This window comes from Maribacter arcticus (genome assembly GCF_900167935.1).
GTDB lineage: Bacteria > Bacteroidota > Bacteroidia > Flavobacteriales > Flavobacteriaceae > Maribacter > Maribacter arcticus.
This window is the reverse complement of record NZ_FUYL01000001.1, coordinates 1-57,671: the sequence shown is the minus strand read 5'-3', so window position 1 is coordinate 57,671 and position 57,671 is coordinate 1. Positions and strand designations below refer to the sequence as shown.

The following is a 57,671-nucleotide window of genomic DNA, read 5'->3' as shown; positions in this document are numbered from 1 at the left end:
AAATAGGCAACCTTTTACCATCAACAGACTGGTTAGCCGTAAAAATTACTGGAAAGAAATCAAAATCTTCACAAAACTCAATAAACAAATCTTCATTTGCGCGTTGCGATAATGCACAATATGCTTTTTTGTTTACCCTATCTATTAAAATACTCCCTGTGCCTTCAAGAAACAGCCCCTCATCTTCGGCTGAAGTATAATCAATTACTTCATTTATTTTAAAGCCGTTCTCTTCTAAGGTTAAGAATATATCCTCTCTACGCTCATTTCTTCTATTTTCAGCAAACATGGGGTATACACCTACAACGCCATTCGAGTGAAAGGATATCCAGTTATTTGGAAAAATACTGTCTGGAGTATCAGGCTCCTTTGTATCTTCAATAACAATAACATTAACTCCTTTATTTTTTAATGCGGATACAAAGGCATCAAACTCTTCTTGAGCTTTTTGATTAATTTCTTGATTCTTCAAATCAATATCTTCCATAAAATAGTTATTGACTGCGGTCTGTTCATTCATTCTGAAAGACACCGGACGAATCATTAGTATGGTATTTGTTATTTGCATATCTGGGTACTAATTAAATTTTTCTTTTTACTTTTTTTATAATTTATGCTCTTACTAGTGGCAACGTACTGCAACGTAATAGCCCTTCTTGTTTTGAAATTTCTGCATATGGAATTTCTTCAACCGTAAAACCTTGATCTCGCAACCAATTATTTAGGCGAGTAAAATTGCGCTCGGAAACAACGACATCAGGAGAAATTGAAAATACATTACTAAACATATGATACATTTCTTGAGCATCAATTTCAAATATATTTTCCTTACCAAAAAAATCTACTAACCATTGGTATTCTTCCTCTACCAAGAATCCGTTCTTATGTAAAATGGCTTTCCCTTTGCCTAAAGGCTGAAAGCAACAGTCTAAGTGTAGCGCATTATCTTGGGCAACTGTATTGGACTTTCTTAATTCAAAAGATTTAATGGTCTTGTGTGGAAACTGCTTCGTTAAATATGCTAAGGCCGCTTTATTTGTTCGTGCAGTTATAAATGAAGAATAATCTGCTGCGGTATAAGTACCTACAAATATATATTCATTCCATGGCATAACGTCGCCACCTTCAATATGAACTTCAGCAGGTGGATGTAGAATATTTTCATCATCAATTTTATCTAAAACATGCAATATGGCATCCACCTCTTTTTCACGTTCTGGCAAAATATTAGAGATTATTAATTTGTCCTCTATAACAAAAGCAATATCCCTTGTAAATATTTGATTACAGTTCTCTAAAACTTCAGGTCGAAATACTTTTACGTTGTACTTCTCAAATACCTTTCTAAAGGCTTCCATTTCTTGAACCATATCTGATTCTTTAGGATAAGTACCTGCTAAAATATGCTCCAAGGATTTTGGGTCATACGCTTCTTCAGCTGTAGGAACAGGCCCTGAACTTTTAGCTATACCTAAAACAACAGCCTTTAATGGTGATATTTCGTCATTAACATTCAATTGTAGCATGGGTATTCTTTTTAAATATGATTAAAAAATAGCACAAAAAAAAGCTCCTTTAAAAATTAAAAGAGCTTCTTGTTTTTTTATTAACGGTAGCAATCTACCTCTTGTCAAGTTCGACAAAAGATCTTAATTTTTCTCCGATATATACTTGTCTTGGTCTTCCGATAGGCTCACCGTTCAATCTCATTTCTCTCCATTGCGCTATCCAACCTGGCAATCTACCTAATGCAAACATAACAGTAAACATTTCGGTAGGAATACTTAAAGCTCTATAAATAATTCCAGAATAAAAATCAACATTCGGATATAATTTACGGTCTACAAAATACTGATCTTCCAATGCCTCTTTAGCTAAGCCTTTAGCGATTTCCAAAATAGGATCTTCAATCCCCAAATCTGCTAAAACTTCTTCAGCTGCCTGTTTGATGATTTTGGCCCTAGGGTCAAAATTTTTATATACTCTATGCCCAAAGCCCATTAATCTAAAAGGATCGTTCTTATCCTTAGCTTTGGCCATATATTTTTTAGTATCACCACCATCCTTTTGAATCGCTTCCAACATTTCCAATACGGCTTGATTCGCTCCACCGTGCAATGGACCCCATAATGCCGAAATACCTGCTGAAAGTGATGCAAATAGTCCTGCATGGGAAGAACCTACGATACGTACGGTTGAGGTAGAGCAATTTTGCTCATGATCTGCGTGTAAAATCAATAACTTATCTAGAGCATCGATTACAATTTTATTCCTTTTATATTCTTGGGTAGGCTTCTTGAACATCATTTTATGAATGTTCTCTACATATCCTAAGCTATCATCTCCATAATCTAATGGCAAACCTTTTTTCTTACGCAGCGTCCAGGCAACCAAAACAGGGAATTTAGCGAGTATCCGTACAATAGCCCCGTACATTTCATCATTTGATGTAACGTTTACAGAAATTGGATTAAAGGCTATAAGTGCACTGGTCAAAGAAGACAGGACTCCCATTGGATGTGCCGATTTTGGAAAAGCATCCAAAATCTTTTTCATTTCCTCATCAACGTGAGATTCATTTTTTATATCTACATGAAAAGCTTCTAATTGTTCCTTATTGGGAAGTTCTCCAAAAATCAACAAATATGCTACTTCTAAAAAATCAGCTTTTTCAGCTAGCTCTTCAATAGAATACCCTCTATATCGTAATATTCCTTTCTCACCATCTAAGAATGTAATGGCACTTTCACAAGAACCCGTATTCTTGAAACCCGGATCTATTGTAATAATTCCTTTGGTAACTGAACGCAACGATTTAATATCAATTGCAAGTTCATCTTCGGTTCCCTTTATTACAGGAAACTCATATTTTTCACCATTATATTCTAAAATAGCTTTATCTGACATTTTTAATTTTTACGTTTTAAATACTTCTCGTAAAGTTAGCAAAACAGGTTCGTTTTAACAATTACAACATTCTGTTTGGGCTAAAATTAACAATAACTTCTATCAACTACATAACTTACAACAGATATAATGATTTATAGTATTCATCCAAAGATTTATCCCAAGTAAAACGAGCCTTTTTAGCATTCGCCTGAATTTTTTTCCAAGTGGGTTTATCCTTTTCCCAAATGGTCAAAGCTTCATCAAAACTCGTTACCATATTTTTAATTTGCTCGTCGTAAGTTTCACCTGCAAATGCAAAACCAGTTTTCATATGCTCTACAGTATCTTTAAGCCCCCCTGTATGATGAACCAAACATGGATTTCCATTTCTCATAGCCAACATTTGACTAATACCACAAGGCTCAAATAAACTTGGCATAAAATACAAATCGGTCTCCAAATACATTGAATCTATCAAGTCTTCAGATTGCCCATTAGTGAACACAAAATTCTTATGCTTGTAACTCATTTCACGAAAAAATTCTTCGTAATCAGGATCACCTGTTCCTAACAACATAAAAATACCTTCAATTTCATTTAAACGAGCAAGCATTTTCTCAAAAGCTTCGGGAGAGCGCTTTAAAAAATAAAATTTTTGTTCGGTTAAACGAGCTACGCTAGAAACTATAAATTTTGGCCTATTACCCACATACTGCATGATTTTCTCACCAGTATGGGCTAAAAAATCGGCTTTATATTTTTTTGATGTGTCTTGTAGCCATCTAAATAGGGCCTTTACCGTATTGCGATATAACAATCCCTTTTCTGCTACTCGTATATTACCATAATTACTCGCATTTAGGATACCAAAAAGCCTGCCTTCATTATCAGCCTTCTGCAAATCAATTTCTAAGCTTTCGCCACCTATAAACTCTGGCCTTCTACTTGGCAAAAGAACATCTTCTTTATATGAAGGTGATACGGTATGAACAGCATCTGCCAATCTTATACCTACTGCCATTAGATTTATACAATCTTGATAACGATAATCCATTAATGCCTTATGGTCTAGTTGTATTTCAGGAAACCAATTATTAACAGAAGCATGATTATTATAAAAAGGCCGTATACCCTGAATTGCTAAATTATGGATACTATATACGTATCTCATTTTTTTCAAATCTTTGTACTCTGGATGATACTTTTTTATAAACAGCAGAGCAGCGGCATGCCAATCATGCATATGTATGATATCTAAATCTCCAAACGCACCAATTTTTATAGCCTCCGCAGTAGCCGCACAAAAAATTATAAATTTGATAAAATCATTATAAAAAGGCTCGGTTGGATCATCGTGATATATATGTGCTATTCCACCTTCAAGAATTTCGGGATGATGAATAACATAATGAGTTATATTCGGATCGACCTTCTTTGGTATTACCTCATATAATTCTGCAGTATATGGCATACCTCTAAGACTAAACTCTAGTTTGGTCTTAAAAATTCCATTTTTATGCAATCTTGAATATGCAGGTACAACTACATGAGATTTATCACCTCTTTTCGAAATCTCTCTTGGTACATCTCTAACTACATCACCCATTCCACCAGCCTTACAATCTGGAATGGCATCATTCTCAGCTGAAACAAAAAGAAAATTATTCATACGCTAACAAAGGGAGGTTATTATTGGATTATTCTCAAAAGGTAGTTAAAGTTTTGGATTACGCCAAAAAAAAAAGCCTTTCCAAAAAGAAAGGCTTAAATCAATTAAATTTTAAGAAAACTACCCTATTTTAAAGGCTTTTTCCTGAGGATAGTAAGCTGTACTTCCTAATTCCTCTTCAATACGAAGTAGTTGATTATATTTTGCCATACGATCTGATCTTGAGGCAGAACCTGTCTTAATCTGACCAGTATTTAAAGCTACCGCTAAATCTGCAATAGTATTATCCTCTGTTTCTCCTGAACGGTGAGACATAACACAAGTATACCCAGCATTTTTAGCCATATTCACTGCCGCAATAGTTTCAGTCAAGGTTCCAATTTGATTTACTTTAATCAAAATTGAATTAGCAATACCTTTTTCTATACCTGTAGCTAAACGCTCAACATTTGTAACAAACAAATCATCACCTACCAATTGAACTTTATCGCCAATTTTATCTGTTAATGATTTCCATCCGTCCCAATCATTTTCATCCATACCGTCCTCAATAGAGATGATAGGATATTTAGCACTTAAATCAGCCAAATATTGAGCTTGTTCTTCAGATGTTCTAATCACACCTTTATCTCCTTCAAACTTAGTGTAATCATATTTTCCATTTACATAGAACTCGGCCGCAGCACAATCTAATGCAATCATTACATCATCACCCAAAGAATACCCAGCATTTTTTACTGCTATAGCTATTGTCTCCAAAGCATCTTCGGTACCACCAGCTAAATTAGGAGCAAAACCACCTTCATCACCTACAGCCGTACTAAGACCGCGGTCATGTAATACCTTTTTTAAATGGTGAAAAATCTCTGTACCCATCTGCATTGCATGAGAAAAGCTTTTAGCTTTAACAGGCATTACCATAAACTCTTGAAAAGCAATAGGCGCGTCTGAGTGAGAACCACCATTAATTATGTTCATCATAGGTACTGGAAGTGTATTAGCACTAACACCACCAACATATCTAAAAAGAGAAAGTCCTAATTCATTTGCAGCAGCCTTTGCAGCAGCTAAAGAAACCCCAAGAATTGCATTTGCACCTAATTTAGATTTATTTGGAGTACCGTCTAAATCAATCATAGTTTGATCTAAAAGATTTTGGTCAAACACATTCATTCCTAAAATCTCTTCAGCTATAATATTATTAACATTATTAACAGCTTTACTTACACCTTTGCCCATGAAAGCCTTTCCTCCATCACGAAGTTCAACAGCTTCATGTTCACCAGTAGAAGCTCCAGAAGGAACCGCTGCTCTTCCCATAATTCCATTTTCAGTAACTACATCTACTTCAACTGTTGGATTTCCCCTTGAATCTAGTATTTGCCTTGCGTGAACATTTAATATGATACTCATTTATATTGTTTTTATTGGTTGTTAAATTAGGCAGTAAAGATACAAAACCATGGTTTCTCCATGTTTGTTTAGCACTTACATTTCCCAATTAATTACTATTTATTTAAACTATTTCGTTACGTTTAGCACTTTTCTCAATTAATTTGAAAAAATCATCGAAAAGATAATCTGCATCATGCGGCCCTGGACTGGCTTCTGGGTGATATTGAACAGAAAATACATCTTTATTCTTCATTCGAATTCCCGCAACTGTTTTGTCATTTAGATGAACATGAGTAATTTCTAAATTGTCATTAGCCTCAGTTTCTTCCCTATTAATAGCAAAACCGTGATTTTGAGAGGTTATTTCTCCCTTACCAGTTAATAGGTTTAATATAGGATGATTAATTCCTCTATGCCCATTATGCATTTTATAAGTTGACACACCATTCGCTAAAGCCAATACTTGATGACCTAAACAGATACCGAATAAAGGTTTATCTGTTTGAATCATTTTCTTTACAGCAGCAATCGCGTCAACCAAAGGTTCTGGATCCCCAGGTCCATTAGATATAAAGAACGCATCAGCATTCCACGATGACATGTCTTCAAAACTACTATTGTAAGGAAACACTTTCACGTAAGCACCTCTTTTTACTAGATTTCGTAAAATATTCTTCTTGATACCAATATCTAAGGCTGCAATTTTATAGGTAGCATTTTCATCGCCAACAAAATAAGCTTCTTTCGTAGAAACTTTAGAAGCCAACTCAAGACCTTCCATACTAGGCACATCACTTAATTGTTTCTTTAAAGCATCTATATTATCGACATCAGTAGAAATTACAGCATTCATTGCACCGTTATCTCTTATATAACTAACTAATGCCCTAGTATCAACATCAGAAATAGCAAAAAGATTATTCTCATTTAAAAAATTCTGTAAACTATCATCAGCTAAAGGTCTAGAATATTCGTAACTAAAATTTCTGCAAACTAAACCTGAAATTTTAATTGAATCAGACTCTACCTCTTCTTTATTTACTCCATAATTACCAATATGCGCATTAGTAGTCACCATAATTTGTCCAAAATAAGAAGGATCCGTAAATATTTCTTGATAACCAGTCATACCTGTATTAAAACAAACTTCACCAAAAGCAGTTCCTTCTTTGTCTCCTACAGATTTACCATGAAAAATTGTACCATCAGCTAGTAATATTAAAGCTCTTCTCTTTGCTTGATATTTCATTTTAGTCTAAAAATTTATTCGTTCACAAAAAAACATAAAAAAAGGATAAGCTAGAAAGCTTATCCTTTTTGATTATAATTATTTATTGACAATTTATTCCTTAGAATCATCTGCCTTTACATCATTATCAGTTTGAGCTTCAGTTTCAGGTTTCGATTCCTTAACAACTTTAGCTTCCTTCACCTCTTTCTCTGCAGAAACAGATTCAGCCTCACTACCACCTGATCTTCTACTACGTCTAGTTGATTTTTTCTTCGGCTTACCAGCATTGTATAATTCGTTGAAATCAACCAATTCAATCATTGCCATATCAGCGTTATCACCTAAACGATTACCTAATTTGATAATTCTAGTATAACCACCTGGTCTATCAGCAACTTTTTCAGATACTACACTGAATAATTCAGTTACCGCATATTTATCACGTAGGTTCTTAAAAACTATACGTCTATTGTGCGTTCCTTTATCAGCACTTACATTATTTTCAGCTTTTGATTTAGTAATCAATGGCTCAATAAATTGCTTTAAAGCTTTTGCTTTAGCAACAGTAGTGTTAATTCTTTTGTGCTCAATTAAAGAACAAGCCATGTTAGCTAGCATTGCCTTTCTATGCGCAGTCTTTCTACCTAAATGATTAATTTTTTTACCGTGTCTCATTTTACAATTTTATCATCTTGCTACCAAACTCGATAGAACGAGGAGCAAAATATGATTATTTAATCTTTATCTAATTTATATTTTGACAAATCCATTCCGAAACTTAATCCCTTGTTAATTACAAGTTCTTCAAGTTCAGTTAATGATTTTTTACCGAAGTTTCTAAACTTCATTAAGTCATTCTTATTAAAAGAAACTAAATCACCCAAAGTATCAACTTCAGCTGCTTTTAAACAGTTAAGAGCACGAACAGAAAGGTCCATATCTACTAATTTAGTTTTTAGTAATTGTCTCATATGTAAAGACTCCTCATCGTATGTCTCTGTCTGAGCTATTTCATCTGCTTCTAAGGTAATACGCTCATCAGAGAAAAGCATAAAATGATGAATTAATACTTTAGCTGCTTCAGTTAAAGCATCTTTAGGATGAATAGAACCATCTGAAGAAATTTCAAAAATCAATTTTTCGTAATCAGTTTTTTGCTCTACACGAAAGTTTTCAATACTATATTTCACATTCTTAATAGGTGTGAAAATAGAATCAATAGCTATCGTACCTAACGGAGTACCTGATTTCTTATTTTCTTCTGCAGGTACATAACCTCTACCCTTTTCAATAGTAATCTCCATATTGATACTAACTTTAGCATCCATATTGCATATTACTAAATCAGGATTTAAAACTTGGTAACCAGAAATGAATTTCTGAAAATCACCAGCAGTTAATTGATCTTTACCACTTACAGAAATAGAAACAACTTCTGCTTCAGAGTCTTCAATTTGCTTCTTGAAACGAACTTGTTTCAAGTTCAAGATAATCTCTGTTACATCTTCTACAACGCCAGAAATCACAGAAAATTCGTGCTCTACCTTATCTATCCTAACGGACGTAATAGCATGCCCTTCTAATGAAGAAAGCAATACACGTCTTAATGCATTCCCAACAGTTAATCCATAACCAGGTTCCAAAGGGCGAAATTCGAACTTCCCTTCAAAATCAGAGGAATCGATCATTATTACTTTATCGGGTTTCTGAAAATTAAATAATGCCATAATTGGATCGGTGTTGTTTATTTAGAGTATAACTCCACGATTAATTGTTCTTTGATATTTTCAGGAATCTGTAATCTTTCAGGAAAAGAAACATAAGTTCCTTCCTTCTTTTCACTATTCCAAGAAATCCATTCATATACAGCACTACTTGCTGTTAATGAATCTTGTATACTTTGAAGTGATTTTGATTTTTCTCTAACTCCAACAACATCACCAGCTTTTAATGAATAAGAAGGGATGTTCACCAACTCGCCATTTACCGTTATGTGTCTATGAGATACTAATTGTCTAGCTCCACTTCTTGTAGGAGAAATACCCATTCTATAAACAACGTTATCTAAACGAGATTCACAAAGCTGAAGTAAGATTTCACCTGCAACACCTTCTTTTCTTTTCGCAGTTGCGAATAAGTTTCTGAATTGCTTTTCTAAAATACCATAAGTATATTTAGCCTTTTGCTTCTCCATTAATTGAACAGAGTATTCAGATTTTTTACCTCTTCTTCTGTTGTTTCCGTGTTGTCCTGGAGGGTAATTTTTCTTTTCGAATGACTTATCGTCTCCGAATATTGCTTCGCCAAATTTACGAGCAATCTTTGATTTTGGTCCTGTATATCTTGCCATTTTCTTTAAATTTGAAAGTGAGATTATGAATTAAGGCTTATCCTTCGATAATCGTAACTACACTTTCGGTGAAATATATTAGTAATTAATTAAACTCTTCTTCTTTTAGGAGGCCTACAACCGTTATGAGGCATAGGAGTAACATCAATTATTTCTGTTACTTCAATACCCGCATTATGTAAAGATCTTATTGCAGATTCTCTACCATTCCCAGGTCCTTTTACATATACCTTAACTTTTCTTAAACCTGCTTCATGTGCAACTTTAGAACAGTCTTCTGCGGCTACTTGAGCAGCATAAGGTGTATTCTTCTTAGATCCTCTAAAACCTAACTTACCAGCAGATGACCAAGAAATCACATCTCCTTTTTTGTTTGTCAAAGAAATAATGATGTTGTTGAAAGAAGCACTAATGTGAGCTTCGCCAACTGAGTCAACTATAACTTTACGTTTCTTGGTAACTTTAGTATTTGCCTTTGCCATACCTAATTATTATTTAGTTGCTTTCTTCTTGTTAGCAACTGTTTTACGCTTTCCTTTTCTAGTTCTAGAGTTGTTTTTAGTACGTTGACCTCTTAAAGGCAAACCTGATCTATGACGAATACCTCTATAACAGCCAATATCCATTAAACGTTTAATGTTCAACTGAGTTTCAGAACGTAATTCACCTTCGATTACGAAAGTTGAAACAGCCTCTCTGATACGTCCTATTTCATCATCATTCCAATCAGAAACCTTAGTATCTTCACTAACTTGGGCTTTGCTCAAAATTTCTTGTGACCTACTTCTGCCAATTCCAAAAATATAGGTTAAGGCGATCACGCCTCTCTTTTGTTTTGGTATATCAATACCTGCGATTCTTGCCATAATTACCCTTGTCTTTGTTTAAATCTAGGATTCTTTTTGTTGATTACGTACAACCTGCCTTTTCTGCGAACAATCTTGCAGTCGGCGCTTCTCTTCTTAACTGATGCTCTTACTTTCATCTTGTATCTTAGTATCTATATGTAATTCTTGCTTTCGTAAGGTCATACGGACTCATTTCCAATTTAACCTTATCACCAGGTAATAACTTAATATAGTGCATACGCATCTTACCTGAAATATGCGCTGTTACTACATGACCATTCTCCAATTCTACCCGAAACATTGCATTTGACAATGCTTCTATGATAGATCCATCTTGTTCTATTGCTGCCTGCTTAGCCATAAATTATGCTACTTTTCTATTTTTACCGGTTTTCATCAAACCATCATAATGTCTATTCAACAAATATGAATTTACTTGTTGTACCGTATCGATGGCGACACCTACCATAATTAATAGTGATGTTCCACCATAAAATAATGCCCAACCTGCTTGAACATCCATCAACTTAACTACAATCGCTGGTAAAATAGCCAGCAAAGCTAAGAAAATTGATCCAGGTAACGTTATTAAAGACATAATCTTATCTAAATAATCTCCAGTTTCTTTCCCAGGACGTATTCCTGGTATAAAACCACCACTTCTTTTTAAGTCATCTGCCATTTTATTGGTAGGAACCGTGATTGCAGTATAAAAGTAAGTAAAGATTATAATTAGTATCGCAAATAATAAATTATAAGCCCAACCGAATATATCACTAAACTGTACTTGCATCCACTGTCCAAAAGCAGTATCATCAAAAGCCCCACCTATCATACCCGGAACAAACATAATTGCTTGAGCAAATATTATTGGCATAACTCCCGAAGCATTTAACTTTAAAGGAATATACTGTCTAGAACCCATTATGTTCTTTTCATATCCACCAGAAGCCGTACGTCGAGCGTACTGTACAGGAATTTGCCTAGTAGCCATTACTAAAAGAATACAAGCTAATATTACCAAGAACCAAACAATGACCTCAATTAATATGAACATTAACCCTCCATTATTATCAGTTGTTCTAGAAATAAATTCTTGAACAAAAGATTGTGGCATTGTAGCAATAATACCTATCATAATTAATAAAGAAATACCGTTACCAATACCTTTATCAGTTATTTTTTCTCCTAACCACATTGCGAATACGGTACCTGTCACCAATATAATAACAGCAGGAACCATAAAGTCCAATCCTTTACCTAGTAAAAATGCACTATCTCTAACACCAAAAGCTTCTAAACCGTACAAATAAGCAGGGGCTTGAACGATACAAATACCAATGGTTAACCATCTAGTAATTTGATTTATTGTCTTACGTCCACTTTCACCTTCTTTTTGTAGCTTTTGAAGATATGGTATTGCAATACCCATCAACTGCACAACAATAGATGCAGATATATATGGCATAATACCCAAAGCAAAAACAGAAGCATTAGCAAACGCTCCTCCTGTAAATGCATTTAAAAGACCAAAAATTCCTTGATCAGTACTATCTGTCAATCCACCCAATTGCGTCGAATCAATACCTGGTAGTACGATTTGACAACCAAAACGATAAACTAACAAAAGACCCAATGTAATAAGAATTCTATTTCTTAGCTCTTCTATCTTCCAAATATTGGATATTGTATCAATAAAATTCTTCATGCTCTCGTTTATGCTTACAAACTTATTGCTTCACCACCTGCTGCCTCTATAGCTGCTTTGGCAGAAACTGTAAATTTATGTACTGAAATTTTTAGTGGAGACTTCAATTCACCATTTCCTAAAATTTTCACTAAATCATTTTTACCAACTAATCCGTTTTCAATTAAGATATCTAAAGAAACTTCATTGGTAATAATTTTATTATCAACAAGTTCTTGCAATTTTTCTAAATTGATACCTTGATAATCTTTACGACTAATGTTTGTAAAACCAAACTTAGGCACACGACGTTGCAAAGGCATTTGACCACCTTCGAAACCAATTTTCTTAGAATAACCAGATCTTGACTTTGCCCCTTTATGACCTCTTGCAGCTGTACCACCTTTACCAGAACCTTGACCTCTTCCCAGACGTTTTCCGTCTCTATTCACTGAACCCTCTGCAGGCTGTAGATTATGTAAACCCATTCTATTCTATCTTTAAGCCTCCTCTGTGGAAACTAAATGTTTAACTTTATTTATCATTCCAAGAATATTAGGTGTATCATCATGTTCAACAACCTGTCCTATTCTTTTTAAACCAAGTGCCTCTAAAGTCCTTTTCTGGTTTTGAGGTTTCTTAATTCCACTTTTTAATTGTTTTACTTTAATCTTTGCCATAATTCTACGCTTAGCCTTTAAATACTTTTTCTAAAGAAACACCTCTTTGTGTTGCAATTGTCTTCGCATCCCTAAGTTGCAATAAGGCATCAAAAGTAGCTTTAACAACATTATGTGGATTTGATGAACCTTGAGATTTAGAAAGTACATCATGTACTCCAACTGATTCCAATACCGATCTAACAGCACCACCAGCAATAACACCGGTACCATGAGATGCAGGTTGAATATAAACCCTTGCACCACCAAATTTACCTTTTTGCTCGTGTGGCAAAGTACCTTTATTCAAGGGAATACGAACTAAATTCTTTTTACCATCTTCAATAGCCTTAGCAATTGCAGTAGCAACCTCTTTAGACTTACCTAAACCATGACCTACAACGCCGTTTTCATCACCAACAACAACAATAGCAGAAAAACCAAATGCTCTACCACCTTTTGTTACCTTAGTTACACGTTGAATGCCAACTAATTTATCTTTTAAATCTAAACCGCCAGGTTTAACAGTTTCTACGTTTTTATATTTTTGGAACATACTAGTTTATTAGAATTTTAATCCTGCTTCTCTTGCACCATCTGCTAAAGATTTCACTCTTCCATGATACAAATTACCACCTCTATCAAAAGCAACTTTATCCAAACCTGCTTTTACAGATTTTTCAGCAATCGTTTTACCAACCAAAGCAGCAATCTCTGTTTTATTTCCCTTTACTTTTGCAATATCCTTATCTCTTGAAGAAGCAGATACTAAAGTAACTCCATTAACGTCATCTATTACTTGCGCGTATATTTCACTATTACTTCTGAAAACAGATAACCTAGGTCTAGCTGCAGTTCCAGAAGAAACCTTACGGATTCTACGTCGGATTCTAATTTTTCGTTGTGTCTTTGTTAATCCCATAATACACTTATATTAAGCTGATTTACCAGCTTTTCTTCTTAATATTTCACCTACAAACTTAATACCTTTTCCTTTGTAAGGTTCAGGTCTACGGAACGCTCTAATTTTTGCAGCAATCTGACCAACTAATTGTTTGTCATGAGACGTAAGCTTAATTACAGGATTCTTACCTTTTTCAGAAATAGTCTCAACTTTAACCTCAGAGGCTAAATTCAAAACAATATTATGAGAAAAACCTAAGGCTAAATCAAGTTTTTGACCTTGATTACTAGCTCTATAACCTACACCAACTAATTCCAATTCTTTAGTCCATCCTTTTGAAACACCTTCTACCATGTTTACAATAAGAGATCTGTATAAACCGTGTTTTGCTTTATGCTCTTTAGAATCAGATGGTCTTGTTACCCAAGCCTGCTCATCTTCAATTTTAATCGCCACACCAGAAAACTCTTGAGTCAACTCCCCTAACTTTCCTTTTACAGAAATGATATTATCATTGATTTCAACTGTAACTCCTTCAGGAATTGCGATTGGATTATTACCTATTCTAGACATCTTCTAAATCTTTAATCAATTAATAAACGTAGCACAAAACTTCACCACCAACATTTTCCAACTTTGCTTGCTTACTTGTCATAACACCATGAGATGTAGAAACAATCGCAATACCCAAACCATTCAATACACGTGGTAAATCTTCACTACCAGCATATTTTCTAAGACCAGGCTTACTTATACGCTGTATTTTTTTAATGACAGGCTCTTTAGTAAGTTTGTCATATTTCAAAGCTATCTTGATAGCTCCTTGAATCTTATTGTCCTCAAATTTATAACTTAAGATATATCCTTGATCGAATAATATTTTAGTTATTTCCTTTTTTAGATTAGACGCGGGAATTTCAACGACCCTGTGCCCAGCGCTACTTGCGTTTCTAACTCTCGTTAGGTAATCTGCTATAGTATCTGTTACCATTTATATATAATTCGGTGACGGTTTTTAACTTTAATGCTAAACCTGAAACCATTAATAATTCAATTTTTTACCAACTAGCTTTTCTAACACCAGGTATTAACCCCGCATTTGCCATTTCTCTAAAAGTAACCCTAGAGATACCAAAAGTTCTCATGTAACCTTTCGGCCTACCAGTTAATTTACATCTATTGTGTAATCTTACCGGTGAGGCATTTTTAGGCAATCTCTGTAAAGCTTCATAGTCTCCAGCTTCTTTCAAAGCCTTTCTCCTTTCAGCATAAATTGCTACAGTTCTTTCCCTTTTTCTCTCACGGGCTTTCATTGATTCCTTAGCCATACTAATTCTTTTTAAAAGGTAATCCTAATTCAGTTAATAAAGATTTTGCTTCCTTGTCAGTTTCTGCCGAGGTTACAAAAGTAATATCCATTCCGTTAATTCTATTGATTTTATCAATATTAACTTCAGGGAAGATAATTTGCTCTGTTACACCCAAATTATAATTTCCACGTCCATCAAAACCAGTAGCTTTAATACCTTGAAAATCACGCACACGAGGTAAAGCAGAAGTAACCAAACGATCTAAAAATTCGTACATACGTTCACCTCTAAGTGTAACTTTTGCACCGATTGGCATACCTTTTCTTAACTTAAAGGCAGCAACATCTTTTTTAGACAGTGTAGCAACCGCCTTTTGACCTGTAATCATTGTCATTTCATCTAATGCATGGTCAATAAGCTTTTTGTCAGCAACAGCAGCACCTACTCCTCTACTCATTACTATTTTCTCTAACTTAGGAACCTGCATTACATTACTGTAACCAAACTCTTCGCTAAGGGCAGCTACTATTCGCTCCTTATACTCTTTCTTTAATCTTGTAACGTATGCCATAACTAAATTACTTCATTGGATTTTTTGGAAACCCTAACTTTTTTACCATCCTTTACATCATAACCCACTCTAGTAACATCTCCAGATTTACCGTCGATTAGAGCTAAGTTAGAAATATGGATTAAAGCTTCTTTTTTTACAATACCACCTTGAGGATTTTTAGCACTTGGTTTCTCATGCTTAGATACCATATTGGCTCCCTCAACAATAGCTTTATTTTTCTCAAGATTCACACGCATAATCTTACCTTCAGTACCTTTATGGTCACCAGCGATAATTCTTACCGTATCTCCTGTTTTAATCTTTAACTTTTTCATCTTGTCAGTTATATTATAATACCTCTGGGGCCAATGATACAATCTTCATGAATTGCTTATCTCTAAGCTCTCTTGCAACAGGTCCAAAAACACGCGTACCTCTCATTTCTCCTGCAGGGTTCAACAATACACAAGCGTTATCGTCAAATCTGATATAAGACCCATCAGGTCTTCTTACCTCTTTTTTAGTGCGAACTACAACCGCAGTTGATACAGCTCCTTTTTTGATACCTCCGTTAGGAGTTGCTTCTTTAACAGTAACAACAATTTTGTCACCAATCGACGCATATCTTCTTTTAGTACCACCAAGAACACGGATAGTTAAAACTTCCTTTGCTCCTGTGTTATCCGCAACCTTTAATCTAGATTCTTGCTGTAACATAACTTATTTAGCTCTTTCTAAGATTTCTACTAATCTCCAACATTTGGTTTTACTCATAGGACGAGTCTCCATGATTTTTACTGTATCACCAATATTGCAGTCATTTTTTTCGTCATGTGCAACATATTTCTTTGTCTTCAAAACGAATTTACCGTACATAGGATGCTTTACTCTTTTCACTTCAGCAACAACAATAGATTTCTCCATTTTATCACTAGTGACTACTCCTACTCTCTCTTTTCTTAAGTTTCTTTTTTCCATAAAGCACAACCAATTATTGGTTTTCCCTATTAGTTAATTCAGTAGCTAATCTTGCCACTGTTCTCCTTACTTTTCTTATCTGAAGCGGATTTTCTAACGGAGTTACAAAATGTGCCATTTTCAAATCTCCATGTTGCTTCTTATACTCGGCCAATTTCTCCGTAAGTCCTTCTACAGACATTTCTTTAATCTCTTGTTTTTTCATTGTTACTTACGTTTAATTTGCTACCTCGTAATCTCGAGCTACAATAAATTTTGTTTTAACAGGAAGTTTTTGCGCCGCTAATCTTAAAGCTTCTTTTGCTACCTCCATTGGAACTCCAGCCACTTCGAACATAATTCTACCTGGCTTAACCACAGCAACAAAATATTCAGGTGCACCCTTACCTTTACCCATACGTACCTCTAAAGGCTTTTTGGTTATCGGCTTATCCGGAAATATTTTGATCCACAATTGACCTTCCCTCTTCATAAACCTTGTAGCAGCAATACGAGCAGCTTCAATTTGGCGTGAAGTCAAAAATGTAGCACCATCAACATTCTTTATACCGAACATACCATTTGAAAGTTGGTGTCCTCTTCCAGCTAGACCTTTCATACGGCCTTTCTGCATCTTACGGAACTTCGTTCTTTTCGGTTGTAACATTACTTTAGTTCTTTAAAAAATTACTTTCTACGACGTTGTTTTCTTCCACCTTCTTGCTTACCACCTTTAGAGGAATCACTTTTTTGCATTCCTACTAATGGAGATAAATCTCTTTTACCGTAAACCTCACCTTTCATAATCCAAACTTTAATACCAAGTTTACCATATGTAGTTTGAGCTTCCTGTAAGGCATAATCAATATCAGCCCTAAAGGTCGATAATGGAATTCTACCATCTTTATAAGATTCAGAACGAGCCATTTCAGCACCATTCAATCTTCCAGAAATTTGAATTTTAATACCTTCAGCATTCATACGCATTGCTGCTGCGATTGCCATTTTTATTGCTCTTCTAAAAGAAATTCTACTTTCTATCTGACGAGCAACACTTGCCGCTACTAGATTTGCATCTAATTCTGGTCTTTTTATTTCGAAAATATTGATTTGAACCTCCTTATTGGTGATTTTCTTCAATTCCTCTTTTAACTTGTCAACCTCTTGACCACCTTTACCGATAATAATACCAGGTCTAGCAGTAGTTACAGTAATAGTTATTAATTTAAGGGTACGTTCTATTATAACTCTAGAAACACTAGCTTTAGAAAGTCTGGCATGAATATACTTACGTATTTTATCATCCTCAGCCAATTTATCACCATAATCATTTCCACCATACCAGTTAGACTCCCAACCTCTAATGATTCCTAGACGATTTCCTATTGGATTTGTTTTCTGTCCCATTCTAGTTTTCTGTTATATTTTTAGACCCTAAAACCAATGTTACATGGTTTGAACGTTTTCTAATTCTATGCGCTCTACCTTGTGGAGCAGGACGCAATCTTTTCAACATTGCACCACCATCAACTCTAATTTCAGCTACCACTAAATCTGCATCTTCTAAATTTGCATCTTCATTTTTAGCTTGCCAGTTAGCCAAAGCAGATAATAATAACTTTTCCAATTTCCTTGAAGCCTCCTTAGGATTGAACCTCAATATTGCCAAAGCATTTTCTACCTTTACACCTCTAATCAAGTCAGCTACAAGGCGCATTTTTCTTGGTGAAGTAGGGCAGTTATTCAACTTAGCGAAAGCCACCATCTTCTTTTCAGCCTTTATTCTTTCGGCCATCTGTTTTTTACGAACTCCCATAGCTTACTTTTTTCCTTTGTTTTTTGCACCGACGTGACCTCTAAAAGATCTAGTTGGTGAAAATTCCCCAAGTTTATGTCCTACCATGTTTTCTGTTACAAAAACAGGTACAAATTGTTTTCCGTTATGAACCGCTATAGTCATCCCAACAAAATCAGGAGTTATCATAGAAGCTCTTGACCAAGTTTTGATTACCGACTTCTTACCGGATGAAACACTTTGTTGGATTTTTTTCTCCAAGCTATAGTGAACGTATGGTCCTTTTTTTAGTGAACGTGCCATTTCTTTCTACTTTTTTATTTCTTTCTACGTTCTATTATATACTTATTGGTGCTCTTGGTCTTAGAACGAGTTCTGAATCCTTTAGCAGGTATTCCGTTTCTCGATCTTGGATGACCTCCAGAAGCTCTACCTTCACCACCACCCATTGGGTGATCGACAGGGTTCATTGCTACCGGTCTAGTTCTTGGTCTTCTACCCAACCATCTACTTCTACCAGCCTTACCAGACACCAATAATTGATGATCCGAGTTAGACACGGCACCTATAGTAGCCATACAACCAGAAAGAATTAATCTTGTTTCACCAGATGGCATTTTAACAGTAACAAACTTACCGTCCTTAGCCATAAGTTGAGCAAACGTACCAGCACTTCTTGCCATTACAGCACCTTGACCTGGTCTTAACTCAATACATGATATTATTGTACCTAAAGGTATTTCATTTAACGGTAATGCATTTCCTATTTCAGGAGCTACAGAATTACCAGAAGAGATCTGTTGATCAACTTGTAGTCCGTTTTGAGCAATAACATATCGCTTCTCACCATCAGCATACTCTAAAAGAGCTATAAAAGCTGTTCTGTTTGGATCATACTCAATAGATTTTACAGAAGCCAGTACATCTTGCTTATCTCTCTTAAAATCTATTACACGATACCTTCTCTTATGACCTCCACCTTTTTGGCGAATTGTCATTTTTCCTTGACTGTTTCTACCTCCGGACTTTTTTAACGGAGCAAGCAAGCTCTTCTCCGGCTTATCAGCAGTAATGGCGTCAAATCCATTTACTACTCTAAAACGCTGTCCTGGAGTGATTGGTTTTAATTTTCTAACTGACATTTCTTGTCTTTATAGATTACTGTAAAAATCGATAATATCACCTTCTACAACATCAACAATTGCTTTTTTAATAGCATTTGTCTTACCATGTTGAACTCCAGTTTTTGTAAATCTGGATTTTCTAGTGGGTCCGTAATTCATAGTACGAACCTTCTTTACTGAAACACCATAAGTAGCTTCAATCGCATCTTTAATTTGCAATTTATTTGCCTTAGGGTTAACTACGAAACCATAACGGTTGTTCAACTCGCTATCAGCAGTCATTTTCTCCGTTATAATTGGCTTTATCAACACACTCATGATATTATTGTTTATTTAAATTCGATTCGATTCCTTCTAAAGAGCCTTCTAACAACACTACACTATTAGCATTAAGTATTTTGTAAGTACTTAATTCTGAGTTAGTTATAACTTCTGACCCTTTAAAATTACGCGAAGACAAATATACACCTTTATTTGAATCACCCAACACTATTAAAGATTTTTTGTTTTCAAGACCTAAAGTCTTTAAAACCTGAATAAAATCTTTTGTTTTTGGAGTGTCAAAATCAAAGTCTTCAACTACTAAAATTGCATTTTCTTTAGACTTTAAAGACAAGGCAGATTTTCTAGCCAAACGCTTTAAATTCTTATTCAATTTTTGAGTATAATCCTTAGGTCTAGGTCCAAAAATTCTACCACCACCTCTAAAGATTGGTGATTTAATACTACCAGCTCTTGCTGTACCAGTACCCTTTTGTTTCTTAATCTTCCTAGTACTTCCTGCAATTTCGGCTCTTTCCTTTGCCTTATGCGTTCCTTGTCTTTGGTGTGCTAAATATTGTTTAACATCCAAATAAACCGCGTGATCATTAGGCTCTATAGCGAAAACATCATCAGAAAGGTTTGCCTTTCTACCTGTGTCTTTTCCTTTAATATCTAAAACTGCTATTTTCATTACATCCACCTTTGTATAGTTACATAAGCATTCTTATGGCCCGGAACACAACCTTTTACTACTAAAAGATTCTTTTCTGGAACTACTTTTAAAACTTTTAGGTTTTGAACCGTAACACGATCCGTACCCATTCTACCAGCCATTTTCATACCTTTAAAAACTCTTGCAGGATATGACGCAGCACCAATAGAACCTGGAGCCCTAAGTCTGTTATGCTGACCATGAGTCGCTTGACCAACTCCAGCAAAACCGTGACGTTTTACAACACCTTGAAAACCTTTACCCTTAGATGTACCTATTACATCTACGAATTCACCTTCAACAAAAACGTCAACACCAACAGTGTCACCTAATTTAAAATCACCTTCAAAATCTTGGAACTCAACGACTTTTTTCTTAGGAGAAGCACCTGCTTTTTTAAAATGGCCTAATTCAGCCTTATTAGCACGACTTTCTGCCTTGTCATCGAAACCAAGTTGAAGGGCACTATACCCGTCGACCTCTTCGGTTCTGACTTGGGTAACTACACATGGACCAGCTTCTATTACGGTACATGGAATATTCTTTCCATTCTCGTCAAAAATACTAGTCATGCCTATTTTCTTTCCTATTAACCCAGACATACTTATTTATATTAATTATTACTTATTAAATTTTTTACAAAAAAATAGGGTCAAAATAATTTAACCCTAAATTATTTTTTCCATTTTTCCTTCGCACGCAGCTTAGGACATGTAGCCTAACCCAAAACTGGGATAGACGGCAAACTTACACTTTAATCTCCACTTCTACACCACTTGGAAGCTCTAACTTCATAAGTGCATCAATAGTTTTTGATGAAGAACTGTAAATATCCAATAATCTCTTATAAGAACTTAATTGGAACTGTTCTCTAGATTTCTTGTTCACGTGAGGTGAACGCAAAACGGTGAATATTTTTTTATGTGTTGGTAATGGAATAGGCCCTGTTACTACAGCACCAGTAGTCTTTACCGTTTTCACAATCTTCTCAGCAGACTTATCTACCAAATTATGATCGTAAGATTTTAGTTTTATTCTAATTTTCTGACTCATGTCCTAATTTTATGCTGTTATTCCTTTTGCTGCTTTGATTACTTCTTCCGATATATTAGAAGGAGTTTCTGCATAATGTGAAAACTCCATTGTTGAAGTTGCACGACCCGAAGATAAGGTTCTAAGCGATGTTACATATCCGAACATTTCAGATAAAGGAACAGTTCCCTTTACAACTTTAGCACCTGCTCTATCACTCATATCGCCTATAGTACCTCTTCTTCTGTTTAAATCTCCAACGATATCACCCATATTTTCCTCAGGGGTAATAACCTCTAACTTCATTATTGGCTCCATAATTACAGCACCAGCAGCTTTACCTGCAGCCTTGTAACCCATTTTTGCCGCCAATTCAAAAGAAATAGCATCAGAATCCACAGCATGGAAAGAACCATCCTTAAGAACAACTTTCATTGTATCCATTTCATAACCAGCCAAAGGTCCATTTTGCATTGCTGCATTAAATCCTTTTTCAATCGACGGTATAAATTCTTTAGGAATACGACCACCTTTAATTTGATCTACAAACTGAAGTCCTTCTCCTTCAAAATCTTCATCCGCAGGACCCATTTCAAATACAATATCACCAAATTTACCACGACCACCAGATTGCTTTTTATAAGTCTCTCTATGTGCTGCAGTTTTCGTTAATGCTTCTTTGTATTCTACTTGCGGCTCTCCTTGGTTTACTTCAACCTTGAATTCTCTTCTTAAACGATCTACAATAATATCTAAGTGCAACTCGCCCATTCCAGAAATAATAGTCTGACCTGAAGCTTCATCAGTTTTCACCTGAAAAGTTGGATCCTCTTCAGCCAATTTAGATAAAGCCATTCCTAACTTATCTACATCAGCTTTTGTTTTAGGCTCAACAGCAATACCAATAACTGGTTCAGGAAAATTCATACTTTCCAAAACAATTGGATGCTTTTCATCAGACATTGTATCACCAGTCTTAATATCTTTGAACCCTACTGCCGCTCCAATATCCCCTGCTTCGATATAATCGATAGCATTTTGCTTATTAGAGTGCATTTGATAAATACGTGAAATACGTTCTTTTTTTCCAGAACGGTTATTCAATATATATGAACCCGCATCTAAACGACCAGAATATGTTCTAAAGAAAGCTAACCTACCAACAAATGGATCAGTAGCGATTTTAAAAGCTAAGGCCGCAAACGGCTCCTTTACACTAGGCTTACGTCTTTCAACAGCACCTGTATCAGGGTTTATACCTTCAATAGCTTCCTTATCCATAGGAGATGGAAGATATCTACAAACAGCATCCAATAAAAACTGAACACCTTTATTTTTAAATGAAGAACCGCAAATCATTGGAATGATTGCACGATCCATAACAGCAGCCCTTAAAGCAGCATGAACTTCATCTTCAGATATAGAATCTTCATCTTCGAAGAATTTTTCCATCAATTGCTCATCATACTCAGCTACAGCTTCAATTAAGGCAGCTCTATACTCCTTAACTTCTGCTTTCATATCCTCAGGAATATCGATAACATCGAAAGTTGCACCGAAGCCCTCTTCATGCCATACAATAGCTCTGTTTTTTGCTAAATCTACTATACCTCTAAAATCAGATTCATCACCGATTGGAAGTACAATTGGAACTGCATTTGAACCTAACATTTCCTTAACTTGCTTACAAACCATAAGGAAATTAGAACCTTGACGGTCCATCTTGTTCACAAATCCAATTCTTGGAACTTTATAGTTATCAGCTAATCTCCAGTTAGTTTCAGATTGTGGTTCAACACCATCAACAGCACTAAACAAAAAGACTAAACCATCCAACACACGTAAAGAACGATTTACCTCAACAGTAAAATCAACGTGTCCTGGGGTATCAATAATGTTAAAATGATAATCCATTGCGTCAGCAGTTGGCTCACCATTCTCTTTAGGGAATTTCCATTCACAAGTAGTAGCAGCCGAAGTAATTGTAATACCCCTTTCCTGCTCCTGCTCCATCCAGTCCATAGTGGCAGCACCATCATGAACTTCTCCTATTTTATGACTAACTCCCGTATAAAAAAGGATACGTTCAGTAGTCGTGGTTTTACCAGCATCTATATGCGCTGCAATACCTATATTTCTTGTATATCTTAAATCTCTTGCCATTTCCGATTAAAATCTAAAGTGAGAGAATGCTTTGTTTGCTTCAGCCATTTTGTGTGTATCAGTTCTTTTCTTAACCGCTGCACCTTCTTCTTTAGCTGCTGCTAAAATCTCCCCTGCTAATTTTTGAGACATCCCTTTTTCATTACGCTTTCTAGCATAACTAATCAACCACTTCATAGCAGTAGATATTTTTCTGTCTGGTCTAATTTGCATCGGAATTTGAAACGTAGCTCCACCAACTCTTCTACTTCTTACTTCAACATGAGGCATTACATTACTCAATGCATCTTTCCACAACTCTAAAGCTGTTTTCTCATCATCAGTTTTCTTAGCGTCTACGATGTCTATTGCATCATAAAATACGCTAAACGCTACTGATTTTTTACCATCCCACATCATCATGTTAACGAAACGTGTCACCAACTGATCATGAAATCTTGGATCTGGTAAAAGTGGTCTTTTCTTTGCCTGTCTTTTTCTCATTACTTCCTTTTAAACAAGTTTAATTAATTCTTAGGGCGTTTTGCACCATATTTAGATCTACGTTGTGTTCTACCGGCCACACCTGCTGTGTCCAATGCACCACGTACAATATGATACCTAACTCCTGGTAAATCTTTAACTCTTCCGCCTCTTACTAATACTATCGAGTGCTCTTGTAAATTGTGTCCTTCTCCTGGAATGTAAGCGTTCACTTCCTTACCATTAGTCAACCTAACCCTTGCTACTTTTCTCATAGCTGAATTTGGTTTCTTTGGCGTTGTAGTATAAACACGAGTACAAACACCCCTTCTTTGAGGACACGAATCCAAAGCAGCCGATTTACTCTTCTTAGTAATCGTCTCTCTTCCTATTCGTACTAATTGTGATATTGTTGGCATACTATAATAATATATAAAAATTACCCCTACTTTAAGGGTCGGCAAATGTAGTGATATTTTGCAATAATTCAAACCTAGATCAATTTATTTTCATTTTTTTTAATCACCACTACTTTTACCTTATAATAAGGAAGGTGCTTTTGAATGTGAAATTCATTTCATGTACATTAAAATTTATTTTTGAAGTATACCTATATATAGCGCATTTTTTTGATAGATTATGAAATCCACAAAAATTAAGGCTGTTATATTATTTACTTATAAATACTGACGGTGTTTAATCTGTAACTCACAATTTTATAACAACATCTTAAAGTTTTATTAAAATTCTCTTGCATTATTAACTCTTTATTAAGAAGTTTGCGCCTAGCTAATTCAAATAAATTAAAAATGAGAACAAAACTAAATGGATTGTTAACGCTACTATTGGCGTTAGTTGTGCATATTTCTTTTGCACAACAAAAAACAGTATCCGGTACGGTTACTGATCAAGAAGGGCTTCCTTTGCCCGGAGTTAACATTGTAGTCGAGGGTACAACAACAGGTACTCAAACCGATTTTGATGGACTCTATTCTATTTCAGCCGCTCAAGGCCAAACCTTATTGTTTACTTACATCGGACAAAAAGCTGTTCGTCAAACTGTAGGTGCTGGCGATACGGTAAATGTTGCTATGGCTGAAGACGCACAAGCTCTAGAAGAAGTGGTAGTTACCGCTCAGGGTATTAAGCGTGAGAAAAAGGCATTAGGTTATGCTACTAGTTCTGTAGGTCAAGAGGCCTTAGAGTCTAGAGCGGAAGGTGATGTTGCTCGTGTACTAGCGGGTAAAGCAGCTGGTGTTCAAATTACTGCCGGTGGTGGTATGTCTGGGTCTGCGACAAGTGTTACTATTAGAGGTTTAAGTTCTTTCAGCGGTAGTAACCAAGCGTTATTTATTGTTGATGGTGTTCCTTTTAGTAATGACACAAATAGTGGAGGTAGTTTCTTATCAGGTAATACGGGTTCTTCTCGTTTCTTGGATATTGACCCAAACAACATTGCAAACATTGAAGTACTTAAAGGTTTGGCAGCGACAACACTTTACGGTACTTTAGGTAAAAACGGTGTGATCTTAGTTACTACTAAGGCTGCAGCTAATACTGGTGGTGTAAAGAAGAACGAAATCTCTGTAAACACCTCATATTTCGTAAATGAATATGCATCTCTACCTGATTATCAACAATCTTATGGTGGTGGTTTTGACCAAGCTTTCGGATGGTTTTTCAGTAACTGGGGACCAAGTTTCGATCGTGCTGGTACAGCAGGTTGGGGCGCTCAATCAGCTATTGATGACAATGGTACTTTAGAGCACCCTTATTCAACAACTGCAATTGCAGCAACTAGAGAGGCTTTCCCAGAATTACAAGGCGCACGATATGATTGGAAACCTTACAGTTCTGTTAAAGATTTCTTTGCACCAGGTAATGTAACCAATACATCGGTAAACTTTGCTGGTGGTTCACAAGATGGAAATACTACCTTCAATGCTAACCTAGGTCATTTAAATGACGTTGGTTTTACACCTGGTAACCAATTGAGACGTGTTAACTTTTCATTAGGGGGTCGTTCAAAATTAAGTAACAAGTTTACTATTGCTGGTAGCATGAACTATTCAAGAACTGATTATGACACTCCTCCAGTATCTGCAAGTAGAGGTAATGGTGGTGTCAGCTCAAACTCAATTTATGGAGCTGTTCTATTTACGCCGATAAGTGTTGATTTAATGGGGCTTCCTTATGAAAACCCTGTTACAGGTGGTAGTGTATATTATAGAAATGGTAATGATATAATTAACCCAAGATGGGTTGGTGATCACATTAAATTTAATCAATTAACAAACCGTTTTTACTTCAATACATCATTATCATATGAAATTAATGAAAATTTAGGAGCATCATTTAGAACTGGTCTTGATTTCTATAACGAAAGAAATACTCAGTTTTCTGATAAAGGTGGGGTTGAATTTGATACTGACATCTTCGGTTTCTTAAATACTTATGATAACAATAACACTATTTGGGATCATACAGCATCTATTAACGGTAACTATGATTTATCAGATAAAATCGGTTTAACATTTAACGTTGGTGCAAATGCAAGATCAGATGAGTTTGACCTTTCTGGAGTTGCAAGTACTGGTCAAATCGTTTTCGGTGTAAGAAGACACTTTAATTATGAAAATCAATTACCAATACAATTTTCATCAAAAAGAAACATTGTTGGTGTTTTTGGTGATGTAAGTATCGATTATGACAACTTCTTATTTTTAAACATTAGTAGCCGTACGGATTGGGTTTCTAACCTTGTAAAAGATAATAGAAGTTTAACATACCCAGGTGCTAGTATATCTTTTCTACCAACTGCAGCATTTAGCGGTTTGAAGTCTGAAGGAGGTCTTAACTACCTTAAATTAAGAGCTAGTTTTGGTACTTCTGCAAACTTCCCAACCGGTTACCCTACAGTTAGTGGTGTTGACCAAAATACTCAACAATCTGGTGGAGCATTTGGCCCAATTACTCTTAACAGCATCAGTTCTTTTAAAGCAAATCCTGATTTAAAACCAGAATTATTAAAAGAATTTGAAGTTGGTTTTGAAAGTAAATTCTTTAAAAATAAAGTTTCTCTTGATTTTACGTATTACGATAGAAGAACAGATGATTTAATTGTTACTGAGCCTTTATCACCTTCAACAGGTTTTCAATTTACACAAAGTAACATTGGTCAAATCAGTAACAAAGGGTATGAAGCCGATTTAGGAATCGATTTTTTCAGAAATCCTGATGGTTTCAACTGGAAATCTAGTGTGAATTTCTTTGCGAATAAAGAACTTGTTGAAGAACAAGAACAAGACATCATTATTTACGCAGGTAGTTCTGCCCTATTTATTGGTGGTAATGCCGCTATTAAAGGAGAATCATTGGGTAGTATTGTTGGTACAGCATTTCAAAGAAATGCAGCTGGTGATTTAATTACTAATGATGCTGGTAACTATGTTATTACCGAATCTAACTTAGACGGTGACGTTCCAATTATTGGAGATGCAATTCCAGATTATGTTATGAACTTCATTAACAGTTTATCGTATAAAAACTGGAGTTTAGGTTTCCAAATTAATCATACTAAAGGTGGTGACATCATGTCTAGCACTATAGGTACGTTATTAGGTAGAGGACTTATTACTGAAACTGATAATCGTTTAAGTACTTATATTTTACCAGGGGTTAACCAAACTACAGGTCAACCAAACGATGTTCAAATCAATAATTCAACTTACTACTTCAGTAACTTGTTATTCGGACCTGCAGAAGCTAAAATATATGATGCATCTGTCTTACGTTTACAAGAAGTTTCTTTAGGATATTCTTTACCAAAGAAGTTTTTAGAAAAAACACCTTTTGGAAGCTTAACATTTACGGTACAAGGTTTCAACCTATGGTATGATGCCTATAATACGCCAAAAGGAGCTAATTTTGACCCTAACGTTGCTGGTGTAGGTGTTGGTAATGGAAGAGGATTTGACTTCTTGAACGGACCAAGTACTAGAAGATATGGTATGAGCGTTAAGATGACATTTTAAAAATTGCTAAAAAACAAGACTTATATTATGAAAAAAATAATTAAATACATGCTAGTGGTAGTGATGGCGGGTAGTTTTCTGAACTCCTGTGATACCACTGAATTAAACCTGACAGAGAATCCCAATATTCTTACTTCAGGAGATGTGAACCTTTTGCTAAATACTATGCAGTTAGGTTATAGAAACAATGTTTCTACATTTAATGGACTGGGAGGTGCATTAACGAGAATAGATTTTATGGGTGGTAGAGATTATTTTAATAATTACTCTGGTGCGACTATGAATGGTGTTTGGAGTACTACGTACAGTAATATTTTCGCCAACTTACAAGAAATGGAAAGAATTAATAACGAATCAGATATTAATTACAACTTCCATGTAGGCTTAGGTAAAGTTATGCAAGCTCATAGTTTGATTATTTTGGTAGATTTAATTGGTAATGCAGCTTATTCTGAAGCGCTAGATCCAATACAGTTTCCTGCTCCTAACTTAGATGACGGTGCATCAATCTATACCGTTGCATTAGGTTTGTTAACTGAAGCAGAAGGATTATTAAGTAGTGGCCCTGCTACGCAAGGTGCTACTGATTTCTATTATGACGGTGATACGACGAAATGGGTGAAAGTTATCAATACTATACGTTTAAAAGTTCATAAACAAACCAGTAATGTTTCTGCCTTTAATGCGGTAATCGCTGGCAACAATTTCATTAGCAGTACTGAAGATGACCTTGAATTTAAGTATGGTACTAATCAGTTACAGCCAGATACACGTCATCCTTCTTATGCGACTGACTATACACCAAGTGGTGCGAATAACTACAAGTCGAACTGGACCATGGAGACCATGCTTGAAAAAAATGATCCACGTATTCGTTATTATTTCTACCGTCAAGTAGACGGTACACCAGGATCACTTGATATCAATGGTGACGAAGTAGCACCGAATGAAGAAACATTAGCTTGTTCACTAGTTGTTCCTCCACAACATTATATTGATGGTGGTTATACGTACTGTAGTGTTGATAATGGTTACTGGGGTCGTTCTCATGGAAATGATGAAGGTACACCTCCAGATGGTTTCACAAGAACTGCGTTTGGAGTGTATCCTGCTGGTGGTCGTTTCGACGATAACAGTTTTGGTGGTGTTGGACTTGGTCTTGGCGGTGCTGGTGCTGGTGTTGAACCAATGCTATTAGCATCTTGGGTTGATTTCTGGAGAGCAGAAATGGCATCAAGTGACGCATTAAGAGGTACTTTTATGGAAGCTGGTATGACAAAGTCTATCGCAAAGGTTCAAACTTTTGGTTCATTAGATTCTACTGCTGATACTTCTTTTGCGCCATCAACAACTGAAGTTGCTGATTATATTTCTGGTATTGTAGCAGAATACAACGCAGCTACAGGAGATGACAAAGAAAATGTATATGCTGAACAATACTGGATCGCACTTTATGGTGGTGCAGGTGAGTCTTTCAACTATTACAGAAAGACAGGTTTCCCAACCACTTTATTACCTAACTGGGAGCCATCTCCAGGTGCATTCCCAAGGTCTTTCTTATTACCACAAAATGAGGTTATAACAAACCCTAACTTATCGCAAAGAACAACGCTAACTACTCAGGTATTTTGGGATACAAACCCTGCTAGTCCAGCATTTCCAATAGCGAATTAATTAATTAAAAAACTTAAAATGATGAAAATAAATTATAAAGTTTTTACAGTACTCGCTTTAACTTCGCTGATGTTTACATCATGCGATGAAGGTGATGCAGTAGTAGACACAGTTACCGCAAATACTTTACGTGGTGCAATTTTAAGAACGATAGCAGTTACTTCTGACGAATTACCTATCGGTGTTGACACTGGAGCATTTTCAGTAGATCTTGAGATACAAAGTGAAGAAAATGGTACTTTAGTAAGTGCCTTAGATGCTTATGTAAGTTTCAAAGATGCAGACCCTAGCAATGGACCCGGTGATGTTGCTGAATCATTGTTAATATCTATACCGTCATCTTCTTTTAGTGCAGGTGATCGTGGTTTACCTACATATAGCTTTTCTGCTTCACTTGGTGAATTACTAGCAGCAACTGGTATAAGCGCTTCTGAGATAGATGGTAGTGACCAGTTTAGAGTTCGTTTTGAACTAGTGTTAACTGATGGCAGAACGTATTCTTTTGCTCAAAACTCAGGAACACTTACAGGTTCATATTTCTCTTCACCATTTCTATATTCTGCAACTGTAGTATGCCCACCTAAGGCACCTACTGCAGGTGTTTGGACCATAAACATGGTTGATACTTACGGTGACGGATGGCAAACAACTACCGGAGGCGGTGGTGATGGTATTACCGTTACTTTAAATGATGGTACCGTATTAGAAGTTGGACTTTGTTCACCTTATGGTAGTGCTGCAGGAACATTTTTAGGAAGTGGAGATTGTGTGCCAAATGATGGTTCAACTGGAACAGGTACGATAACAATACCTGCTGGAACGCAAACCGCTGATTGGTACTTCCCTGGAGATGCTTATGGCGAAATCGACTTCGAAATCTTAACACCTAATGGAAACATTGTTGGTGGCTACCAAGGAGTAGATGCTGGTGCAATTACTATAGATTTCTGTAAGGACTAATTGAAATAAAAAAGTTTAAAAACTTTTAATACATTTAAAAGCCACCTCTTTAAAGAGGTGGCTTTTTATTTTGCCCTTGATTGTAATGAACAAAAATCAGAAAATAAGGCTAAAATAGAAAGTACAGTAATTGACGTTACACGTCAATGAATTCTCCTTATCCTTATATCCGCAAAAAATTCTGAAAACAATAATTACTTGAAAATATAATAGTTAAACAAATAACATTAGCAATAAAACAACACACACCTATTATGCAATAACCTTGTAACATATTTATTCGTATTAATTTGTATTTTTGACAAAAGCTAAATCGTGAGTTATCAGTATTTTATTCCAATTAAAAAAAGTTGCGCATTGCTGTTGCTTACGCTATGTTTTTTTTCATGTTCCAGACGAGAAAATTTCGACATTATTGTCGAGGAGCGTATTCAAATTGATACTACCAAGCTAACAGAAGAAGAAATTACTTTTGCACCAATCGGAACCGTAGAGATTTTGAATAGCGCCAAAATTGACGACAACTACATTCTTGTAAATGATGCCGGTGCAAATCGGGTCTATTTAATGAATAAAGAAGCTAAACTTCTATACGAATGGTTTTTTACAAATAACATTGGTAATGACGTCTACTTGCTCCCTAATGGAAAACTACTTGCTTCATTAGAAGCAGACGAACCTAAAATACCCTTAGGAGGGAAGGGTGGTAAAATTCAATTTATAGAACCTGATAACACCCCTACATGGCAATTTGATTATTCTTCTATTGATGGAGAAACACATCATGACGTCGAAATTTTGCCTAATGGTAATGTTATTGCCATGGTTTGGCAACAAATAGACTCAACTACAGCTATTACAGAAGGTTTTATTTTAGAAGAAAAAATTTACCCAGAGTCTATCATCGAGATAGACCCCAATACCAATTCAATAGTATGGGAATGGCATTCAATGGAGCATATAATACAAGATAATGATGAAACTAAAAACAATTTTGGAGTTGTATCAGAAAACCCGAATCTTATTGATATAAATTATAGTTTAAAAGATACTTCATTACCAGATGTTAAAGGTGATATTATGCACGCCAACGCCATTGCATACGATGAAGATAATGACGTTATAATGTTAAGCGTAAACTTTTATTCTGAAGTTTGGGTAATCGATCATAGTACTACCACAGAAGAAGCTTCTAGCCATTTAGGAGGCAATTACAATAAAGGGGGTGATTTAATTTATCGCTTTGGTAATCCTGAAACCTACGAAAACACTTCTGGCACACGATTATTCCACAATAATCACTATCCAAATATTTTAAAAGGAGAAAATAAAGGAAAACTTTTAATTTTCTCGAATGGAAATGACATAGAACAATCTGCCGTCTATGAACTAGAACTTCCATCAACATATTCTTTACAACCTAATTTCAACAATGAACCAACCGTGACATGGAGTTTTACAGACCCAGATCTTTATTCAGGTAAAGTTTCAGGAGCTGTACCTTTAGAAAATGGAAATATTCTGATAACAGAAGGTGATTTTGGTTTTTGGGAAGTTACGCGTGAAAAAGAAGTCGTATGGAAATTTAGTGCACCTGGCTTTTATTGGAGAGGTTACAATTACCTGAAAAATTCCTCCGAAATAGAAATTTTGGGTTTGTAATCATAATATTTGAGCACAACTATTAATTAAAGGCCCAAAATGATGATTTCTACTAAATTATTTTAAGTGCAAAAAATGAAAAATATTATATATGTCTTTGTCCTTCTTTTAGTTTCGTGTAATACGAAAAAGGAACCAGAGTTACATAAAGAAGAAAATATTACTGATTTAAAGCCACTGCCGGTATTTGAAAAAGTACCTAGTAGTATTAGTCATTTGGAGTTTACCAACACAATAAAGGAAAATATAGCAACACTAGACAATCTCTTCAGTTTTGACTATTTCTATAACGGAGCCGGGGTTGGTGTTGAAGACCTAAATAACGATGGGTTATTAGACGTTTTTTTTTGTGGAAATCAAGTTCCCAATAAATTATATCTGAATAATGGTGATTTACAATTTACCGATATATCAGAATCTTCAGGGATAAATATTGGTAAGAATTGGTCTAACGGAATAACCTTTGTCGATATAAATAATGATGGCTACAAAGATATTTATGTATCACAGGGAGGACCAAAAGATAGAAACGACCGTAAAAATCTACTCTATATAAATAACAAAGATTTAACATTTACTGAAAAAGCAGAAGAGTACGGATTAGCAGATATGGGCATTTCAACTCAATCAGCATTTTTCGATTACGACAACGATGGCGATTTAGATTGCGTTGTTATGAATGAAAATGAAATTTATGGTGTAGACCCTATAAATTTTTACAAAATAATAGCAAACAACAAAGATGTAAAATATTTCAACAGCTCTCATATTTACAATAATGATAATGGCAAATTTGTTGACGCAACCATTTCTTCAGGAATTCAAAATCCAATATATGGACTAGGACTTTGTATAAGCGATATTAATAAAGATGGTTGGCTAGATATGTATATTACGAGTGACTATTATATCCCAGATGCTTTATACATTAATCAGCAAGACGGTACATTTTCAGAAAAAATTAAAAATTATACCCAACAGATATCTTATTATGGAATGGGTATAGATATTGCTGATATCAATTCAGATTCTAAAGAGGATATTTTTACTTTAGACATGTCTTCAAGTGATCATGTAAGGGCAAAAACGTTAATGGCCTCAATGAATACCAAAAGATTTGATTACCTAGTAAACACCGCAGGGTTTCATTATCAATACATGTTCAACTCCTTACAGCTTAATCTAGGGAATAATAAATATAATAACATCGCTCAACTTACAGAAACAGCAAATACGGATTGGAGTTGGTCTGTTCTAATGTCAGACTTTGACAATGATGAGGATAATGATATTTACATAAGTAACGGATATAGAAAATATGCACTTGACAATGACCTTCAAAAGAAAGTTTTTGCAACCCAACAAAAATTTGGCCGCAATGTACCTTTAGAATTAAAGCAAGAACTTTATGAAACTATGCCCACTGAAAAACTGCAGAACGTATTATTTGAAAATGAAGGTAAACTTGCCTTTAATGAAAAAGCAAAAATTTGGGGGTTAGGAGATTTTTCATATAGTAATGGTGTAGCGCAAGGCGATTTAGACAATGATGGTGACTTGGACCTCTTGGTTAATAATATGGATGAAAACGCCTTTCTTTATAAAAATTTAACTTCAGATAATAGCAAAGGAAATTATCTAAACATCAAAACAATAGGCGCAACTTCGGAGCCTTATTGTAATGTTGAAATTAAATATGCCGGAAAATCTCAATTTGCCGAACAAAAAAGAGTTCGAGGGTATATGTCGTCACAAGAAAATGAGCTGCATTTTGGACTTGGCGAAAATTTGAAAGTAGATACCGTATCAATTACTTGGCTAAATGGTAAAACAGAACAAATATTTAATGTTGCAGCGAATACCACGGTAGAGTTTAACATTAAAAATGCTATTAGAACAGTAAATAAAAACAAAACAATAGTTCCAGTTTTCGAATCTATTAACCCTAAATCAATAGGTTTAGATTACACACATAGAGAAAACAATTTTAATGATTTTAGTTCAGAAATTTTACTCCCATACAAGCAATCTACTTTTGGCCCTTTTATATCTAAAGGCGATTTAAATGGTGATGGGCTTGTCGATTTATTTATTGGAGGAAGTTCAAATCAACCAGCATATCTATATTTTCAAACATTAAATGGCTACAAGAAAGAAATCCCAAAAGTTTTTGAGATCGACAAATCTTTTGAAGATATGGAATCAATTATTTTCGATTTTGACAATGATAATGATCTCGACATTTATGTTGTGAGTGGCGGCAACGAGTATACTGAGAATTCATCATTTTATCAAGATCGTATTTATTTAAATAATGGTCATGGAAAATTTACCAAATCAAAAGATGCTGCCTTAGTTTCATTTGCTAAAAATGGCAAATCAGTAGACGTGATAGATTTTGATAAAGATGGTGACTTAGATATTTTAGTTGGTAATAGGTCTATACCCAACAAATACCCTCAACACAGTTCTTCAGTACTTTACGAAAATAGAGATGGAACATTAGTTGATATCACCTCCGAACATGCACCCGATTTAAATAATTTTGGCATTATAAATAGCATACTAGCTACCGATTATGATAATGATGGCTGGGAAGATATTATTGCCGTTGGCGAATGGACTGGTATAGGGTTGTTTAAAAACAACAAAGGTACTTTTGAACTTGATAAAAGCAGTTTATTAGATGAGAAAGGCTGGTGGTTTTCTGTTAATGAGACCGATATTAATAATGATGGCTTAAAGGATTATATAGTTGGTAATGTTGGTCTTAATATTAAATTTAAGGCTAGTACAGAGAAACCTTTTAAGATTTACTCCAACGATTTTGACAATAATGGAACTAACGATATTATTTTAAGTAAAGAATATAAAGGAAATTACGTTCCTGTTAGAGGAAGAGAATGTTCATCTCAACAAATGCCATTTATTAAAGAGAAATTTGGAAGTTACTCTTCTTTTGCTAATGCAACAATGAACGATATATATGGTGAAAATTTAGAGAAATCTTATAAAAAAGAAGCAACAGATTTTAAATCAATTCTATTGATAAATTTAGGCGATGGTAATTTCAACATTAGCAGTTTACCTATAGAGGCTCAACAATTCCCTATCATGAATACCACCTTCTATGACATAAACAAAGATGGCTTTGAAGATTGCATCGTTATAGGTAATATTTATGGCACTGAAGTAGAAACACCAAGATTAGATGCCATATCTGGCTTAGTATTGTTGTCAAATCACACAAATGGCTATACGGCTATAGATTATGACAAAGCTGGTTTATATCTATCTGATGAATCTAAAGATTTGATAATTACGGATTTTCAAAATAAGCCACTCTTAATTTGCACAAATAACAATACTTCTTTACAGACGTATAATTTCACATCAAATTAACTTTCATTAAGTGGCGTATTAATTTATAATTAGTAAGTTTATCCCGAAATTTTATTTTATGAAAAAAAATATTTATGTGCTTCTTATACTTTGCACAACTATATCAGGGTATGCTCAATATGCTGGTCAAGCTTCGTCTAATATGTCTGCCGGCGGCGGCGGCGGGGCTACGGGCCAAATTTATGATTTAATGGGCCCTATTAGCGAACGTAACAAAAAGAATGCTGATATGTATTCAGCATTCCAGGGATCTCCATATATTTCTGATACCTTTTTACCAACTACAATGTTTTACGGAGATGAAAACATGGGAGACATCTTCTATAGGTACAATGCTTTAAATGAAGAAATTGAAATCAAAAAATCTAATTCAGAAGAGGCGCAAATTCAAAGTTTATCGAGAGATAAAAAAATAAATATAGTTACAAATGGTAAAAAAATGAGCTTTAAAACTTTTACCACTTCTAAAAACAGCACGGTTAATGGCTATTTAACTGCCATAATTGATGGTAAAGAATATGACTTATACAAAAGAAGTTATGTGAAATATACAGAAGGAAAAGCTGCTGCCAATTCTTTTGTTAAAGCTGTACCAAGTAGATTTTCACAATTTACAGAATACTACTTTCAAAAAGATGGTATTAATAGAATGGACGAAATTAAATTGAAAAACGGTCAATTGCTTAAACTAATTGATGATTCAAAAAAAGCTGAACTAAAACAGTTTTTAAAGGTTAATGACCTAAATATTAAAAACGAGCAAGACTTAATTAAGGTTTTCGGTTATTTAAATAATTAGATTATTTTACCATTTAATATTAAAACAGCTCAACAATAGTTGAGCTGTTTTTATTTACCTTTGCCCCATGCAAAAAACCACTCAGATTTATGGCTTAAGAGCCATTATAGAAGCTGTTAATTCAAATGAAGAGATAGATAAGGTATTTCTACAAAAAGGTCTTAAAGGAGACCTTATGAAAGAATTAGAAGGTTTATTGCGTAAAAATGAAATCAACATGGTGTATGTACCAGTTGAAAAACTAAACCGCTTAACAAAAAGCAACCACCAAGGTGCTGTTGCCAACATCTCTCCTATTTCATTTCATACCATAGAAGAACTTGTTGAAAAGGCTAACGAAAAAGAGGGTCCTGCCCTATTCTTACTTTTAGACCAACTATCTGATGTTCGCAATTTCGGTGCAATAATCAGAACTGCAGAATGCACAGGTGTTGACGGTATTATTGTACAAAAGAAAGGTGCCGCCCCTGTAACAGCTGATACTATAAAAACATCGGCTGGCGCTGCATATAAAGTGCCGATTGCAAAGGTTGACCACTTAAAAGATGCCGTTTTCTATCTACAGGCTTCAGGAATTAAAATAGTTTCTGCAACAGAGAAAACAAATGATTCAGTTTATGATGTATCCTTCAAAGAATCAATTGCTATAGTTATGGGTGCTGAAGATCGTGGTATCACGCCTTCTATTTTAAAAGCCTCTGATTATCGTGCTAAACTACCTTTACTTGGTGAAATTGAATCATTGAATGTATCGGTAGCTTGTGCCGTATTTTTATACGAAGCTGTGCGTCAACGTATGTAAAACATTATTCTTTCTCATTTTTTTGATCAGTAGATCTGTAGATATAATTTACCTTAAAACTATCATCTTCGGACACTTCCTCTATAGTGGGTAGTTCTCTGAAATTTCCTTTTTCATCAAAATGTTTTAAGAACAAATCATCCTCTTCTTTAAAATCTTCTTTCTCCCATTCATATTTTTTAGGTTTTGGAATGGTCGCCTTTACAACACTTGCCAACAATAACCCAGTAAGGAAACCAGCTAAGTGCCCTTCCCAAGAAATTCCTTCCTTAACAGGAAAGATGTACCATAGCAAGCTGCCATAAATAAAGACCACAATTAAAGAAAGTGCAATAAGTCTATAGTAAGAACTAAAAATACCTTTGAAAAATATAAAACTAGCAAGCACATAAATAAGTCCGCTAGCGCCGATATGATAGGAAGTACGACCAATTAACCATGTTAGAAGACCCGATATTAAAATTCCATAAAGTACTATTTTCCAAGCTGCATCTTTATAAAAATACCACAATGCAGTAAGTAGAATCCCTAGCGGAATAGTATTATTATATAAATGCTCTAGTGACCCATGTATGAATGGACTTAAAATCACCCCTTTAAGACCAGATAGCGTTCTTGGCATCACACCCATTTCATTGAAGTTTACTCCCAGAGCCAATTCTAACCAATACACCGCCCAAATAATAATCATGGCCAAAAGTGGAATTGCCAAGACTTTATTTGAAAATTTAAAATGTCCCATTTCTGACATGAGCTTTCCTTTGAATTGATTTTACAATTATGTGACCAAATTATTGAAATTGGTCAAATTGTCACACGATGATTTGTAAAGTTATCAATTGACTAACTAAGAATTCTCTTCTCTTTTAAGATTATCATACTTTTGTAGTATGAATGAACCTTTAGCCGAACGTGTACGCCCTAAAACACTAGACGATTATATCAGTCAACACCATTTAGTAGGTGAAAAAGGCTCGTTAACACATCAAATTAAAAAAGGAATAATTCCTTCACTCATACTTTGGGGACCTCCTGGAACTGGTAAAACTACGTTAGCCAATATTATAGCAGAAGAGAGCAAACGCCCATTTTACGTACTTAGTGCCATTAATAGCGGTGTTAAAGATATTCGTGAAGTAATTGATAAGGCGAAGCAGGCTGGTGGCCTATTCACTTCTAAAAACCCTATACTATTTATTGATGAGATACACAGGTTTAGTAAATCTCAACAAGATTCGTTACTTGCCGCTGTAGAAAAAGGTTGGGTAACTTTAATTGGTGCAACCACCGAAAACCCAAGTTTTGAAGTCATACCTGCATTGTTATCTCGTTGCCAGGTTTATGTTTTAAATGCTTTCGGAAAAGAAGATTTAGAAAATCTAATTACCAGGGCAATGGAAAAAGACCGTTTGCTCCAAACCAAAAACATTGAACTTAAAGAAACCGAAGCATTACTTCGTTTGTCTGGAGGTGATGGTAGAAAATTACTCAATATTTTTGAACTGGTCGTTAATTCTGAAGACAGCGATAACGTAATTATCACCAATGAATTAGTGCTTTCTAAAGTTCAAAAAAACACAGTACTCTATGACAAAACAGGTGAACAGCATTATGATATTATATCTGCATTTATAAAATCTATAAGAGGTAGCGATCCCAATGGTGCCGTTTATTGGTTAGCTAGAATGATAGAAGGTGGAGAAGATGTAAAATTTATTGCGCGTAGAATGCTAATATCTGCCTCTGAGGATATAGGTTTAGCAAATCCTACGGCATTGGTGATGGCAAATACAACTTTTCAAGCTGTAACAATTATCGGTTACCCTGAAGCACGTATAGTGCTTAGCCAGTGTGCTATTTATTTGGCAACTTCCGCTAAGAGTAATGCAAGTTATATGGCTATAGGTATGGCACAACAGGCTGTTAAGCAATCAGGTAATTTACCTGTTCCATTACCCCTACGAAACGCACCAACTAAATTAATGAAAGACTTAGGGTACGGACAAGAATATAAATATGCCCACGATTTTCAAAACAACTTTGTAGATGCAGAATTTCTACCCGACGAACTTTCGGGCACTACTTTTTACAAACCCGGAAGTAACGCACGTGAAAAAGCATTAAGCGATTTCTTAAAGAATAGATGGAAACAGAAATATGATTTTTAGAATTTTATATTCAATTCTTCTTGAACCAATTTATCGTTTTCATAGTACTCAAAAATCCAGTTACCCTCTTTCTTATATACAATTCCGTTTTTGGTATCGGTTTTGCCCATAAATATATTATCGACTGAGCTCTTTAGTATATTCATTCTTACTTTAGGTGTACTATCAACCAATTGAAAGCCAACATTGGTTGCTTGGGCATACCAAATATCTTTAACATTCAGCTTTTTTAATTCTACTTTCTTAAAAGTTGTTGTTTCTTTTTCAACTTTTTTAATGTTCGATTCTACAGGCGAATTATCTTTATAGTATTGAGTTGTCGCTGTAGCTTCTTCAGAAACAATTTTTGAATCACCCCCATTTTCTTTCACTTTTGCAGATTCTACATTACTTATTTCATCAACCTTAACTTCATCAAGCTTTTTAACATCATTTCTAAAACTAACGGTAACTTCTTCGTTATTCTCACTCTTTCCATTATAGGCATACTCATAGTCATTAAATGAACGCATAGCCTCTCTTATCGACTCAGTATACGCTGCCTTAAATTGTTTTGCTTTACTAGTGCCCTCCATTGAAGTAAAAACGATATTGCCATTACAATCTTTTAAAACTATGATAGTCTTTGTAGTGAACAAATTACTATCATCTTGCAAACTAGTCAATAGACCCAAACATCTATTTGTATTTAAATCGTTAGGTAAAGCATCATCATAAACGACATTGAACCCTTTTCCATTAAAGAGATATTTTATTAACGTACTCGTTTGAAACTCGTTCGTTTCTTTAAATGAATTGAACTTTTTAGGAACGATAATGTATTTATAATCATTTAAATTGGTTTGAGCATATGCTGAATAACCAATACAAACAAATAGTAATGCGATAATAGTTTTCAAAACTTCTATAATTTTAAATTCGAGGTAATATATGAAAAAAGCGTGCCAAAAAAATAAAATTGAGCGAAGAAGGCAGACTACTTATTGCGTCCCCATGATATAATATTCATTCCTAGCTGAAATGAAGCATAGTTTGTTGCAGCTATATTCTTATAAGAAAGCAAATTATCTGCCATTATGTAAAAGTTTACAGGCCCTGCTTGTAAGTTCATTCCTAAGCCCACATTCGTGTAACTAAATTTATCTACCGTATACGTTCCTTTTAGTGCTACAAAATTACCTAACCTTCGAGTATAAAAACCCGTAAGAGCAATTTGCGGACCTCTAGGTCTATTAATCATATATAACTGACCCCCTATTGAATTTCTATATTTTGCACGAAGTTCACCACCACCGGAAGATCCTGCGGCACAATCACAATCTAATTGCCCACCTCCATTATCAACAGGCTCTCCAAAATCATTTCGAATAGATGCATATAGTTTTGTTGGCCTAAATGTGACATAACTAGCAGTTTCAGTTTCAAAAGGAACCAAACCTTCAACCTCATCTACTAAATCTTGCCAAAAATCTCTATTTAAACTTCCAAAATTTTCTAAAATATCAATCTCTATTCCTTCAACGGTTGCTTTTCCGTTTAGGCTATAACCTTTAGCGTCATTACTATGATATATAAAACCTAAATCTAGAACACTACCCGTTATTGTCGTTCTTTCGTTTAAATGGTATGTAAACCCAATATCAACACCCAAACCTAAATCACCGCCAAAAAAAGCTCTTTTCACAAATTGGGCTGCAGCCGTATTTGAATCACCTGCTTCATTTAAAGCTTGAACTCCAGAAGTGTGCAACATTAAATCAGCGTCTAATGTTGTTGCAATTCTATTATTTTGTCCTTCTGTATTTACCAAATAACCTTTATTCGAGGTAGAGTTATAATCTATAATACCAGAATACAATTTTCCTCTAGCGCCTACCGTTACATTTCTATCTACCTTTTTATTAATTCCAAAATGAAACACATTTACCATCGAACCTCTTGACTTTAAGTCTCCCAGGTCAAATTCTCTATTTAATTGGTCTGCATTACCATCAAAGATTAAATAGGCATAATCTTGAGGCCAAAAAGTGATATTATCTATTTCTAAATAACCTCCGAACGAATAAAATACACTAGGGTCATTACTTCTAAACCCTCCATTAAAATATTCCAATTGCACGGTAGAACTAAATTCGTCGTTTGGTTTTAAAACATCTAAAGCCCTCTCTCTAACTTTTACATTAATATCTACACCATCATCAGCAAAAATATCATTTATAGATATTCCATTTGAACCCACATAGCCAGAAACACCTGATAAAAGTGGAACACCGGCGTACCATTTAAAATCTGTTTCCATTCCAGGGTTTAATGAAAGGGATTGAGGAATCTCATTAAAATCATAGAGTATTTGCTTATTCTGGGCAGAAATACCTATAGTAAGCATTAAACTACCAAGTAGTACGTAATTGCTTAACCTCATTTTAAATCTAGTGTGAATTTAGCACTAGAACGAAGTACTATAGCAGGGTTTTCAAGAGTTGAAGTACTACTACCGTCTCCTAAATTAGTAGCAACCAATCTTATTTTTGAAGTATTTTTAATGATATCAAGACTTTTACCAGTAGGGCCATAAGAAACATCTCTCATTAGAGTAGAAGTAGGCGCTGCGTCCATTCTGAATTCTTCGGTATCTAAAATATTTTCATTTTCATCAAGAAATTCAAGACTTATTTCTATCGGCTTACTTGTCGTATTTTCAAGCTCATAACTTATAACACCTGAAAGCACCCTATCTGCAAAAAAGGGTTCTTCAAAAGCATCAAAATTAAAATCTTGAGTAAAAAAACTAAGTCCCGAAACTCTATTTATAAGGCTTTCTTGAGCCTTAACGTAGAAAACGCTTGTCTCATAAGTAGGAGTGATTTCTAAATCATCTAGCTGGTCAAAATCTTGCTTTTCAGAACAAGACAATACCATTAGAACGCCAAAAACCACAGTTACTAAAATACGAAAGACTTTCATTTCTAATTAATAGATTACATATTACAAGGCCGAACCCAGTAATAGTACTAACTCTATAAAAAGGATTTTATTTCTTGTAAATCGTAAATAATGGGAGCTTCATTATGACTTTCTTCTCTATGAGCGTTAAAATGAATTGTATGAAGACCTACTGCTTTTGCTCCAAGAATATCTGCTTCTAAACTATCGCCTATCATTAAAGAAGTGTGAGGTTTGGCATCAGCCCGGTTCAAGGCAAGGTTAAATATTATAGGGTTAGGTTTTTTTACCCCTGCCATTTCAGAATCAATAATGTGATTAAAATAACTATGAATACCTGAATTCCTCAATTTTTTATCTTGTATTTCTTGAAACCCATTGGTAATAATATGCAGTTTGTAATTTGGCTGCAAATAGTCTAGAACCTCAATGGCATTAGGGAATAGATTATTAAATGTAGAAAGATTGTTGATATATTCTTCAGACAAAATATCGATTACTTGGTCTGAAACAGGGTAGCCTATAATATCAAAAACTGACTTCAACCTTTGATATCGCAATTCTGATTTGGTGATTTTTTCCTCTCGATACATTTTCCAAAATTTCAGATTCGCAGGCATATAAACTTCTAAAAAATCTTCAATCTCTAAATTTATTTGTTGTTCACTAAATATCTTTTGAAAAGTGAATGCCGAATTTTTATCAAAATCCCAGAGTGTATGATCTAAATCGAAAAAAATATCGGTAACCTTATTTTTAAACATGTTGTTCTTTTAATATTTCAGCATACAATGACATCCAATTTCTATCATCCTTATTCCCTAAAAGTTCATTTGAGAACATTACAATTGCAGTACCATTGACTTGGCTAACCTCGTCAGTTATTTTTTTCACTTGCCGTAATATAACCTCATCTTTCTTAATTTTTGACAGGGCATAATCATGAATAGCAAAGGGGTGTATTTTAATTGGTTGCTTTACTTCTAGGGGAATATCATAAAACTGAAATGTGGTACATGTACCAGCCCTAAACCCCAATTCATAGGTATACCCCATGGTATAGTCATCAGTAAATTCGGCGGTAATTAAATTTCGGTAGGTTTCGGGCACATCTACTCTATTATAGCGCATTTTAGAGCTATTGACAGGTCTATTAATTACCTCTTCTAAGTTAGCCTTTTCTTTTCTCAATAATTCAAGATCTGTGAAAGAGCTATATGAGGCAGCCAAAGATACTGGTGCATAGTCGGCAACATATTTTATTAACGACTTAAACTTCATACTATTGGTAGAAACGTTCTTATCATATTTCGAGTAATCAGCAAACTGAAAAAAGAAATTGCACTTTACGTTGTACTTTTTATGTAGAACTATTAACTCTGCATAATTGTCAAAAGGATCCTTCATTCTATTTAGACCAACCAATATTCGGTCAATAACCCGTTTCAATCTAAGAGAACCTAAGTCCATTAACAAACCAGCTAAGCCACGTGCTATTCCCCTATTGGCATAACAATGTGAGGTAGCAACATCTAAAACTGAAACAAAATCATAGCCTTTAATTTTATATTCAAAATCATCGAAACGTTCTTTTAATGCCTCTAATAATTTATAAGCCCAAATATCGACAACAGGTTTTTGAAGAAAACCATTTTGATACGCAATACTATCTTTTGGTGAAAATCTGCTGTGTATATCTTTTACATGAGGTAAATACTCCTCGTACCTAGAAATTAGAAAAAAACTAGCTGCAAAAATATCATAGGGAAGATTACTGCGTTCGCCTGTTGTGAAAAAGCAGGGCGTGCCTTCCCAATCAGCAATACTTAATTGAATATCATTAATACCCTGTTCGAACAACAGCTCATTACTTCGTATAAAAAACTCATTCTGCAATGGTTGTTTAGTGTACGTTATTTTCGGCCCGGTATGTTTTATAAATTCCTCAACTTTAGTTGTAAAATCTAACTCAACACCCAATATATTCACGAAGATATGCCTCATGATATAGGTAAGGCGCGGTGTTATCTTATGAGTGTAAATCAGTAGCATTTATAGAATTTTTTCATCGGCAAAGCTATAATAACTTTTCTGAGTAATAATCAAATGATCCAATACCTTAACATCTAAAGTTTCGCTAGCTGTCTTTATTTTTTGGGTTATCTGCTTATCAGCAGCGCTTGGACGTAGGGTACCTGAAGGATGGTTATGTACTAAAATAATGGCAACTGCCCCAAGCTCTAAAGTTTGTTTCATTACTAAGCGCACATCGACCAAGGTACCGGTAATACCACCTTTACTTAATTGAGCCTTGTGTAATACTTTATTAGAATTGTTTAAAAAGAGAATCCAAAATTCTTCATGTTCCAAATCACCAAGTATCGGTTGTAAAAGATGATAGACATCTTGGCTGCTTCCTATTTTATCAATTTTAGCAGCGTCTTCTCCCCTTCTCCTTCTACCTACTTCTAGGGCTGCAGCTATACTTACCGCTTTTGCTTCTCCAATTCCTTTGAATGTCATTAGCTGTTTAATTGAAAGTCTACCTAGCTCATTTAGATTATTATCTACGGATGCTAAAATACGCTTAGAGAGCTCTACAGCACTTTCAGCCCTACTACCTGAGCCTATTAAAATTGCAATTAATTCTGCATCAGATAAAACCGAACGTCCTTTGTGAACTAATTTCTCTCTTGGTTTGTCATCATCTGACCAATTTTTTATAGAGAACGATGTTGGTTTATCCTGCATAGGCTAAAGATACAGAACAAATTATTTTGTGGTAAATTTAAGCATCAATTAATAGGCTTATATGAAATCATTATTGACCGAAGACGGATATCAAGAAATAAAAAGAAGAATTGAACAACTTACCGAAAACGCAGAAAAGGGTTGGGGTAAAATGTCTGTAGGTCAAATGTGTTGGCATTGTCAATATCCGCTGAAATTAGCCATAACCAATAAACCAAATACCTCTAAAGGGAATTGGTTCGTGAAAACTTTTTTTAAGAAATCGCTATATAATGATAAGCCTTGGCGTAAGAACTTGCCAACAGCACCTCAGCTAAAAACGAAGGAAAATAAAGATTTCACTTCTGAGCATGAGATACTTAAATCTTTAGTAAATGATTTTTATGCTGTACGTGAACGTGATGAATGGCACCCCCACCCTGCTTTTGGTGCATTTACAAAAGAACAATGGGGCCAAATGCAGTATAAACATTTAGACCACCATTTAACGCAATTCGGGGTTTAAAAATTGGTTTTTGGTCGTTCTAAAAAACTAAAAGTCTTACAACTAAACTTTTAAAAATTAGAATAATTCTAGCTCCATATTCCTAATTGCTAAAAAGATAACTCTTTACGTTGTACCAGCCATTAAACCCTGTAACTTATCTAAATCGAATCCGCCATAATTACCTGAACTCATTAACAACAATGTGGAGTTTTTATATTGATGATTTTCTAAAAATTCATGAAACGATTTTGCATCGGTAAAAATCTTTACATCTTTTCTTTGAAAAGCTTCTGAGATTTGTTCTGGAGTAACAACATCTAATTTTTTAATAGCTACCGATTCTGGTAGAAAGAAAATAACAGCTTCATCGGCAGCATCTAAAGCACCTTTATATTCCTTTAAAAATTCTGGGTTAAAACTGCTGTAGGTATGCAGCTCTAAACAAGCTATTAGTTTTCTATCAGGATACTGTTCTTTAACCGCTTTTGTCGTTGCCGCCACTTTACTTGGTGAATGTGCAAAATCTTTATATGCAATGCTCGAATTGCCTTCTGCAATCTTTTCTAGTCGTTTCGACGCTCCTTTAAAGGTGGCAATTGCCTCATAAAAATCGTCTTCATCAACACCCATGTTCTGACAAATCCATTTAGCACCAGCCAAATTACTTAGGTTATGTTTGCCAAATACTTCAATAGGCATTGGTCCTTCCGAAGTTTCTAAAAGAGTTTCACCATCTTCTACACTATATTCTGGGGTTGTATATGGTAATTTACGAATGGCATTTTCAGATGCTTCAACTACTTGTTTTACAGTTTCGTCTTCCACATTATAGGTAATGGAACCACCTTTTACAATACTGTCAACGAAAATTTTAAATTGCTCCACATAGTTCTCGAAAGTTGGAAATACATTTATATGATCCCAAGCAATACCGCTCAATAAAGCAATGTTGGGCTGATATAAATGAAACTTTGGTCGCCTATCTATTGGTGAGGACAAGTACTCATCTCCTTCTAAAACGATAAAGTCATTATCCTCGGTCAAATGAACCATTCTATCAAAACCTTCTAACTGTGCCCCAACCATGTAATCAACCTCAATATCATGAAAATTAAGTACATGTAAAATCATTGACGTAATCGTAGTTTTACCATGACTACCACCAATAACTACTCTCGTTTTGTTTTTTGATTGCTCGTATAAAAATTCTGGATACGAATAAATGGTCAATCCTAATTCTTGTGCTTTTAGTAATTCAGGATTATCTGCCTTTGCATGCATGCCTAAAACAATGGCATCTAAATCAGCATTTATCTTTTCAGGAAACCATCCGAATTCATCTGGCAACAATCCTTTTGCTAGCAACCTCGATTTCGAAGGCTCAAAAATAACATCATCACTACCTGTAATCTTATATCCTTTGTGCTCTAAAGCCAGTGCTAAATTGTGCATGGCGCTTCCTCCTATAGCAATAAAATGTATTTGCATTCCCAAATTTTAGTATCCAAAGATAAGTATTGTCCTTTTATAATAAAGGAATTCTAGCCTTTCGAAGACATTCATTAACTATTTAACAAACACGGTTTTATCGACGAAATGCATATTTCATTAACATTATTCAACACTTTTAGTAGTATTCACCCTACATTTTAATTACCTGACAACAAATTTTTTATAACCTTACTATTCCGAAATACTTTTAAAATCGAATAATTGCATTCATCAACCAACTACGTTCAATGAACAATTTTAAATTAAGGTTTTTCGTCTTACCGTTTTTAGCACTAAGCTTCTCAAACTTTATACATGGACAATGTGCCGGCACTGATTCAGTAATCGAAATTTGTAATAAAGATGCAAATGTTTCAAATCGAAACTTTAATCTTTTCGCAGAACTTGGTGGTGCTCCAACTACTGGCGGAACATGGTCCACTACAAACCCTGCCAATTTCAACGCCCTAAGTCAAAATTCTGGTATCGTAGATTTATGGCGAATCAATAATTATGGAGTACATGTTTTTACTTACAATAATACAGCGTGTAACCAAACAGCCACGGTAACCATTAATTTGGGAGGTTACCCTGGGGAAGACAATATTGATGGAAGTGCGAATGCATGTAGTGATAATGCTTCCGTTAACCTTAATGGATTTCTGGGTAGTGAAATTGAAGGCAAAGTACAAGATTTTAATGGCTTATGGGAAGAAGACCCTAGTACGGCCACCGGATTTATTTCTGGTTTTTCATTTGATGCATTCTCTGCGGGTCCTGGCACATATATCTTTACCTATACAACAGGTACTGTAGCTTCATGCACAAGCAGAACTGCCACCTTAATACTTGAAGTACACCCATCACCAGAAGAAGGAACGCCTGAAGATTTTGTTATTTGTACCAATGAAGATTTTTCTTCATTAACCAACGTCGACCTATTTGATTTTTTAACGGGGCAAGACCCAAATGGAACTTGGTCTGAAGGTATTAGCACAAATCAATTAAGTGATTTAAATGATTCATTTATAAATATTGATGAAATCAATACTAATTTGGGTTATGGTAGTTACCCTTTTACATATACCGTTTATCCTACCCATCCTGTTTGTACTGAAAAAAAAGCTACGGTAAACATTATTATTTTACCAGTTTTAGATGGTCCGTTAGTAGTTGACAATTTTTGCTTGGGGGATACTTATGTTGTAAACCTCTCATATGACAATACAATTTTACCAAACGGGCAGTACAATTTAGAATATACCCTCAATAGCAACTCTGGATTAAAAACTGGTATCGCCCAAGATGTTATCTTGAATAATGGCATTGCCCAATTCTCCTTAGACCCTACACTCGTTGCTACAAATGAATTTATTACCATAGATATTATTTCTACTATTGGCACTGTGCCGGCCCAAGATGTTTGTCCCACAATTTTAGTGGATGAAACAACATTTCTAGTGTCAAATGCCAATACCACTGTTTCTGAAATTTGTGTAAATACCGAAGCTACTGTTGAATTAGTTAATGTATTAGACGTTTCTGGAGGTATGGCCAATGGTTTGTATAACTTAGAATATACCTTAACAGACCCAAATGGTGGTACTGCAGACATTACCCTAACTGGAATTCAATTAACGAACGGTAATAGTTCATTTTTAATTCCTGCAACGAATTTCTTGCTAGATGGGGAATATGCTATCAACTTAACCATTGAAGATACTTTTCCAACCAATTGTAATCTTGGTGCATTATTTAATGTTTTAGCGACACCCGAGGTTATTCAACTAGATTTATTGGTAGACAACAATTGCGATGCCATACAAATAGACGTGCTTATCGATGCACCAGTTTTAGTTGACGGTACGTATATAATCACCTACGATGTCACACAATTAGGTTCGAATACAGTATTAACAACAAACACCATTAATTTTACAGGTGGTACGGCAAATTATCAAATAGATGTAGATACATTACCCATTGGTAATTATACTGCAAGTGTACGAAGTGTTCAAGATGACACCACACTTTGTCGTCTCGTTTTTGAATTTGAAGAAAATGAAAACTTTTCAAGAGGTGGCGTACCAGATGCACCACAAGCAGTGGCAAATCAAACCTTTTGTTTAAGTGACTTTCCTGGCGGACCAACCTTAATGGATATCGAGGTTACCTCAAGTGGTGATTTGTTATTCTATGCATCAGAAACCGATACCGATATGCTACCCATTACAACTCCGTTAGTTGATGGTGAAGACTATTTCATTTCAAATACAGATACGCTAAACAATTATGAGGGCACCGAACGTATACCCGTTACAGTAAGTTTTAGTAATCCTAATGCACCAACAAGTACAAATTTAAATCCGATGTTCTGCGCAGAAAACAATCCGACACTATTAAGTATTGATATTGACGTTACCGCGGGTAGTAGCATAGTTTGGTTCGATGCTAGTGCAAATGGTAACGCATTAGATGCTACGACAATTCTCGAAGATGGTGAATCTTATTTTGCTGCAACAACCAGTTCTGGGAGTTGTACAAGCACCAACCGTTTAGAAATAACACCAACGGTAGTTACGGTAGTACCCTCTTCTTTATCAGGAGATACACTAGTAGTTTGCGGACTCGATAATCCTACAGTTTTACAACTCAGAACTCTTGAAGAAGAAATTGACAATGACGTATTTTGGTATAGCACCGAAACTGGTGGCACTGCACTTAATGATGATATCGCGTTAATAGCAGATACTGTTTATTATGCAGAAAATTACAACGCAGCTACAGGGTGTTCTTCTGCTAATCGTGTACCTGTAACTGTAGACTTGAGTAATTGTGACCCTGAAAATTATGACTTCTTTATTCCTGACGGATTTTCACCTAATGCAGATGGTAGAAACGACACCTTCTTTATTCCGAATATTGAAACCATTTTTCCCGATTTCACTATAGAAATCTTGAACAGATACGGTACCTCACTATTTAAGGGCGACAAATTTAAACCCGCCTGGGACGGTAGTAATGGCTCTTCAACCGCACCTAACGGCGTATATTTTTACATCATAAATTATAAAAAAGGCAATTCAGAACCTATTCAAGGCCGACTATACTTAAACAGATAACCAATACAAATGAAACTTTTAAAAACACGCTGGGGTATCTGCATAGTTCTGCTTTTATTCCTTTTTAAACTGCAAGCACAGCAAGACCCACAGTACACCCAATACATGTACAACATGAATGTGGTAAACCCTGCGTATACCACTAATGAATTAGGCATGCTAAACTTTGGTACGCTATACAGAACCCAATAGGAAAATGCAGTTGGGGCACCTAAAACATTAACGTTTTTTGCACATACTGCACTATCAGAAAAAATAGAAATGGGAACCTCTATCATTACCGATGATATTGGTGATGGTTCTTTGAAAGAAAACAATATTTACGTAGACTTCGCTTACATTCTTAAACTAGATGAACAAAGTAATTTAAGTTTAGGTCTAAAAGGAGGTATCACTACGTTCGAAACTAATTTTAATGGATTTCGATTTCCCGAAATTCAAGATGACCCTGCTTTTAATGAGAACCTCAACAACACTTTTCCGAATATTGGTTTAGGTGCATTTTACAGTAGAGATAAATTTTATGCAGGTTTATCTATACCAAATCTTCTAACCTCTAAACATTTAGAAAATAGAGATGGTATTACACGAATTGGCGCAGAGGCTATTCACCTCTTCGGTATGGTAGGCTATGTTTTTGATGTGAATCCAAATTTAAAACTAAAACCTTCCATCTTAACAAAAATGGTAACAGGCACACCGATTACGGCAGATTTTTCATTCAATGTCCTATTCAATAATCGGTTTGAAGCTGGTGTTTCGTATCGTTTAGAAGATTCTGTCAATGCCATGTTCAACATATCGGTTGTACCCGCATTACGTATTGGCTATGCATATGATTATACACTATCTAATATAGGGTCATTCAGCAATGGCTCACATGAAATATTCGTATTGTTCGACCTAGACCTTTGGGGACTTAAAAAGGGTTATGATAAATCTCCTAGATTCTACTAAAATGAAAAAGATACTTACATACCTCATCATATTTATCGGAGTTTTTCAGACGGCCAGGGCACAACAAGATCTAGACCGTGCCAATGATCTCTTTGAAAAAGCGTATTATGCAGATGCTATTGCTTTATACGAAGCGGCACTCCCAAAAAACAAAAGCAGCCATCTCATCAAAAATTTGGCAGACAGTTACTACCATACCTTCGATTTAAATGCGGCAGCAAGGTGGTACCGTTATCTTATTTCGAATTATGGTGATACAGTTGACGAATCGTATTATTTCAAGTTAAATCAATCTTTAAAAGCTATTGGTGAATACGAAGAAGCAGAATCTGTTCTGTTTAACTTTTATACCAAAGAAGGTACTAATGCTAAACTGCAACAACTAAAGCAGAACGCTACATATCTTGAAAATGTAAAAGCTATAGGCAATCGTTTCGATATAGAAAATAGCCATTTCAATACCACATCCTCAGAATTTGGGGCAATGGAAATCGGTAATGAAATATGGTACACGGCAACCCATAAAAAATCGGGTTCTAAAACCTATCGTTGGAATAATCAACACTACTTAGATATTTACACACATCCGTTAGATAAGAAGGAATTAGGAGATAGCCTTAGCTCAGAACTATCTAATAAGATAAACACCAAATTACACGAAGGTGCATTCACAATTTCACCCGATGGGAATACCCTTTATTTTACACGAAATAATTTTAAGAACGGTAAACGTAAAACAGACGATAAAAAAATATCGAACCTTAAAATTTATAGCGCAAATTTAGTTGATGGTGATTGGAAGAATATTGTAGAACTACCTTTTAATAGTGACGATTTTTCAAATGAACACCCAACTTTAAATGCAGGTGGAACAAAACTCTATTTCTCTTCGGATAGGCCAGGCGGATTTGGCTCTTTCGATATATATGAAGTGAGCTTGCAAACAGACAATACATTTAGCATTCCTTTAAATCTAGGCAATGTTATTAATACGGATAAGAAAGAGCAATTTCCTTTTATAGCTTCGGATAATGCACTCTATTTTTCATCAAACGGACATCCCGGATTTGGACTTTTAGATGTATTTGTATCCAAAAACAAGAAGGGTGTTTTTCAGCAACCCGATAATCTAGGTTTACCAGTTAATAGTGGTTATGATGATTTTTCATATATCTTGAACAAAGAAATTAAAACAGGATACTTCGCTTCTAATCGCCCAACAGGCAAAGGCAGCGATGATATTTATAGCTTTACGGTTACCAAAGAATTGTTCATTGAAGATTGTGAGCAATCTGTTACCGGTATTATAACAGACCGTACAACTGCCCTACCACTTTCTGGCGCGACCGTTATATTGAATGATGCTAACAACGTGATAGTATCTTCCTTTATTTCTAAAGACAATGGCTCTTTTGATTTTAAAGTGCTTTGCCAAACTTCGTATACTATAAAAGCAGAAAAAGCAGGCTACGAGGGTAATTCAAAAACCATTCGCACCAATAAAGAGCGAAATGCTACCAACGATGCCTCTATGGATTTATACTCCATAGATGAAAAAGAAAAAGCGAAAGCACTAGTAGTGCAAGAAAAACTAACCGCCGAAAAATTACGGGCCGAAGCCTTGGCCATTAAAAAACTTGAAGATGAGAAAAAAGAAACCCTTCTTGCTGTACAACAAACGCAGGAAAATAAAAAACGTCTAGAACAAGAAAAAATAGTTGAAAAGGCAAAAACTGAAATTGCATTAGCTAAGAAGATTACAGCTGCCATAGACACAGAAAGTGCCTTGATAAAAGAAAATGAGCGCACCGTCATACAGACCGAAGAAATACATTTCGATTATAGTTTGTGGTACCTAAGACGAGAGTCACGTGAACGATTAAAAACCGTAATCGATGTCATGAAAAATAATCCAGGAATGATAATTGAAATTGGCACCCATACCGATATTCGTGGTAATGGTGGTTACAATAAAGATCTCTCTCAAAAACGGGCAGATTCGGCAAAAGAATTTTTGGTTAAAAATGGAATAGCATCCGATAGAATCGTATCAAAAGGATATGGGGAGTCTAAACCCATAGTTGTCTGCCTTACGGAAGATGCTTGTTCAGAAGAAGACCATGAATGGAACCGCCGATGCGAGTTTGTAGTCGTTGGTTGGGATTACGATAGTAAGAAACCCTAATCACATACTTAAATTTAAAAATCAAAAGCCTCATCGTATTAATCCTTTGAGGCTTTCTTTTTGCAACCGATTCTTTTATCTTAGTACTATATACACAAGATATGACACTGAATCTTTCCAACATTCCATCAAAAGAAATTATGCCAGGCTATTTTGGTAAACTGGTACACTCAGAAAACATGAGTATTGCCTTCTGGGAGGTGAAAAAAGACGCCAAAGTACCCGAACATGCACACATGAATGAGCAGATTATGCATGTTATGGAAGGTGATTTTGAATTTACCTTAGATGGTGAAACCAAAGTCTATAACTCGGGTGATATTGTTATCATCGCACCTCATAAAAAACATAGTGGTAAGGCATTGACCGATTGCAAATTGTTAGATGTTTTTAGTCCGACGCGAGAAGAGTATCGATAGTTGGTTGATGGTAAAATATAAAAAATGAAAATTTTCGCGATTAGTGGCCTCGGTGCAGATGAAAGAGTTTTCGATTATCTAACCCTAGATCATGAAATTGTTCCAATAAGATGGATTGTACCAAGAAAAAAGGAAACAATCATAGCATATTCCGAAAGGTTAATACAAGAGTATAAAATATTAGATGAGAATGAGTATGCTATTCTTGGGGTTAGTTTTGGTGGTCTTATCGCGATTGAAATCAGCAAAATGGTAAACCCTAAATGGACAATTTTAATATCCTCAGTAGAAACTAGAAGTGAGTTAAGTAGTATAATTAAACTTTTAGGAAAGTCTAAACTACTTAATTTGATTCCTAAAGAAATATTGAAACCGCCCCCTTTTATTGCTCAGTTTATGTTCGGTACAAATCAAAGAATACTTTTAAAGGCTATATTAAAAGATTCAGATTTGACTTTTACTAAATGGGCGCTCAAAGAACTGACGAATTGGAAAAACGAAACCAAATTACCTAACCTAATAAAAATTGGAGGTTCTAAAGATAGATTACTTCCTCCTAGAGGAAACAATACTATTTTGATTGAGCATGGTGCACATTTCATGATTGTTGATAAAGCTGAAGAAATCAGTAACATATTAAATGAAAAACTAAAAAATGAACATATCTCTAAAAAATAAAAAAGCATTGGTTGGTGGCAGTAGCGGTGGTATTGGTAAAGCAATTGCACAACAGTTGGCAGCAAGTGGGGCAAGTGTAACCCTTATGTCTCATAGTGAAGAAAAGCTACAACATATTGTAGCCAAGCTACCTAAAGACCAAGGGCAACAGCATCAATATCTAGTAGTAGATTTTAATGATTTTCACGGATATCGTAACATTATAACCGATTACTTTGAACATAACTCCGTTGATATTTTGGTGAACAATACCCAAGGTCCGGCAGCAGGTGGTGCACTCGAAAAAAAAGTAAGCGATTACCAAGAAGCGTTCGACCTACTCTTTAAAACCGTTGTTTTCACTACAGAATTGGCCTTAAAACATATGATTGAAAACAATTGGGGTAGAATTATTAATGTAGCATCTGTTTCGGTAAAAGAACCGCTTTCATACTTAGCATTATCAAACGCCATACGAGCTGCAGTAGTGACATGGGCAAAATCGTTGGCGACAGATGTCGGCAAACACAATATTACAGTGAATAACGTACTAACCGGTTATTTTGACACCGACCGTATTGCTCAACTCAATGCAAAAAAAGCCGAGCAGCTAGGTATAGAACAAAGTGAGGTTAGAAAAGAAATGGAATCGAGAGTGGCGTTACAGCGTATAGGCGACCCAAAAGAATACGGTTATTTAGCAACCTTTCTTGCCTCTGATAATGCAGCTTATATTACAGGTATAAATATCCCCATAGATGGCGGACTTTTGAAGTCACTTTAATCAATTTCAATCCAATAAAAGTTGATTAAGTTAAAGGAAAATCAACGCATATTATTCGCATACCATGATTATACTTATCGATAACCATTGATACTTTATTAGATTTGATTAAATATAAAAGATATATATAACATATGTTATATATATTTTATATTGGAAGTATATAGAACATATGTTCTATATACAATTGTTACCACACATTTGAGAAAAACTGAACGTCCATATAATCCAGAAGAGATTAAAGAACTTAAAAGCAGGAAAAATTCGCTTTGGCAACACTTTGAAAATTTCGGAATGAAATTCATTGGAATGACATTTGTTCTTTTAGCACCTTTGTTGCTTTATGACAAGTTTGTTGACAAAGTAGCATCTGAAACACAACTTCTGATTTTAATTCCATTGTTAATAATTTCAGTTGGAATTGTGATTTATTGGATGAATAAAAACGGAGAAATTGGCTGGAATAGAAAAATTGAAAACGAAATTAAAAACGGAAAAGCACAAGTTCTGAAAATAGAAACGCAAAAAGTATATAAGCGAAAAGAAACTTACGATTTAGGTTCTGGATTTTATATAAAAATATCTGAAAACGAAACATTATATCTACAAGGACAATATTTCGACCAATTACAATATTCTCGAAAATTCCCAAATACGGAATTTGAAATTTCAAGAACATCTCTGACATTTAATGAATTACTAAATTTCGAGGCTTTGGGTAAATATTTAAAACCTGAAAAGAAATTAAAAGCGTTTACAAAAGAACAATTTAACAAAGACGAAGTTCATTATGACGGAGATTTATTGAATATTCCGATTGATGAAATAGAATAAAAACGTGTGGTAACACCGTGTATAATTAATTGCTTTGGCAAGTGCTTATTTGGAAAATTCCTTCGGAATTTTCTCTGGCATGTATTTGTTTGCTAAATTAGTTGCTTAACCACGCAACTAACCATACACAAACACGTTGGCGGTAATTAAAAACAGAAAATGCAAAGATTTAAATACATATTATTAATCTTAGTTTTTACGATTTCATGTAAAACAAAGAAGCATAATACTAATAAGAGGGATAGCAAAAATGATTTGGTAATTAATGTAGGCAAAACTTTTTCTGTAATTTCAAAATTTGACACCATTTTCAAACCTAATGCGCCTAAAAGGATAACAAGAAATATCAAATTGGATAATGAAGGGAGATTATTAATAGCAGCTTATGATGATATAGTTCGATACAATGGAGATTCATTTACTAAATTAGTGAAACCAGAAGGTATTGAAAGCTGGTATGCATTCGATGTTTTAGAAGATAGCAAAGAAAATATTTGGATTGCAAGTGACCAATCAGGTGTGTTTCGCATTGATTCCGAAACTGGTGCTGTTACAAATTTCACTACAAAAGATGGACTTGGTCATTTAAGAAATATGTGTGTTTATGAGGATAAAGCTGGAAATATATGGATTGGAGGGCAAGGTGGTTTAAGTAAATATGACGGAAGTAAGTTTACGAATTTCACACTAGAAGACGGTTTACCTCATAATGACATTAACACAATTTTAGAGGATAATAAAGGAAATATTTGGTTTGGGACAAGAGGAAATGCAGGGCTTTACGATGGAAATACCTTTACTGAAATAAAAAATGACGAAGGCAAATCATTCTTCAATGTTTGGTCAATAATAGAAGATAAGTCAAATAACATTTGGCTCGTTGATAGTAGTGGTCTATGGAAACATCGCAACAACACTTTTACACATGAATTACCAGATGTTTGGAAGATTTATGAAGATACGAAAGGAGGTTTTTGGTATACAGGCATGCTTAAAGGAGGTTCTTCCACACTAAAGCGAATAGAAGCCAGTTCGTTGATTGATGAGAAATTAGAAATTACAGAAGTTTTCAAAACAGAAAGAATGTTTTTTGGAGTAGTAGAAGATAAAGAAGGAAATTTATGGATAGGTGGAGGAGATGGAATTTGGCAATACAATGGAGAAACTATTGAATATTACACAGGAATTATAAAAAAATAAAGAATAACTACCGCCAACAAAGAACTGAGGTAAAAAACAAGTAAATTCTTCCTTAATCTGAGACAATACTATTCCAGGCTCATAGATTCAATAACTTGATTCTTTGAGCTTTTTTTATTCGATCTATCTTCTATTTATCTAGGCAATATTGAAACGTAAGTTTCATCATATGGTCTTCCAGATTTTGCAATAGCAAAAGACTGTTTGAGTAGTTTGTTAGCTACAGCAATCAATGCAAGCTTCTTACTCTTTCCTTTATTCACTATTCGCTCATAAACTTCCTTGCAAGCCTTGTTGTGCTTACAAGCATTAAAGGAACATAGAAATAAAAGATTC

The 57,671-nt window shown here is 35.0% G+C and carries 62 protein-coding genes and 2 pseudogenes (1 of these 64 running past the window's edge); 17 read left to right on the top strand and 47 right to left on the bottom strand.

The genetic code is table 11. The features are described 5' to 3' along the window. The 38 genes from ctlX to rpsL all read right to left on the bottom strand — a co-directional run. Positions 1 to 568, bottom strand: the 5' portion of a protein-coding gene (gene ctlX, locus B5X55_RS00320; protein ID WP_079510411.1) for a citrulline utilization hydrolase CtlX. The gene continues 362 nt to the left of window position 1, outside the view; 568 of the gene's 930 nt are visible here — the first part of the coding sequence; it begins with the start codon at positions 566 to 568; the stop codon falls past the left edge of the window. 43 nt (positions 569 to 611) lie between these two features. Continuing rightward, positions 612 to 1,526 carry a dimethylarginine dimethylaminohydrolase family protein gene (locus B5X55_RS00315; protein WP_079510410.1) on the bottom strand — a complete coding sequence of 305 codons (915 nt, stop codon included), beginning with the start codon at positions 1,524 to 1,526 and terminating at the stop codon, positions 612 to 614. Positions 1,527 to 1,620: 94 nt separating this feature from the next. Beyond that, positions 1,621 to 2,907, bottom strand: a complete 1,287-nt coding sequence (locus B5X55_RS00310) for a citrate synthase (protein ID WP_079510409.1) — start codon at positions 2,905 to 2,907, stop codon at positions 1,621 to 1,623. A 115-nt stretch (positions 2,908 to 3,022) separates the two neighbouring features. Continuing rightward, the gene (locus tag B5X55_RS00305; RefSeq protein WP_079510408.1) at positions 3,023 to 4,558 is read right to left on the bottom strand and encodes a glycogen synthase; all 1,536 of its coding nucleotides are present in this window, start codon (positions 4,556 to 4,558) and stop codon (positions 3,023 to 3,025) included. Between the two features lie 120 nt (positions 4,559 to 4,678). After that, the gene (gene eno / locus B5X55_RS00300; RefSeq protein WP_079510407.1) at positions 4,679 to 5,971 is read right to left on the bottom strand and encodes a phosphopyruvate hydratase; all 1,293 of its coding nucleotides are present in this window, start codon (positions 5,969 to 5,971) and stop codon (positions 4,679 to 4,681) included. Positions 5,972 to 6,074: 103 nt separating this feature from the next. Further along, positions 6,075 to 7,202, bottom strand: a complete 1,128-nt coding sequence (gene carA / locus B5X55_RS00295; RefSeq protein ID WP_079510406.1) for a glutamine-hydrolyzing carbamoyl-phosphate synthase small subunit — start codon at positions 7,200 to 7,202, stop codon at positions 6,075 to 6,077. Between the two features lie 93 nt (positions 7,203 to 7,295). Next, positions 7,296 to 7,859: a 50S ribosomal protein L17 gene (gene rplQ, locus B5X55_RS00290; RefSeq protein WP_079510405.1), complete on the bottom strand. Its 564-nt coding sequence runs from the start codon at positions 7,857 to 7,859 to the stop codon at positions 7,296 to 7,298. 59 nt (positions 7,860 to 7,918) lie between these two features. Beyond that, the gene (locus tag B5X55_RS00285) at positions 7,919 to 8,911 is read right to left on the bottom strand and encodes a DNA-directed RNA polymerase subunit alpha (RefSeq protein ID WP_079510404.1); all 993 of its coding nucleotides are present in this window, start codon (positions 8,909 to 8,911) and stop codon (positions 7,919 to 7,921) included. A 17-nt stretch (positions 8,912 to 8,928) separates the two neighbouring features. Next, positions 8,929 to 9,534 carry a 30S ribosomal protein S4 gene (gene rpsD, locus B5X55_RS00280; protein ID WP_079510403.1) on the bottom strand — a complete coding sequence of 202 codons (606 nt, stop codon included), beginning with the start codon at positions 9,532 to 9,534 and terminating at the stop codon, positions 8,929 to 8,931. Positions 9,535 to 9,623: 89 nt separating this feature from the next. Beyond that, positions 9,624 to 10,016 carry a 30S ribosomal protein S11 gene (rpsK, locus tag B5X55_RS00275; RefSeq protein WP_036152169.1) on the bottom strand — a complete coding sequence of 131 codons (393 nt, stop codon included), beginning with the start codon at positions 10,014 to 10,016 and terminating at the stop codon, positions 9,624 to 9,626. Between the two features lie 9 nt (positions 10,017 to 10,025). Then, on the bottom strand, positions 10,026 to 10,400 hold the full coding sequence (gene rpsM, locus B5X55_RS00270) for a 30S ribosomal protein S13 (protein WP_079510402.1): 375 nt from the start codon (positions 10,398 to 10,400) through the stop codon (positions 10,026 to 10,028). A gap of 2 nt (positions 10,401 to 10,402) precedes the next feature. Beyond that, positions 10,403 to 10,519, bottom strand: a complete 117-nt coding sequence (gene ykgO, locus B5X55_RS00265; protein WP_013305171.1) for a type B 50S ribosomal protein L36 — start codon at positions 10,517 to 10,519, stop codon at positions 10,403 to 10,405. 8 nt (positions 10,520 to 10,527) lie between these two features. Beyond that, entirely contained in the window at positions 10,528 to 10,743 is a 216-nt protein-coding gene (gene infA, locus B5X55_RS00260) for a translation initiation factor IF-1 (protein ID WP_013305172.1), read from the bottom strand. A gap of 3 nt (positions 10,744 to 10,746) precedes the next feature. After that, complete coding sequence (gene secY / locus B5X55_RS00255) at positions 10,747 to 12,090, bottom strand: preprotein translocase subunit SecY (RefSeq protein ID WP_073242618.1); 1,344 nt, start codon at positions 12,088 to 12,090, stop codon at positions 10,747 to 10,749. 14 nt (positions 12,091 to 12,104) lie between these two features. Further along, a complete protein-coding gene (gene rplO / locus B5X55_RS00250; RefSeq protein ID WP_079510401.1) occupies positions 12,105 to 12,557 on the bottom strand; it encodes a 50S ribosomal protein L15 in 453 nt (150 codons plus the stop codon). 12 nt (positions 12,558 to 12,569) lie between these two features. Next, positions 12,570 to 12,749 carry a 50S ribosomal protein L30 gene (gene rpmD, locus B5X55_RS00245; RefSeq protein ID WP_079510400.1) on the bottom strand — a complete coding sequence of 60 codons (180 nt, stop codon included), beginning with the start codon at positions 12,747 to 12,749 and terminating at the stop codon, positions 12,570 to 12,572. Between the two features lie 10 nt (positions 12,750 to 12,759). Next, complete coding sequence (rpsE, locus tag B5X55_RS00240; protein WP_058103817.1) at positions 12,760 to 13,284, bottom strand: 30S ribosomal protein S5; 525 nt, start codon at positions 13,282 to 13,284, stop codon at positions 12,760 to 12,762. Positions 13,285 to 13,293: 9 nt separating this feature from the next. After that, positions 13,294 to 13,650 (bottom strand): 50S ribosomal protein L18, encoded by a 357-nt coding sequence (rplR, locus tag B5X55_RS00235; protein ID WP_079510399.1) that lies wholly within the window; start codon positions 13,648 to 13,650, stop codon positions 13,294 to 13,296. Between the two features lie 12 nt (positions 13,651 to 13,662). Then, complete coding sequence (rplF, locus tag B5X55_RS00230; RefSeq protein WP_079510398.1) at positions 13,663 to 14,205, bottom strand: 50S ribosomal protein L6; 543 nt, start codon at positions 14,203 to 14,205, stop codon at positions 13,663 to 13,665. A gap of 19 nt (positions 14,206 to 14,224) precedes the next feature. Next, positions 14,225 to 14,623, bottom strand: coding sequence for a 30S ribosomal protein S8 (gene rpsH, locus B5X55_RS00225; RefSeq protein WP_079510397.1), 399 nt, complete (start codon positions 14,621 to 14,623; stop codon positions 14,225 to 14,227). Positions 14,624 to 14,690: 67 nt separating this feature from the next. Then, positions 14,691 to 14,960: a 30S ribosomal protein S14 gene (rpsN, locus tag B5X55_RS00220; RefSeq protein ID WP_079510396.1), complete on the bottom strand. Its 270-nt coding sequence runs from the start codon at positions 14,958 to 14,960 to the stop codon at positions 14,691 to 14,693. Position 14,961: 1 nt separating this feature from the next. Continuing rightward, positions 14,962 to 15,513 carry a 50S ribosomal protein L5 gene (gene rplE / locus B5X55_RS00215; protein WP_079510395.1) on the bottom strand — a complete coding sequence of 184 codons (552 nt, stop codon included), beginning with the start codon at positions 15,511 to 15,513 and terminating at the stop codon, positions 14,962 to 14,964. A gap of 2 nt (positions 15,514 to 15,515) precedes the next feature. After that, positions 15,516 to 15,830 carry a 50S ribosomal protein L24 gene (gene rplX / locus B5X55_RS00210; protein WP_079510394.1) on the bottom strand — a complete coding sequence of 105 codons (315 nt, stop codon included), beginning with the start codon at positions 15,828 to 15,830 and terminating at the stop codon, positions 15,516 to 15,518. A gap of 13 nt (positions 15,831 to 15,843) precedes the next feature. Further along, positions 15,844 to 16,212 (bottom strand): 50S ribosomal protein L14, encoded by a 369-nt coding sequence (rplN, locus tag B5X55_RS00205; RefSeq protein WP_027064819.1) that lies wholly within the window; start codon positions 16,210 to 16,212, stop codon positions 15,844 to 15,846. A 3-nt stretch (positions 16,213 to 16,215) separates the two neighbouring features. Next, entirely contained in the window at positions 16,216 to 16,473 is a 258-nt protein-coding gene (gene rpsQ, locus B5X55_RS00200; protein ID WP_079510393.1) for a 30S ribosomal protein S17, read from the bottom strand. A 13-nt stretch (positions 16,474 to 16,486) separates the two neighbouring features. Beyond that, positions 16,487 to 16,678 (bottom strand): 50S ribosomal protein L29, encoded by a 192-nt coding sequence (gene rpmC, locus B5X55_RS00195; RefSeq protein ID WP_079510392.1) that lies wholly within the window; start codon positions 16,676 to 16,678, stop codon positions 16,487 to 16,489. A 12-nt stretch (positions 16,679 to 16,690) separates the two neighbouring features. Next, entirely contained in the window at positions 16,691 to 17,119 is a 429-nt protein-coding gene (gene rplP / locus B5X55_RS00190) for a 50S ribosomal protein L16 (RefSeq protein ID WP_079510391.1), read from the bottom strand. A gap of 20 nt (positions 17,120 to 17,139) precedes the next feature. Next, positions 17,140 to 17,859, bottom strand: coding sequence for a 30S ribosomal protein S3 (rpsC, locus tag B5X55_RS00185; RefSeq protein ID WP_079510390.1), 720 nt, complete (start codon positions 17,857 to 17,859; stop codon positions 17,140 to 17,142). Position 17,860: 1 nt separating this feature from the next. Further along, a complete protein-coding gene (rplV, locus tag B5X55_RS00180) occupies positions 17,861 to 18,268 on the bottom strand; it encodes a 50S ribosomal protein L22 (RefSeq protein WP_079510389.1) in 408 nt (135 codons plus the stop codon). A gap of 3 nt (positions 18,269 to 18,271) precedes the next feature. Next, positions 18,272 to 18,550 carry a 30S ribosomal protein S19 gene (gene rpsS / locus B5X55_RS00175; protein WP_068483643.1) on the bottom strand — a complete coding sequence of 93 codons (279 nt, stop codon included), beginning with the start codon at positions 18,548 to 18,550 and terminating at the stop codon, positions 18,272 to 18,274. Positions 18,551 to 18,564: 14 nt separating this feature from the next. Continuing rightward, a complete protein-coding gene (gene rplB / locus B5X55_RS00170) occupies positions 18,565 to 19,389 on the bottom strand; it encodes a 50S ribosomal protein L2 (RefSeq protein ID WP_079510388.1) in 825 nt (274 codons plus the stop codon). 9 nt (positions 19,390 to 19,398) lie between these two features. Then, complete coding sequence (gene rplW, locus B5X55_RS00165) at positions 19,399 to 19,689, bottom strand: 50S ribosomal protein L23 (protein WP_079510387.1); 291 nt, start codon at positions 19,687 to 19,689, stop codon at positions 19,399 to 19,401. A gap of 4 nt (positions 19,690 to 19,693) precedes the next feature. Next, entirely contained in the window at positions 19,694 to 20,326 is a 633-nt protein-coding gene (gene rplD, locus B5X55_RS00160; protein ID WP_079510386.1) for a 50S ribosomal protein L4, read from the bottom strand. Then, on the bottom strand, positions 20,326 to 20,949 hold the full coding sequence (gene rplC / locus B5X55_RS00155) for a 50S ribosomal protein L3 (RefSeq protein WP_079510385.1): 624 nt from the start codon (positions 20,947 to 20,949) through the stop codon (positions 20,326 to 20,328). Before rplC ends, rplD begins: the two co-directional genes overlap by 1 nt. Positions 20,950 to 21,094: 145 nt before the next feature. After that, positions 21,095 to 21,400, bottom strand: coding sequence for a 30S ribosomal protein S10 (gene rpsJ / locus B5X55_RS00150; RefSeq protein WP_007094989.1), 306 nt, complete (start codon positions 21,398 to 21,400; stop codon positions 21,095 to 21,097). A gap of 9 nt (positions 21,401 to 21,409) precedes the next feature. Further along, entirely contained in the window at positions 21,410 to 23,542 is a 2,133-nt protein-coding gene (fusA, locus tag B5X55_RS00145; RefSeq protein WP_079510384.1) for an elongation factor G, read from the bottom strand. Positions 23,543 to 23,548: 6 nt separating this feature from the next. After that, positions 23,549 to 24,025 (bottom strand): 30S ribosomal protein S7, encoded by a 477-nt coding sequence (gene rpsG / locus B5X55_RS00140; protein ID WP_079510383.1) that lies wholly within the window; start codon positions 24,023 to 24,025, stop codon positions 23,549 to 23,551. A 23-nt stretch (positions 24,026 to 24,048) separates the two neighbouring features. Next, the gene (gene rpsL / locus B5X55_RS00135; protein WP_027064832.1) at positions 24,049 to 24,423 is read right to left on the bottom strand and encodes a 30S ribosomal protein S12; all 375 of its coding nucleotides are present in this window, start codon (positions 24,421 to 24,423) and stop codon (positions 24,049 to 24,051) included. A 390-nt stretch (positions 24,424 to 24,813) separates the two neighbouring features. On the opposite strand from rpsL, the gene B5X55_RS00130 reads away from it, so the two are divergent. The 7 genes from B5X55_RS00130 to rlmB all read left to right on the top strand — a co-directional run bounded on the left by B5X55_RS00130 (position 24,814) and on the right by rlmB (position 37,337). Beyond that, complete coding sequence (locus B5X55_RS00130) at positions 24,814 to 28,038, top strand: SusC/RagA family TonB-linked outer membrane protein (protein WP_079510382.1); 3,225 nt, start codon at positions 24,814 to 24,816, stop codon at positions 28,036 to 28,038. Between the two features lie 27 nt (positions 28,039 to 28,065). Next, on the top strand, positions 28,066 to 29,712 hold the full coding sequence (locus tag B5X55_RS00125) for a SusD/RagB family nutrient-binding outer membrane lipoprotein (protein ID WP_079510381.1): 1,647 nt from the start codon (positions 28,066 to 28,068) through the stop codon (positions 29,710 to 29,712). A gap of 18 nt (positions 29,713 to 29,730) precedes the next feature. After that, positions 29,731 to 30,672, top strand: a complete 942-nt coding sequence (locus tag B5X55_RS00120; RefSeq protein ID WP_143814367.1) for a hypothetical protein — start codon at positions 29,731 to 29,733, stop codon at positions 30,670 to 30,672. 315 nt (positions 30,673 to 30,987) lie between these two features. Continuing rightward, positions 30,988 to 32,334, top strand: a complete 1,347-nt coding sequence (locus B5X55_RS00115) for an aryl-sulfate sulfotransferase (protein WP_234999627.1) — start codon at positions 30,988 to 30,990, stop codon at positions 32,332 to 32,334. A gap of 75 nt (positions 32,335 to 32,409) precedes the next feature. After that, complete coding sequence (locus B5X55_RS00110) at positions 32,410 to 35,736, top strand: VCBS repeat-containing protein (protein ID WP_079510379.1); 3,327 nt, start codon at positions 32,410 to 32,412, stop codon at positions 35,734 to 35,736. Between the two features lie 58 nt (positions 35,737 to 35,794). Next, positions 35,795 to 36,535 (top strand): hypothetical protein, encoded by a 741-nt coding sequence (locus B5X55_RS00105; protein WP_079510378.1) that lies wholly within the window; start codon positions 35,795 to 35,797, stop codon positions 36,533 to 36,535. 67 nt (positions 36,536 to 36,602) lie between these two features. Continuing rightward, a complete protein-coding gene (gene rlmB / locus B5X55_RS00100; protein ID WP_079510377.1) occupies positions 36,603 to 37,337 on the top strand; it encodes a 23S rRNA (guanosine(2251)-2'-O)-methyltransferase RlmB in 735 nt (244 codons plus the stop codon). Between the two features lie 4 nt (positions 37,338 to 37,341). Here rlmB and B5X55_RS00095 read toward each other — a convergent pair whose 3' ends face one another. Next, on the bottom strand, positions 37,342 to 38,088 hold the full coding sequence (locus B5X55_RS00095; RefSeq protein WP_079510376.1) for a rhomboid family intramembrane serine protease: 747 nt from the start codon (positions 38,086 to 38,088) through the stop codon (positions 37,342 to 37,344). Positions 38,089 to 38,227: 139 nt separating this feature from the next. Between B5X55_RS00095 and B5X55_RS00090 the strand changes: the two genes are divergently transcribed. Further along, positions 38,228 to 39,505 (top strand): replication-associated recombination protein A, encoded by a 1,278-nt coding sequence (locus B5X55_RS00090; RefSeq protein ID WP_079510375.1) that lies wholly within the window; start codon positions 38,228 to 38,230, stop codon positions 39,503 to 39,505. Here B5X55_RS00090 and B5X55_RS00085 read toward each other — a convergent pair. The 6 genes from B5X55_RS00085 to radC all read right to left on the bottom strand — a co-directional run bounded on the left by B5X55_RS00085 (position 39,502) and on the right by radC (position 45,199). Further along, a complete protein-coding gene (locus tag B5X55_RS00085; RefSeq protein ID WP_079510374.1) occupies positions 39,502 to 40,404 on the bottom strand; it encodes a hypothetical protein in 903 nt (300 codons plus the stop codon). The two genes, B5X55_RS00090 and B5X55_RS00085, sit on opposite strands and share 4 nt — an antisense overlap. Before the next feature lie 77 nt (positions 40,405 to 40,481). Next, positions 40,482 to 41,927, bottom strand: a complete 1,446-nt coding sequence (locus B5X55_RS00080; RefSeq protein ID WP_079510373.1) for a DUF5723 family protein — start codon at positions 41,925 to 41,927, stop codon at positions 40,482 to 40,484. Then, complete coding sequence (locus B5X55_RS00075; protein ID WP_079510372.1) at positions 41,924 to 42,469, bottom strand: hypothetical protein; 546 nt, start codon at positions 42,467 to 42,469, stop codon at positions 41,924 to 41,926. Before B5X55_RS00075 ends, B5X55_RS00080 begins: the two co-directional genes overlap by 4 nt. A gap of 53 nt (positions 42,470 to 42,522) precedes the next feature. Beyond that, complete coding sequence (locus B5X55_RS00070) at positions 42,523 to 43,212, bottom strand: YjjG family noncanonical pyrimidine nucleotidase (protein WP_079510371.1); 690 nt, start codon at positions 43,210 to 43,212, stop codon at positions 42,523 to 42,525. Continuing rightward, entirely contained in the window at positions 43,205 to 44,452 is a 1,248-nt protein-coding gene (locus B5X55_RS00065) for a polysaccharide deacetylase family protein (protein WP_234999626.1), read from the bottom strand. The genes B5X55_RS00070 and B5X55_RS00065 overlap by 8 nt, the downstream gene beginning before the upstream one ends. A 48-nt stretch (positions 44,453 to 44,500) precedes the next feature. Beyond that, on the bottom strand, positions 44,501 to 45,199 hold the full coding sequence (gene radC / locus B5X55_RS00060) for a RadC family protein (protein WP_079510369.1): 699 nt from the start codon (positions 45,197 to 45,199) through the stop codon (positions 44,501 to 44,503). Between the two features lie 61 nt (positions 45,200 to 45,260). Between radC and B5X55_RS00055 the strand changes: the two genes are divergently transcribed. Continuing rightward, on the top strand, positions 45,261 to 45,704 hold the full coding sequence (locus B5X55_RS00055; RefSeq protein ID WP_079510368.1) for a DUF1569 domain-containing protein: 444 nt from the start codon (positions 45,261 to 45,263) through the stop codon (positions 45,702 to 45,704). A 105-nt stretch (positions 45,705 to 45,809) separates the two neighbouring features. On the opposite strand, the gene B5X55_RS00050 is transcribed toward B5X55_RS00055, so the two are convergent. After that, positions 45,810 to 47,174 (bottom strand): UDP-N-acetylmuramate--L-alanine ligase, encoded by a 1,365-nt coding sequence (locus tag B5X55_RS00050; protein WP_079510367.1) that lies wholly within the window; start codon positions 47,172 to 47,174, stop codon positions 45,810 to 45,812. A 251-nt stretch (positions 47,175 to 47,425) separates the two neighbouring features. Between B5X55_RS00050 and B5X55_RS00045 the strand changes: the two genes are divergently transcribed. The 8 genes and pseudogenes from B5X55_RS00045 to B5X55_RS00010 all read left to right on the top strand — a co-directional run bounded on the left by B5X55_RS00045 (position 47,426) and on the right by B5X55_RS00010 (position 57,335). Further along, positions 47,426 to 50,299 carry a T9SS type B sorting domain-containing protein gene (locus B5X55_RS00045; RefSeq protein WP_079510366.1) on the top strand — a complete coding sequence of 958 codons (2,874 nt, stop codon included), beginning with the start codon at positions 47,426 to 47,428 and terminating at the stop codon, positions 50,297 to 50,299. Between the two features lie 9 nt (positions 50,300 to 50,308). Then, a pseudogene (locus B5X55_RS00040) lies at positions 50,309 to 51,256 on the top strand (PorP/SprF family type IX secretion system membrane protein). A 1-nt stretch (position 51,257) separates the two neighbouring features. Continuing rightward, positions 51,258 to 53,441 (top strand): OmpA family protein, encoded by a 2,184-nt coding sequence (locus tag B5X55_RS00035; RefSeq protein ID WP_159447508.1) that lies wholly within the window; start codon positions 51,258 to 51,260, stop codon positions 53,439 to 53,441. A gap of 101 nt (positions 53,442 to 53,542) precedes the next feature. Further along, positions 53,543 to 53,860: a cupin domain-containing protein gene (locus B5X55_RS00030; RefSeq protein ID WP_079510364.1), complete on the top strand. Its 318-nt coding sequence runs from the start codon at positions 53,543 to 53,545 to the stop codon at positions 53,858 to 53,860. A gap of 24 nt (positions 53,861 to 53,884) precedes the next feature. Then, complete coding sequence (locus tag B5X55_RS00025; RefSeq protein WP_079510363.1) at positions 53,885 to 54,538, top strand: alpha/beta hydrolase; 654 nt, start codon at positions 53,885 to 53,887, stop codon at positions 54,536 to 54,538. Continuing rightward, the gene (locus B5X55_RS00020; protein WP_079510362.1) at positions 54,516 to 55,301 is read left to right on the top strand and encodes an SDR family oxidoreductase; all 786 of its coding nucleotides are present in this window, start codon (positions 54,516 to 54,518) and stop codon (positions 55,299 to 55,301) included. Before B5X55_RS00025 ends, B5X55_RS00020 begins: the two co-directional genes overlap by 23 nt. A gap of 153 nt (positions 55,302 to 55,454) precedes the next feature. Beyond that, on the top strand, positions 55,455 to 56,135 hold the full coding sequence (locus B5X55_RS00015) for a hypothetical protein (protein ID WP_079510361.1): 681 nt from the start codon (positions 55,455 to 55,457) through the stop codon (positions 56,133 to 56,135). 159 nt (positions 56,136 to 56,294) lie between these two features. Beyond that, on the top strand, positions 56,295 to 57,335 hold the full coding sequence (locus B5X55_RS00010; RefSeq protein ID WP_079510360.1) for a ligand-binding sensor domain-containing protein: 1,041 nt from the start codon (positions 56,295 to 56,297) through the stop codon (positions 57,333 to 57,335). A gap of 134 nt (positions 57,336 to 57,469) precedes the next feature. Here the strand turns inward: B5X55_RS00010 and B5X55_RS18910 are convergent. After that, a pseudogene (locus tag B5X55_RS18910) lies at positions 57,470 to 57,671 on the bottom strand (IS110 family transposase); the annotation flags it as partial.

Excerpts from the sequence above, each read along its gene's own strand:
- B5X55_RS00315 (WP_079510410.1), bottom strand. The coding sequence starts at position 1,526 with ATGCTACAATTGAATGTTAATGACGAAATATCACCATTAAAGGCTGTT.
- B5X55_RS00310 (WP_079510409.1), bottom strand. The coding sequence starts at position 2,907 with ATGTCAGATAAAGCTATTTTAGAATATAATGGTGAAAAATATGAGTTT.
- B5X55_RS00305 (WP_079510408.1), bottom strand. The coding sequence starts at position 4,558 with ATGAATAATTTTCTTTTTGTTTCAGCTGAGAATGATGCCATTCCAGAT.
- eno (WP_079510407.1), bottom strand. The coding sequence starts at position 5,971 with ATGAGTATCATATTAAATGTTCACGCAAGGCAAATACTAGATTCAAGG.
- carA (WP_079510406.1), bottom strand. The coding sequence starts at position 7,202 with ATGAAATATCAAGCAAAGAGAAGAGCTTTAATATTACTAGCTGATGGT.
- rplQ (WP_079510405.1), bottom strand. The coding sequence starts at position 7,859 with ATGAGACACGGTAAAAAAATTAATCATTTAGGTAGAAAGACTGCGCAT.
- B5X55_RS00285 (WP_079510404.1), bottom strand. The coding sequence starts at position 8,911 with ATGGCATTATTTAATTTTCAGAAACCCGATAAAGTAATAATGATCGAT.
- rpsD (WP_079510403.1), bottom strand. The coding sequence starts at position 9,534 with ATGGCAAGATATACAGGACCAAAATCAAAGATTGCTCGTAAATTTGGC.
- rpsK (WP_036152169.1), bottom strand. The coding sequence starts at position 10,016 with ATGGCAAAGGCAAATACTAAAGTTACCAAGAAACGTAAAGTTATAGTT.
- rpsM (WP_079510402.1), bottom strand. The coding sequence starts at position 10,400 with ATGGCAAGAATCGCAGGTATTGATATACCAAAACAAAAGAGAGGCGTG.
- ykgO (WP_013305171.1), bottom strand. The coding sequence starts at position 10,519 with ATGAAAGTAAGAGCATCAGTTAAGAAGAGAAGCGCCGACTGCAAGATT.
- infA (WP_013305172.1), bottom strand. The coding sequence starts at position 10,743 with ATGGCTAAGCAGGCAGCAATAGAACAAGATGGATCTATCATAGAAGCA.
- secY (WP_073242618.1), bottom strand. The coding sequence starts at position 12,090 with ATGAAGAATTTTATTGATACAATATCCAATATTTGGAAGATAGAAGAG.
- rplO (WP_079510401.1), bottom strand. The coding sequence starts at position 12,557 with ATGGGTTTACATAATCTACAGCCTGCAGAGGGTTCAGTGAATAGAGAC.
- rpmD (WP_079510400.1), bottom strand. The coding sequence starts at position 12,749 with ATGGCAAAGATTAAAGTAAAACAATTAAAAAGTGGAATTAAGAAACCT.
- rpsE (WP_058103817.1), bottom strand. The coding sequence starts at position 13,284 with ATGTTCCAAAAATATAAAAACGTAGAAACTGTTAAACCTGGCGGTTTA.
- rplR (WP_079510399.1), bottom strand. The coding sequence starts at position 13,650 with ATGGGATTAACAAAGACACAACGAAAAATTAGAATCCGACGTAGAATC.
- rplF (WP_079510398.1), bottom strand. The coding sequence starts at position 14,205 with ATGTCTAGAATAGGTAATAATCCAATCGCAATTCCTGAAGGAGTTACA.
- rpsH (WP_079510397.1), bottom strand. The coding sequence starts at position 14,623 with ATGGTAACAGATACTATAGCAGATTACCTAACGAGAGTTAGAAACGCA.
- rpsN (WP_079510396.1), bottom strand. The coding sequence starts at position 14,960 with ATGGCTAAGGAATCAATGAAAGCCCGTGAGAGAAAAAGGGAAAGAACT.
- rplE (WP_079510395.1), bottom strand. The coding sequence starts at position 15,513 with ATGGCATACGTTACAAGATTAAAGAAAGAGTATAAGGAGCGAATAGTA.
- rplX (WP_079510394.1), bottom strand. The coding sequence starts at position 15,830 with ATGAAAAAGTTAAAGATTAAAACAGGAGATACGGTAAGAATTATCGCT.
- rplN (WP_027064819.1), bottom strand. The coding sequence starts at position 16,212 with ATGTTACAGCAAGAATCTAGATTAAAGGTTGCGGATAACACAGGAGCA.
- rpsQ (WP_079510393.1), bottom strand. The coding sequence starts at position 16,473 with ATGGAAAAAAGAAACTTAAGAAAAGAGAGAGTAGGAGTAGTCACTAGT.
- rpmC (WP_079510392.1), bottom strand. The coding sequence starts at position 16,678 with ATGAAAAAACAAGAGATTAAAGAAATGTCTGTAGAAGGACTTACGGAG.
- rplP (WP_079510391.1), bottom strand. The coding sequence starts at position 17,119 with ATGTTACAACCGAAAAGAACGAAGTTCCGTAAGATGCAGAAAGGCCGT.
- rpsC (WP_079510390.1), bottom strand. The coding sequence starts at position 17,859 with ATGGGACAGAAAACAAATCCAATAGGAAATCGTCTAGGAATCATTAGA.
- rplV (WP_079510389.1), bottom strand. The coding sequence starts at position 18,268 with ATGGGAGTTCGTAAAAAACAGATGGCCGAAAGAATAAAGGCTGAAAAG.
- rpsS (WP_068483643.1), bottom strand. The coding sequence starts at position 18,550 with ATGGCACGTTCACTAAAAAAAGGACCATACGTTCACTATAGCTTGGAG.
- rplB (WP_079510388.1), bottom strand. The coding sequence starts at position 19,389 with ATGTCAGTTAGAAAATTAAAACCAATCACTCCAGGACAGCGTTTTAGA.
- rplW (WP_079510387.1), bottom strand. The coding sequence starts at position 19,689 with ATGAGTGTGTTGATAAAGCCAATTATAACGGAGAAAATGACTGCTGAT.
- rplD (WP_079510386.1), bottom strand. The coding sequence starts at position 20,326 with ATGAAAATAGCAGTTTTAGATATTAAAGGAAAAGACACAGGTAGAAAG.
- rplC (WP_079510385.1), bottom strand. The coding sequence starts at position 20,949 with ATGTCTGGGTTAATAGGAAAGAAAATAGGCATGACTAGTATTTTTGAC.
- rpsJ (WP_007094989.1), bottom strand. The coding sequence starts at position 21,400 with ATGAGTCAGAAAATTAGAATAAAACTAAAATCTTACGATCATAATTTG.
- fusA (WP_079510384.1), bottom strand. The coding sequence starts at position 23,542 with ATGGCAAGAGATTTAAGATATACAAGAAATATAGGTATTGCAGCGCAT.
- rpsG (WP_079510383.1), bottom strand. The coding sequence starts at position 24,025 with ATGAGAAAAAGACAGGCAAAGAAAAGACCACTTTTACCAGATCCAAGA.
- rpsL (WP_027064832.1), bottom strand. The coding sequence starts at position 24,423 with ATGCCAACAATATCACAATTAGTACGAATAGGAAGAGAGACGATTACT.
- B5X55_RS00130 (WP_079510382.1), top strand. The coding sequence starts at position 24,814 with ATGAGAACAAAACTAAATGGATTGTTAACGCTACTATTGGCGTTAGTT.
- B5X55_RS00125 (WP_079510381.1), top strand. The coding sequence starts at position 28,066 with ATGAAAAAAATAATTAAATACATGCTAGTGGTAGTGATGGCGGGTAGT.
- B5X55_RS00120 (WP_143814367.1), top strand. The coding sequence starts at position 29,731 with ATGATGAAAATAAATTATAAAGTTTTTACAGTACTCGCTTTAACTTCG.
- B5X55_RS00110 (WP_079510379.1), top strand. The coding sequence starts at position 32,410 with ATGAAAAATATTATATATGTCTTTGTCCTTCTTTTAGTTTCGTGTAAT.
- B5X55_RS00105 (WP_079510378.1), top strand. The coding sequence starts at position 35,795 with ATGAAAAAAAATATTTATGTGCTTCTTATACTTTGCACAACTATATCA.
- rlmB (WP_079510377.1), top strand. The coding sequence starts at position 36,603 with ATGCAAAAAACCACTCAGATTTATGGCTTAAGAGCCATTATAGAAGCT.
- B5X55_RS00095 (WP_079510376.1), bottom strand. The coding sequence starts at position 38,088 with ATGTCAGAAATGGGACATTTTAAATTTTCAAATAAAGTCTTGGCAATT.
- B5X55_RS00090 (WP_079510375.1), top strand. The coding sequence starts at position 38,228 with ATGAATGAACCTTTAGCCGAACGTGTACGCCCTAAAACACTAGACGAT.
- B5X55_RS00080 (WP_079510373.1), bottom strand. The coding sequence starts at position 41,927 with ATGAGGTTAAGCAATTACGTACTACTTGGTAGTTTAATGCTTACTATA.
- B5X55_RS00075 (WP_079510372.1), bottom strand. The coding sequence starts at position 42,469 with ATGAAAGTCTTTCGTATTTTAGTAACTGTGGTTTTTGGCGTTCTAATG.
- B5X55_RS00070 (WP_079510371.1), bottom strand. The coding sequence starts at position 43,212 with ATGTTTAAAAATAAGGTTACCGATATTTTTTTCGATTTAGATCATACA.
- B5X55_RS00065 (WP_234999626.1), bottom strand. The coding sequence starts at position 44,452 with ATGAGGCATATCTTCGTGAATATATTGGGTGTTGAGTTAGATTTTACA.
- radC (WP_079510369.1), bottom strand. The coding sequence starts at position 45,199 with ATGCAGGATAAACCAACATCGTTCTCTATAAAAAATTGGTCAGATGAT.
- B5X55_RS00055 (WP_079510368.1), top strand. The coding sequence starts at position 45,261 with ATGAAATCATTATTGACCGAAGACGGATATCAAGAAATAAAAAGAAGA.
- B5X55_RS00050 (WP_079510367.1), bottom strand. The coding sequence starts at position 47,174 with ATGCAAATACATTTTATTGCTATAGGAGGAAGCGCCATGCACAATTTA.
- B5X55_RS00045 (WP_079510366.1), top strand. The coding sequence starts at position 47,426 with ATGAACAATTTTAAATTAAGGTTTTTCGTCTTACCGTTTTTAGCACTA.
- B5X55_RS00035 (WP_159447508.1), top strand. The coding sequence starts at position 51,258 with ATGAAAAAGATACTTACATACCTCATCATATTTATCGGAGTTTTTCAG.
- B5X55_RS00030 (WP_079510364.1), top strand. The coding sequence starts at position 53,543 with ATGACACTGAATCTTTCCAACATTCCATCAAAAGAAATTATGCCAGGC.
- B5X55_RS00025 (WP_079510363.1), top strand. The coding sequence starts at position 53,885 with ATGAAAATTTTCGCGATTAGTGGCCTCGGTGCAGATGAAAGAGTTTTC.
- B5X55_RS00020 (WP_079510362.1), top strand. The coding sequence starts at position 54,516 with ATGAACATATCTCTAAAAAATAAAAAAGCATTGGTTGGTGGCAGTAGC.
- B5X55_RS00010 (WP_079510360.1), top strand. The coding sequence starts at position 56,295 with ATGCAAAGATTTAAATACATATTATTAATCTTAGTTTTTACGATTTCA.